This window comes from Streptococcus sp. SP1, assembly GCF_030440005.1.
GTDB lineage: Bacteria > Bacillota > Bacilli > Lactobacillales > Streptococcaceae > Streptococcus > Streptococcus parasanguinis.
Map to the genome: position 1 here is coordinate 1 of NZ_JAQFJJ010000003.1, position 57,671 is coordinate 57,671.

Here is a 57,671-nt window from a genome sequence, read left to right on the forward strand (position 1 = left end):
AAGACGCAGTGGTTGAGTGGGCTCTACTACGCTGATTTCATCAGCTTTTACAGCCCTACTCAACTGTGCGGAGGTGGGACGACGAAATCGAATTCTAACGAATTACCGATTTCTGTCCCACTCTCTTGATCTTAAATGATTTTCGTATACAAGCCATATTTGTCTTTGATTTTCTTTGGAATACTATCATCGGTAATAATGGCATTTAGATCTTCCACACGATAAAAACTGTAGAAGGAATAACTATCAAACTTGCTGTTATCAGCTACCACATATTTCTCTATCGCATTATTAAGAATAATAGCATTGCCATTTCCTTCTTCTTCATTGGCTGTGGAAACACTATGACCATCGATTCCATTCACCCCGATAAAGGCTTTAGAAACCTTAATTTCTTTTAAGAGTTTATTGGCAAATTGGCCGACAAAAGTTTGAGTTTTCATCCGATAGCGACCACCAACTAGAATCAAATCGTAATTTGGAAAATCCTTTAATTTCTCAAAAATAGGTAAAGAATTGGTTACAATACTGACATCCTTGCCTTCTAGATAATCACCAATAAAGTCCGTTGTCGTGCCAGACCCAATAAAGACTGTATCCCCATTTTCGATTAACTCTGCACATTTTTTGGCAATCGTTCGTTTCTCTTCAATATTGATCAGATTTTTTTCACTGTGAGAAGCCTCTAACAAGCTATCTTTTACCTTTTTGTGGGCCCCACCATGCACGCGAACTAAAAGGCCTTGTTTTTCAAGATCGATCAGATCGCGACGAATGGTCATGTCTGTCACCCCAAAGAGTTCTTTTAGTTCTTTGACCGATACCACACTTTTTCTATCCAGTTCCTGAAGAATTTCAACATGTCTGCTATCTTTCATGCTACTACTTCCATTCCTACTATATTTGTCTCTATTATACTACTTTTTCAAAAAAACACAAATTCAAACATTATATTAACAAGAGCAAACATGATAATTTTATAATAGATAAAAGAAAAAAGCCTTCCGACAAATCGAAAAGCTTTATTTTTTGCTATTACTAGCTCCCTACCTTACTATTTCAAGGCTTGGGACAAAAAGGTCTAGGAAACCTTTTTATTTTGCGATTGGGTAAACAGAAACTTGTTTTTTATCGCGACCTTTACGTTCGAAGCGTACTACGCCTTCAACTTTTGCGAACAAAGTATCGTCTCCACCACGTCCAACGTTCACACCTGGGTAGATGTGAGTACCGCGTTGACGGTAAAGGATAGATCCACCTGTTACAGTTTGTCCATCAGCTGCTTTAGCTCCAAGACGTTTTGCTTGTGAATCACGTCCGTTTGATGTAGAACCTCCACCTTTTTTGTGGGCGAAAAGTTGCAAGTTAGCAAGATTCAATTTCAACATAATTGTTTTCCTCCATGTTAGTTTTCTGTGATAACTCTTGTTTGGACGAACTCTGATGAGTTCTCCGATAAGTTTGCCATCCCTAAGAAAAATGATTCAAAGAATAGTTGGGTCATTTCTCTTTGATGAGGTGGAATATCCGTCGGGATCGTCACCCGAAGGAAGCCACCTTCTTCTTCGTTTAATTCTAGATCCGGTTCGTAGCCTGCAAATTTCTCAACAGAGTTGACAAAGTTAATGGCTAGAGTCGAAACCGATGCACACACGACATCAAAGCCGTATTCACCGCTTCCAGCGTGCCCAGTGATTTCTGCACCCCTCAGCTCGCCATCTTCGGCTCGTTCAAAGACTGCTTGTATCATGTGTTCTCCTAAAAATTAAGCGTTGATTGCGTTGATGACAACTTTAGTGTAAGGTTGACGGTGACCTTGTTTACGGTGGCTACCTTTTTTAGGTTTGTACTTGTAAGTAACAACTTTCTTTTGTTTTCCTTGTTTTTCAACAGTTCCAACAACAGTAGCTCCTGAAACAAGTGGAGTTCCGACAACAGTGTTTTCACCACCAACAAGAACAACTTCGTTAAATGTAACTTCTTGACCAGCTTCAACGTTCAATTTTTCAACGTAGACTGCTTGACCAACTTCAACTTTAACTTGTTTTCCGCCAGTTTTAATGATTGCGTATGTGCTCATTATGCACCTCCTATGTATTTTTGGGTTTCCCCGTATTTTTGTGAAGACTCGCCTAGCATCGTGGGACGAACCACTTACTCTCATGGAAATGAGCGACGATGTTCGAGCGGTTGCACAGGCATGTGCATAGTCAACTCTCTAAGTATATCACTTCTATCAGACAAAGACAAGCTTTTTTGCCCCTTGAAAACGGATTTTTATCTAAAAAGTCAATTTTAAGATAAAAATAGATCTTATATACTCCTTCCCATGAACTTTTGAGGAGAAACTGCCTGCTTAGTATTCTTCAGTCATCTTTCTTTTATTTTCTTGGACAAATGACTTCAACAGTCATAAAATTCATGTAGCAATTTGATTAATTCTTGTTGTTGTTCTAGCAAAATCTGACCGATTGTTGTCGATTTGATCCGTTTTCTTTCCTCTACATCCTCAATGACTTTCTTCAAAGAGGTCTGCTCAAAAGGTGATTCGACTATCTTTTGAACATTTTGGAAGGGCTGATGGGTTACCAGTTGAAAACCATAGGAATTATTGAGTAAAGAATAGCCAGCAGTACCAGTCTTCTTTTGATAGGCCTCACACAACCCTCCATCAATTACAAAGAGCAGTCCTTCACCACGAATGGGCGATTCTCCTTTTCCAGTCTTAACCGGTGTATGTCCATTCACAATACGGGATTCTTGTGAAGTGAGACCAAATTCCTCTAAGATAAACTGGCAAATTTTTTTAGAATTTCGATAAGTGAAATACTCATTTTCCTGTTCCTTATGAGTATTTGTATCCTCAATGAAATAACGTTCAAAAGTTGTCATCTTATCTTTTCCAAATAATGGGGAAGACTTTCCTCTCCAGCAATACCAAATTAAATCAGTTGAAAAATCATCCCCAATTTCTTTGTTTTTTGATGCTAGACGTATATGGTATTCAAAGAAATCCAATAATTCTCTACCTGCGTACTGGGCTTGATGAAGAACAAAAGGCTGAAACTCACCAGATGCCTTTAAGGGAATACAGCCATGAAAAAGCAAATGTTGATTGTAAACTTTATACATGGAACCCTTTTTCATTAGCAGTTCGATATGCTTAGCTAATTTTGGTGAACCTTGATAGGAGGCCAACATACAGTCTACGACTTGACTTTCCTCTAAATTTAATTCAGATGGGTTTGATGAATCAATCGTTTGAAAACAGGTGTTTTGCAAGGAATAGGTCACCCCATCAATAGTAAGTGACTCCTTCCAATAGTCAATTTTATCTAGCAAGATCTGATTCTCCATCTGAAACTCTGGACGTCTCTTCATCAATTGAGTTTCCAACTTAAACTGGATAATCGCTAGTGCCTGATGCACCTTTTCTAATTGCAATATTTCCTCAGCTGTAAACTCTTTCTCTCTATTTCCTAAAATAGGTCTAAACTTAGCATTTTCTTTGTAGGTTTTATCAGCAAACAAGGTTAGAGAACGAATATTCAAGCCATAAGCCTTTTCGATATCCCATAAGTATCCATAACGAGCTGCAATACGTAATAGATTTAATAAACAAGCTTTGGAACCAAAGAAAGCTCCAATCCAAATAATATCATGGTTTCCCCACTGAATATCTAAAGAATGGAAACGAAGGAGTTCATCCATCACTTGAGGACTTCCCGCCCCTCTATCAAAGATATCTCCTACCACATGAAGGTGATCAATCAATAAGCGACGAATACTTCTAGCAATCCCTAAAATAAAAGGATCTGCTTCTCGTAATTCAATGACATAGCCCAAGATGTTGTGAAAATAAGACTTTTTTTCTGCTAGAGAGATATCGCTATAGATCAGTTCTTCTATAATGTATGCATATTCTTGTGGTAGGGCTTTTCTGAGCTTGGAACGACTATATTTAGCAGCTACAAAATTCAATAAGATCAAGAGTTGCGGAATCGTAGACTTATACCACTCTTTACTTTTATTCGTTCGCTCTAAAATCAGCTCTGGATAAGACACCAAGGCAGACAGTAGATCCTTTTTCTCTTGTATTAAGGAATCTTCAAAACAGTCATTAATTTTCTCATTTAAAATTCCTGCACAACTCCTCAAAATATAATCAAAAGCCGCAGATTCTCCATGAATATCACTAATGTAGAGCTCTGTCCCTTTAGGAAGGTTTAAAATTGCCTCAAGATTCGTGAGCTCAGTAATAACCTTTTGTCGAGTATCAAATTTTTCTAGTAAAATACGCTTATATTGCTCCATCTTATCTCTCCAAGATACCCTATTTTGTACAGTGCAATCACATCCGAAACTTAATTCATCTTCTTCAATTGCTCCTCGATTAAGAAGGCTGTTTCCTCAATGGATTTGTCCGTCATATTGATCACTTGGGCCCCTAATTTTTTAAAGATTATCTTTGAATAATCTAATTCCTGATATATCTTTTCTAAATCTGTGTAATTCGTTTCCTGAACAAGCCCTAAAGATCCTAACCGATGACTTCTAATTTTCATTAGTTTTTCAGGATCACAGACCAGACCAATCAATCGACGTGAATCGACCTTCTCTAATACCTGAGGTAAAGGAACTTCTGGAATCAGGGGCAAATTTGCAACTTTATAGCCCTTGTTGGCTAGAAAAATACTGAGGGGAGTTTTAGAAGTACGGGAAACACCAAGCAAAACCAAATCTGCGTCTAAAAACCCCTGCGGTGCCTTACCATCATCATATTTGACAGCAAACTCGATCGCTGAAATCTTCTTAAAATAATCGCTATCCAAACGATGCAATGTTCCTGGGACTTCGATTGGTCTAGTCCCTGTTTTTTCTTGAATGATTTCAAAAAATGGATGCATCAGATCTAGATAAGACAGGCCCTGTTTTTGGCTAAATTCCCTGGCTACCGCTGACAACTGACTATTCACTAAGGTACTGATTACAAGAGCATCATCCTTCATGGCATCACATAAAATATCCAACAACTCCTCTTCTTGATTGATGAAAGGGAAGCGATAACTATTATTAAAAATAATATCAGGATACTGCGCGCTAACAGCTGATAATAATTTCTGGGAGGTCCCCCCCAAAGAATCCGAAATACTATAAACGATGATTTCTTTTTTCATATTTATCCCTCTTCTCTTTTCATTTCTGCACTTCTAGCATGCTGTATAATATAATCTAGCAGGGCTGATTTAGTCACACTTCCTACGATTTTTCGGTCGTTTGTCTCCTCTACTACAGGCAATGAATCAATGGAGTGATCTTGAAGTAGTGCGGCAGCTTCTAAAATATTCATTTCCTTGTTACAAGTAATAATATGTGGCATTCTTGTCATACAGACGGCTACTGGGGTGCTATCAATATTTGAATTTAGTGATGCACGTAACAAATCTTTGCGTGACATAATTCCAAGTAGTAGTTTATCTTCATCAATTACATAAAGAACATCTGCATCGTACATAAATAATGTGATAATCGCATCCTGAATATAAGAATCATGAGTGACAAGAACAGGTGATGTCATGATATCAGCTACATCTTTTTGAAAGGTATCAAAAAAGAACAAGGTTTCTAAATCAGATCCTGAGTAAGTATAACCAATTTTTGGAGTTGCTTTTAAAATACCAACCAAGGTCAAAAAAGAAAGATCTGACCGAAGAGTTGCTCTTGAAATATCCAATAATTCAGATATTCGCTCTCCACTTACTGGCTGTTGGATTTTAACAATTTCGACTATTTTTTTTTGACGTTCACTTAATTTCAATGAGTCGTAACCTTTCCTTAGTTTTAAAAATAACGATATTAAAAAGTAGTGAAATAAAAAATGTAGAACATATACTTCAAACTCTATTAAATAATCATCATTTTTATTGTAAATTATAGCACATTGATCGAAATTGTCAAATAAAAAAATGTATTTATTGTTTGACAAGGATATGTGATGTATATTACAATAGTTTTGTCATAAATGTGATACATATTTTATAAATTTTGGAGGCTAATATGACAAAATGGATTTATTCCTTTGAAGAAGGAAGTGCAAATGATAAGGATCTCCTAGGAGGAAAAGGGGCTAATTTGGCAGAGATGAGCCGTTTGGGACTACCAGTCCCACCTGGATTTACCATTACCACCCAAAGTTGTATCAATTATTTAGATAACCCTGACTTCTTCGATTCCACTTTAAAAGAAGATATTTTGAAAGCGGTTACTCATTTGGAGAAAAAAACAGAAAAAACCTTCAGCGGAGAAAATCCTAACTTACTCTTGGTCTCTGTCCGAAGCGGAGCCAAATTTTCCATGCCTGGAATGATGGATACCATCCTAAATCTTGGCCTCAACGACCAACGTACTCAATTACTAGCCAAACAGACCAATCTAGATTTTGCCTACAACTGCTACCGTCGTCTACTCCAGATGTTCGCGGATGTTGTCTATGGCATTGATAAAGGACTTTTTGATGATTGTCTCGCCCAATTTGAACAAATGCAAGCAAAAACAGTCCGTAATTTAGACTTGTACGAACATCAGGAATTGATCAATCAATACAAGGATCTTTATTCCAAACACGGCTACCAGTTTCCTGAAGAACCAAATCAACAACTCTATGGTGCGATTCAAGCAGTTTTCAAATCCTGGAATAATCATCGAGCAAGGATTTACCGCGAATTACATCAGATCCCTCATGATTTAGGAACAGCCGTAAATGTTCAATCTATGGTTTTTGGGAATAGTGATCAGACCAGTGGAACAGGTGTTTGCTTCACTAGGAACCCCGCTAATGGGGAACCAGAACTTTTTGGTGAATTTTTACTTAATGCTCAAGGGGAAGACGTCGTAGCTGGTATTCGTACTCCAGAGCCCATCGCCTCATTAAAAATTTCACAACCAGAAGTCTATAAATCTTTTAGAGACTATGCTACCATCCTTGAAAACCACTATAAGGATATGCAAGACATTGAATTTACTATTGAGAAAGGCAAACTCTATATTCTACAAACCCGTAATGGGAAACGCACAGCAAAGGCTGCTTTAAAAATTGCTCTAGATATGGTAGACCAAGGTCTTATTAATAAGGAAGAAGCTCTCCTGAGAATCTCTCCTGCTTCTATTAGTCAACTGATTCATCCAGTTTTCCAAGAATCCGCTCTAGCAAAGGCTCCTTTCATAGTTCAAGGCCTACCAGCAAGTCCAGGTGCTGCTACTGGCGAAATCGTATTTACTGCTGACCGAGCAAAAGAAGCCCATCAGGAGGGTAAAAAAGTAATCCTTGTTAGACAGGAGACATCACCAGAAGATATTGAAGGAATGATTGTCAGCCAAGCCATTGTCACTAGTCAAGGGGGAATGACTTCTCACGCTGCTGTTGTTGCTCGGGGAATGGGAACCTGCTGTGTTGCTGGTTGTGGAGAGTTAAATATCAGCGAAGAGAACAAAATCCTTTCCTGTGGTCCTCTTGTCCTTACTGAAGGAGATATTATTTCGGTCGATGGCTATTCCGGCCGTATTTATAGTGGAGAAATTCCAACTACCCTAGTCGAACATAACCAAGATCTTCAGCGTTTACTTTCTTGGGCTGATGAAGTAGCAATCCTCCAAGTTCGAGCGAATGCAGAGACCATCAAAGATTTGCAAACTGCCATGAAATTTGGTGCCCAAGGTGTTGGACTTGCCCGAACGGAACATATGTTCTTTGGACAAGAACGAATCCTCGAAATGCGACGTCTCATTTTAGCAGATACAGAAGAAGAAACACGAGAAGCCTTAAATAGGCTATTAGAGTTCCAAGAAAAAGACTTCTATCAAATGTTCCAAGCGGTCCAAGATAAACCGATGATTGTCCGCCTATTGGATCCACCGATGCATGAATTCCTACCTAAGGATTTTCAAGAGATTGAAATTTTAGCAACAAAACTTAAAAAATCTCCTGAAAAATTGGTCGATCGTATCGAAAGTTTGCAAGAAAATAACCCTATGTTGGGACACCGTGGTTGCCGTCTTGGCATTACAAAACCTGAAATTTACAAGATGCAAACAGAAGCCATTTTTAGGAGTGCTATCAAGCTACATCAGCAAGGTCAAGAGATCAAACCTGAAATCATGGTTCCTCTAATTGCAGATCAGAAAGAATTAGAGTTCATCAAAAACTATTTGGTTCAGCATATTGACCAACTCTTCAAGCAGTATGATCAAGAACCGTTCCCTTATGAAATTGGTACAATGATTGAACTTCCACGAGCTTGCCTAACAGCTGACAAACTTGCTGAAGAAGCTGATTTCTTCAGTTTTGGAACCAATGACTTGACCCAAATGACTTATGGTTTCTCTCGAGATGATATTGGAAAATTTATTGGCCAATATAAAGAGCTTGAAATTCTGCCTTTTGACCCTTTCCAAATGGTTGATAAAGAAGGAGTTGGCGAATTAATGAAAATAGCTATCCGCAAAGCACGTCAGGTAAAACCAAACATCCCTATTGGAATTTGTGGTGAAGTTGGTGGAGATCCCTCTTCTATTTCCTTCTTCCAGAAGATTCAAGTTACCTATGTTTCCTGCTCTCCTTATCGCATTCCTGCAGCTAGACTAGCTGTCGCTCAAGCCACTATTCAAGCTAGAAGCTAAGCTCAGATCCATTGTTAAAACTATTTTATCCTCAATATTTTAAAGGATCTAGTTCTTTTGTTGCGGTCTAGATCCTTTTCTTTGTTTCGATAGAGAACAGTCCTATGAGGATGATCTCCATTACCTTTTCTATTCTGTCTTTCATGGTTCATATGAGAAAACAAAACTGTCTTCTCACTGGCTCATTCAAATAGAAAACACCCCAAAAGCTAGATGTTTCATCTCAACTTTTAGGGTGTAGTTTATTCATTTAGTACAACAATTTTTATAGCAAATCCTCAATCAGGTCATCGACCTCATCTTTTTCTGCTTTTGGTGTGATCTCTGTTACGATAATGCCTGCTACCGCACGCTCAACCAAAGCTTCCACATCCATACGTTGCTCATACTGCTCCGCATTTTTGAGTTTCGGATTCGTCTTTGGACGGTCTGGCGCAAAGATGGTACAACAATCTTCGAATGGCTGAATAGAGATTTCAAAGGTATCAATCTCTTGGGCAATATCGATGATTTCCAATTTGTCCATGGTCACTACCGGACGGATAACCGGCGTATTGGTCACGGCATTGATGGCCTGCATACTCTCTAAGGTTTGGCTAGCCACTTGTCCCAAGCTTTCACCATTGATAATCACCAAACCACCGCGAACCTCGCGAATGCGGTCTGTAATGCGCATCATAAAACGACGGGTCAAAGTCATGAGGTAAGCTTCTGGCGCTTTTGCCTTGATTTCCTCTTGGATCTCTGTGAAGGGCACCTCGATAAATTGGATATTGCCCCCAAACTTGGTCAACTTCCGTGTTAAATCATGGGCCTTTTTCAAGGCACCTGGGCTGGTATAAGGTGGGCTAGCAAAGTGTACTGCCTCGATATCCACTCCACGCTTCAAAGCTAGGTAACCAGCTACTGGAGAGTCGATCCCGCCAGAAAGCATGAGCATGCCCTTGCCAGACGTACCAACAGGAAGTCCACCTGCTCCCTTAATGGTTTCATAAGAGATATAGGCTGCTTCTTCTCGAATTTCAACTTGTAAGTTGATATCTGGTTTTTTCATCTGAGCTTGGATGGTTGGGATTGCTTCAAAGACCGCACCTCCCAAGGTTTGATTGAGCTCGCGACTATCGAGTTCAAAGGTATGGTCACTGCGTTTACTTGAGATTTTAAAGGTCAAGCCTTCCTTGTAAATCTCCTTCATGATCTCTTGCACTGCCGATTTTAAGGCCGGAACAGATTTTTCAATCTTGTAAACGGGTGAAAAATTTTGGATTCCAAAAACCTGCTTGAGGGATTCGGCTACTGGCTCATAATCCGTCCCATGCAGATAAGCATGCGCCCGATCGCGGTCGGCTGTCACTTTGACAGCTGGATAGATAGATAAAACATCTTGGATATTATTGCGAAGTTTATTGATGAAACGCATGCGGTTCTTTCCTTTAGTAGAAAGCTCTCCATAGCGAATCATAATTTCTGAATAGGTTAAGGTCATGTTGATTTCCTTCTAAAATTAACGTACTTTTCGTGTTTGCTCGTAAATCAGTTTGAACTTGGTCAAGAATTGCTCGACTTGGCTCATGTCATTTTCAAAATCGAGACTTAAGCGGACAGCTGTCTGTGCGATACTCTTGTCCACTCCCATGGCAATCAAAGTTCCAGCTGGCTTACCAGCTTTAGACGAGCAGGCACTGGTTGTCGAGATGTAAATATCAAACTCTTCAAAGGCATGGACCACTACTTCTCCACGAACTCCCTTGATCCCGAAAGTCAAGATGTGAGGGGCAAAGTGATCCTCACCAGAAAAGATAGTAACATCTGGATAGTTAGGCAATTCTTTGCGGATGACTTCTTTCATCTGCTGGGTCTTGCTGGCAAAAGCTTCTTGGTTTTCCATGGCTAAGCGTAGGGCTTTTGCTGTTGCTGCGATACCTGCCACGTTCTCAGTTGTCGAGCGCATTTCTTTTTCTTGACCCCCACCTGTTAAGAGAGGGGTGATCTTTTTGCCTTCTTTGATGTAGACAAAGCCGACTCCGCGAAGTCCGTGGAATTTGTGACTAGAGAAGGTCGCAAAGTCCACGCGCTCTGGTAGATAAACTTCTGTAGCTACCTTTGCCAAGGCTTGAACCGCATCGACATGGAAACTAACCGTTGGGCGATCTTCCAGAAGAGCCGCGATTTCATGGATGGGCTGGATGGAGCCAATCTCATTGTTGACGGCCATGACAGAGACTAAGGTCGTATCCGGACGGAGAAGACTAGTCAAGGCATCCACCTTGACAAAGCCACGCGCATCCACAGGAGCGTAATCCACTTCGAATCCCTGCTTCTTTAACCAAGTAGCCGATTCCTTGATGGCAGGATGCTCGATGTCAGAGACAATGATATGCTTGCCATAAGGGGCTTTCTCAAAGGCGACACCCTTGAGGATCCAGTTGTCCCCTTCTGTCCCACCAGACGTGAAGTAAATTTCCTCAGCTTTCTTACCAATTAGCTCCGCAATTTGTTTCCGAGAAGCTTCTAAAATACGAGTAGCCTGACTACCTAGATTGTGCAAACTAGAAGGGTTGCCCCAGATCCGAGTCGCTACTTCTGTATAAGTCGCAAGGGCTTCTGGATAAGGTTTGGTCGTTGCTGAATTGTCAAAATAAATCATGTCCTACGCATCCATCACTTTCTTTTTACGTAACTTCTATTTTATCATTTCTGACCGCTTGGGACAAGGATTTGATAAAGAGAGATGCAGCAAAATCACTCTATAAAATTCAGTTCTTTTTAGACATTTTTCAGAAAATGACTTATAATAGGAAAGTGTTAAAAAACAATTTTTGATAGAAAGAGAATGAACATGTCACAATATTCAAGAAGTAACAAAAACCAAAAACCTGAGGAAAAAGTTGATTCAAGACCATCTCGCGGTGAGAAAGTCAAACAAGGTTTGTCCGTATTTCAAACGGTTGTAGCTACGATTGCCAGTCTCCTAGGGATTATCGTCACTTCCTTTACCATCATGAGTCTGCTCAATAAAGACAATCAAAAGACAGAAGATAAACCCTCTAGTAGCACCAGTGTCGTCGTGGTTCATGAAAAGGGCTCTGACTCAAGCGCTACCAATACAGATACTAACACCAATACACAAACCAATTCAAGCAATACAGAAACAAGTTCACAAAAAGAAACCGATAGCTCATCTGCTACAGAAACCAGTTCATCTGCTGCACAAGACCAAGGCTCCACAGCAACAGACAGTGGCGCAGATACAGCATCATCTGGAACCAACTAAAAAATCAGTAAGGACAGTCTTACTGATCAGATCGAAGACAAAGTCCTTAGAACCCAAGTTTCTAAGGACTTTGTCTATACTCTGAAAGGAACCCGAAGGTTCCTTTTGTGTTATTTCCGATACATCTTGACCTGGAGGTAAAGATTGTTATAGACTCCAAGCAATTTCTTGCCTAATTGTTGATAGACTTCCAAATGGTCCAGTGTTTCATCGCTTGGATAGAAGGATTGGTCATCTTGGATTTCTTTTGGCAACATGGCTTTGGCTTTTTTATTTGGCGTTGAGTAGCCGACATAAAGAGCATTTTTTAAAGCATTTTTAGGACGAAGCATGAAGTTAATAAAGGCATATGCTGCTTCTTTATTTTTCACGGTTTTTGGAATGACAATGTTATCAAACCAAAGGTTGCTGGCTTCAGTTGGAACGACATAGCGAAGATCCTTATTGGCATCAAGCATTTGGCTAGCCTCTCCTGAGAAAGTAACTCCAATAGCCGCATTGTTTTGGATCATATACCCTTTCATCTCATCGGCCACCAAAGCTTTGATGTTTGGCGTCAAGGTGTAGAGTTTATCCACGGCCTCTTGCAATTTCTTTGGATCCTTTTCATTGAGACTATAGCCCAAGGTATTGAGACCAATTCCCATGACCTCACGCGCACCATCGTACATCATGATGTCATTTCTGTACTCTTCACGCCAGAGATCTGACCAATGTTCCGGAGCATTTTTGACCATCTTGGTATTGTAGACGATCCCCAAGGTCCCCCAGAAATAAGGTACTGAATATTGGTTGCCCGGATCAAACGATTGGTTCAAGAGTTTTGGATCGATATTTTCCATCCCTTTGATCTTGGATTGGTCCAACTTTTCAACCAGATGCTCATCCATCATCTTGGCAATCATGTATTCACTAGGAATCGCAATATCGTAGGTAGTTCCCCCTTGTTTGATCTTAGTGTACATAGCTTCGTTGGAATCAAAGGTATCATATTGCACCTGAATTCCTGTTTCTTTTGTGAATTCCTTGAGCAATTCTGGATCGATATAATCTCCCCAGTTGTAGATGACCAGCTTGTCACTATTCTTGGTATTCATGCTCGCTTCGATCTGGTGGCTAATTCCCCAGAGGATCAGAATGACAAGGACAATCCCAGTTAGGAATGAATAAAGTTTTTTCATGCTGCTTCCTCCTTTTCACGGGTGATAAAGTAATAACCGATGACCAAGAGCACACTAAAGAGAAAGACAAGGGCGGACAAGGCATTGATACTGAGGGAAATCCCTTGACGCGCACGGGAGTAGATCTCTACAGACAAGGTTGTAAAGCCATTTCCGGTTACAAAGAAGGTCACGGCAAAGTCATCAAGAGAATAGGTAAAGGCCATAAAGTAACCGGCGATAATGGCTGGTGTCAGATACGGCAACATGATCTCTTTAAGCATTTGCACTTGGGTAGCTCCCAAGTCATAGGCCGCATTGACCATATCCCTGTTCATTTCCTTGAGTCGTGGCAAGACCATCAAGACCACAATGGGAATCGAGAAGGCCACGTGGCTAGCCAGAACAGATAGGAAACCTAGCTGGTACTTGACCGTCGTAAAGAGAATCAAGAAGCTAGCTCCGATCATGACGTCTGGCGCTACCATGAGAATATTGTTAATGGAGAGCAAAGGCCCTTCTAACTTTTTCTTCGATTGGTAGATATAAATGGCTCCAAAGGTTCCAATCACCGTCGCAATCAAGGCTGACAAGAAGGCCAAGAGGAAGGTCTCTGATAAGATCAGCATCAAGCGACTATCTGCGAACAACTCGTTGAAATGCTCAAGCGTGAAGCCTGTGAAGGCATTCATATCTCCCTCTTTATTGAAGGCATAAAAAATCAAATAGAAGATGGGAAGATAGAGGATCAGAAAGACGAAGCCTAGATAGAAATGAGATACTTTTTTCATCGTTCTCTCCTTTCTCTAGTTGCCCACATGGTAAACAGCATGGCAAGGATCAGAACAACTCCGATGGTGGAACCCATTCCCCAGTTTTGTGTTGTTAGGAAGTGCTGTTCGATTGCAGTCCCTAAGGTAATGACGCGGTTTCCACCGATCATCCGTGTCAACATGAAGAGACTCAGACTAGGAATAAAGACAGACTGCACACCTGAGCGGACTCCATTCATGGACAAGGGGAAGACCACATGACGGAAGGTATCCCAACGATTGGCTCCCAAATCATAGCTGGCATTAATCAAGTTTGGATCTAAGTCATCTAAGACATTAAAGATCGGCAAAATCATGAAAGGCAACTCGATGTAGCTGGCTACAAAGATAAAGGAGAAATCGGTAAAGAGGATCTGCTGGGGAGCGACTCCGAGAAAGCTTAAAAAGCTATTGATGGAGCCGTTTTGCCCAAAAATTCCGATAAAGGCATAGGCCTTGAGCAAGAGATTGACCCAGGTTGGCAAGACGATCAACATCAACCACAACTGCCGGTGTTTGAGCAGCGTCAAAAAGTAAGCAGTCGGGTAGGAGATCAAGAGTGTCACCAGGGTGACGATTCCGGCATAAAGGACCGAATTAAAGCTCATCTTTAAATAGGTCAGATTTTGCGAAGTAAAGAACTCTTTGTAGTTTTCAAGTGAAAACTGCCCTTCAACGTTAAAAAAGGATTGAAAGATAATCATGACTACAGGAGCCAAGACAAATAGAAAAATCCACAAGAAATAGGGGAGGATAAATAGATTAGAGGTTGTTTTCTTCATCTCTTTCCTCCTCAATGGCATTAATCAAACCAGCTTCTTGCTCTTCCACTTCAACGTACTCTTCGATCCGCGCATCGAATTCTTCTTCGGTTTCATTGAGACGCATAACGTGGATATCTTCTGGTTCAAAGTCTAGCCCGATGACTTCTCCCACGATGGCCTTACGAGTGGAGTGAATCATCCACTCATTACCCAAATCATCATAGGCGATGATCTCGTAATGCACACCACGGAAGAGCTGGGTGTCCACCTTCACTTGGAGCTTGCCTTCTTCAGGAAGGGTGATTTGCAAGTCTTCAGGACGAATGACGACTTCAACTGGTTCGTTTGGACGCATTCCCCCATCGACGGCTTCAAAGCGTTTGCCATTGAACTCAACCAAGTAGTCCTCGATCATGCGCCCATCTAGAATGTTGGACTCACCGATAAAGGTGGCTACAAAGTGGTTGATCGGTTCATCATAGATATCTACTGGTGTACCAGATTGGACGATCTCTCCTTCATTCATGACAAAGATCCAGTCACTCATGGCAAGGGCTTCTTCTTGGTCATGGGTAACAAAGACAAAGGTAATCCCCAAGCGTTGTTGCAATTCCCGCAACTCATACTGCATGTCTGTCCGCAGTTTCAAGTCAAGTGCAGACAAGGGCTCATCTAAAAGGACCACTCGTGGTTCATTGATAATAGCCCGGGCAATAGCTACCCGCTGGCGTTGACCACCGGATAATTTTTGAATCGAACGTTTTTCAAATCCCGCTAACTGGACCATTTTCAAGACTTCTGAAACCCGACGTTCGATCTCAGCCTTGTCCACCTTTTTCAAACGAAGGGGAAAAGCCACATTTTCAAAGACCGTCATATGTGGAAACAGGGCATAGGACTGAAAGACAGTGTGGACATCCCGTTTGTTGGTAGGGACATCATTGATCCGTTCTCCATCAAGATAGACATCTCCAGTCGTCGCATCCAAAAGACCGGCAATGATATTAAGGATGGTCGATTTTCCTGATCCAGATGCACCAAGCAGGGTATAGAACTTTCCTTCTTCCAATTCAAAATTGATATCCTTTAGGACAACGGTCCCGCTATCTTCAAAGACCTTTGAAACATTTTTAAACTCAATAATTGGTTTTTTCAATTCACATAAATTCCTTCTTTACTACGATTACCAAACTGCTTTTCAAACGAAAATGCAGCGGCTGACAGGAAAACCTGTCAGACCACCAATACCTCTCGGGGACTTACTAGACTGCCCCACCTATTTACGGTATCGATAGGCACTCACCCCCTCTCCGACTGATGCTATCGATGGTTCACTATCAATTGTTCTTCAATACTTAAGCTCTTAGGCTTGGCCAATAATGCGAACTTCTGGTTCTAAACGGACGCCTGAGTGAGCTTCTACTGCCTCAATGACATGGGCGATCAAATCTTCGTAATCCTTAGCAGTTCCATTATCGACATTGACCATAAAGCCAGCATGCTTTTCAGAAACTTCCACACCACCGATTCGATAGCCTTTTAGACCTGCTTCACTGATCAATTGACCTGCAAAATGACCGACAGGACGCTTAAAGACAGATCCACAAGAAGGGTATTCAAGGGGTTGTTTCAACTGACGTAGATGGGTCAAACGCCCCATCTCCTGTTTGATTTGCTCGTGATTGCCTGGAGACAAAGCAAATTTGGCAGAGATGACGACAGCCCCTGTCTCTTGAATCTTAGAATGACGGTAGCCAAAAGCCAACTCTTTCGCCGACAAGGTTTCAATTTCCCCTTCCTTGGTCAAGACCTTACAAGATACAAGGACATGAGCAATCTCTCCCCCATAAGCTCCAGCATTCATAAAGACAGCCCCACCGACACTGCCTGGAATGCCACTAGCAAACTCGAAGCCTTTCAAACTATGGTGCAAGGCCACATGAGTGGTGTCGATGAGTTTAGCTCCTGCTTCTGCTTCGATCACATAACCATCCACACTGATGTCACGCAAGCGATCAAACATAATGACAAATCCCGGAATGCCCCCATCACGTACAATGATATTGGACGCATTGCCCAGGACCATCCATGGGATTTGCTCTTGGTTGGCAAATTGGACGATGCGTTTTAATTCGTATTGGTTGCGAGGAAAAGCTAAAAATTCTGCATTCCCACCTACCTTTGTAAAGGTATAATGTTTTAAAGGTTCTTGAAAACGGATATCAATCCCTTCAAGAATTTGATTTATTTTTTCATTCATCTTTCTGTCTGTTCTCTCTCTATAAAATACAAACTATTATACCAAATTTTTAACTATTTTTCGACCCTAAAAAACAAAAGAAGGCCTATAATATTCAGGCCTTCCTTTTATCATTTACTATGCAATTTTACGAGCAATGGCACGATTCTTTTGTCCATCCAGAGCTGATTTGACCGAAATCCAAGCACCACCAAGAGTGAAGACAGCTAACATTCCTAGATTCAAGTAAAATTTGTCTGGGACATCCCCTTGAAATGTCGCTTCATTGACAATCGTCCAGGACAAATCAAATGGAAGATCGAGCTTACTCATGAGCGCCAAAGTATAATCTAATTGGTTGACCAAAAAGACCGTCAAGACCATCAAAATAGCTGAAACTACCACACCTTTTTTAGTCAATTTCTTACCAAGGATCTCATAACCTTTGATAGTACAATAACCGAGGGCAGCCCCTGCTAAAACAGATACATAGCCGAGACGCGCTACCAAGAGGGCAACTGCTCCACCGATGATTACACCGATCACAGCCCCTACAATCCCTAAAAGGAAGTTTTCTTCCCGCGCTTCATAAGCCTCAACTGTATCTTGCACTTCGGCTTGGTAGGCTATAAAGGTTGCATCGTCGATTAAAAAGATCGCATCTCCAATTTGATACAGACCGATTGGTCCTTCCTCACCCGTTTCCGCATTCACTTGCACAAATTGGTGGTTGAGCAAGAAATCAACAATATCTTGGATAGCTGTCCATAAGGTTTCGACGGCCTTGCCTTTGGTCATTCCACCTTTGACAACGATCGAGGTCAAGTAACCATCAGAAGAGATAGCATTAATGGCTTTTGATTGTTCTTTTAATTCATTCCAAAGAATTTCACTATCTTCGATCAAGTCTCCTTCGGAACCTTGTTTCACACTGAGTGAAATGGTAAATACATTCTTGGTTTGAGCGCCTTCAATGACTAACAAGAAGCCTTCACGCTCTCCATACATCACACGGGCTTCGCCATCAAACTGTAGACCTAGATCAGTAGCAATACTATATAAATATTCTGGTTTCATGTTTTCCCCTAAACTTTCGGGAAAGCTTGAGCTTTTCCCCATACAATTCCCATTCTACCATAGGAGAAGCAAAAAGAACATATACATTCGTATACATCCTTCTTTCATTTGTGTTACATTGAGGTTTATTTCTCAACACGAACGCCAAATGTGTCGATTTTAAGTTGGAAAATCTGACCATCTAGCCCGAGTTCTTCGAGAGCTGCGACAAAGGCTGCTGTATGCTCTGGTGCTAAGAGGTTCATGATCGTTGGGCCTGCTCCTGACAGATAGGTGGCGTAAGCCCCATGCGCATGTGCTACTTCTTTGACCTGAGGGAACTCTTTGACCAAGGATTGACGGTAGCGCTCATGGAAATGATCTGACTCGATGGAGCGACCAGCCGTCAACAAATCTCCCTTTAGGAGAGCTGCAATAGCAACATTGGCTACGCTACTGGCTGCAACAGCTTCCTTATAAGACCATTCTTTCGGGAGGACATTGCGACTATCACTGGTCTTCAATTGGTAGCTCGGTACAAAGGCCACAAGGTCACAGTTTGGGAAGTCAGATGTGACATATTGGACATCTTCACCGATGTAGCTCGCAATGACCATATTTCCAAAGATAGCTGGAGCTACATTATCCGGATGACCTTCGATCTCGGTCGCAATGCGTAATTTCTCAGCGTCTGATAGCTGGAGCTTGGCTAATTGGTTGGCTAATTCAATCCCTGCGACAATGACAGAGCTAGAAGAACCAAGACCACGCGCCAAGGGCACTTCACTAGTCATCTTGATCCGATGGGGTTGCATATCAGTTGAGATAGAAAGAGCTGTTGAAAGCAAGAGGTTTTTCTCATCTGTCGGAATCCCTGCTCCTAGATCATGCTCAATGAACCAATCATCTGCTGGTTCAAGGACCTCAATGGTCAAATAGCGAGTCACGGCAATCCCTACAGAATCAAATCCTGGACCGACATTGGCACTGGTTGCTGGAACAATAATTTTCATGCTTATTCTCCCAAGACTTTAAAGGTATTCAAGAGTTCGAAATTCGCCTCTGAATCCAATTTTTCAACCAGGTTCTTGAATTGGGTCTGGTTGACTTGGTGGGTAATGATGACGACACTTGCATAGTGACCATCTGAGTCTTCTTGGAGGATTTGCTTGAAGGAGGCTCCTTCTGCATTAAAGATCTCCGCAAGACGCAAGATTTGACCAGTCGCATCTGGTGCCTTGATTGAGAAGTAATAATTGTTCTTCACGTCTTCTGGTTTAGCCAATTGAAGAGGGCGACTGTATTCATTGAAGGCTTTACCGATTGTTCCTTCTTTTAGTCGACGGACAATGCGAACGAGGTCGGCTACGACACTTGTCGCAGTTGGTTTTTGACCAGCACCTGGTCCATAGTACATAGACTCACCAATACCGATGGATTCCACATAGACCGCATTCATGACATCATTCACTCCTGCGAGTGGATGTTGTTTTGGAAGGAAGGTTGGTGTTACTTCTGCTGCGATCCCTGACTCTGTTTCAACGATGGAGCCGACAAGCTTGATAACATATCCAAGGCTTTGAGCAACCGATACATCTTGAGGAGTGATCTGGCTGATTCCTTTGTGACCTACTTGGTCAAATTGGATATTCATCCCAAAGGCAAATTGACTCAAGATCACCATCTTGTAGGCAGCATCGATTCCTTCAACGTCGTTGGTTGGATCACTTTCAGCGTAACCAAGACGTTGCGCTTCTGCTAAAGCATCCTCATAAGTCCAGCCTTCTTCGACCATTTTGGTCATCATGAAGTTTGATGTTCCATTGACCACACCAAGCACTTTAGTCACCTTGTCTGAGGCCAAAGAATTCACCAAAGTGCGAAGGATTGGGATCCCACCAGCTACGGCAGCTTCATAATAAAGGGCCACTTTGTGTTTTTTAGCAATCTCTAGCAACTCGCTTCCATGAACGGCAAGAAGGTCTTTGTTAGCAGAGACCACGTGTTTGCCTGCTTCCAGCGCACGGGTGATAAAGGTCTTAGCTGGCTCGATACGACCCATCAATTCGACCACGATGGCAATGTCTTTGTCTTCAATGATCTCATCGACATTGGTCACAAAGTTGTAGTCATGACCCGCCGCTTGCAATTTTTCCTTTTCCGCATCATCTCGAACCAAGACCTTAGCGATCTCGATTTCATCTTGAGCTGCCTGGGTGATTTTTTCATGGTTTTCTTTTAATAAAAATGGTACGCCACTTGCAACAGTACCAAATCCTAGTAAGGCAATCTTAACAGACATCCTATTGACTCCTTGAATTTTCTATAGTAGCTCCATTATAACAAAAACTTAAGCGTTTGACAGCCAATTGCCTTAAAAATTCTGAATTTTCATGACAGGATCTGCCTGTAGCAAGTTCTGGAAAAGAACATAGAATTTGTGGTACAATAAAGAAAATGATGAAAACGGTGACACTATGAGTAAACGAAGAGTACCTAAAAAAATCAAAGCCCTACTTGGAATCAATGCCCTCCTCCTGGTCTGTATCTTTATTTGTAGCTTTCTTCTGATCAAACGGATCACTCAGCCGAGGGACGGGAATACCAGTGGCACTGCCGTGACGCGCTCGCTAGATGAACACAGTTCCTCTATCGAGTGGACTCGGGTGAAAAAGCCGGTCAAACTGCCCATCCTCATGTACCACTCCGTGCACAATATGGCCGAGTCCGAAGCTGCCAATGCCAATCTGATTGTCGATCCAGAGACCTTTGAAAGCCAACTAAAGGCCCTGAAAAAAGCGGGTTACTACACCCTGACACCTGAGGAAGCCTATCGCATCCTCGCCAAGAATGAAGTCCCAAAAGGAAAGAAATTTGTCTGGCTAACCTTTGATGATGGCGTCGAAGATTTCTATACTATCGTCTATCCGCTTCTCAAAAAATATAAGATGACCGCCACTAACAATATCATCACGGACTTTACACAAAAAGAAAAAGAAAATGTCCTGACCTTTGACCAAATCAAAGAGATGAAAAAATCTGGCTTGACCTTTGAAAGCCATACGGTTAATCATCCAGACCTAGCCAATTCCAGTCTTGAGACCCAAAAGAATGAGCTGGTCGCTTCTAAACGCCTGCTGGATAAGGTGCTGGATCAAAATACCAGCGTTATCGTCTACCCATCCGGTCGCTACAGCCAGGTCACGATCGATCAAGCCAAGAAAGCTGACTACAAACTAGGCCTCACCACTAAAAATGGACTCGCCAGTTCCGCTGATGGCCTCTACGCCCTCAAACGAGTTCGGATCCTTCCAACCACTACAGGAGAGGATCTCCTAGCCATGATCCAAGAATAAAGAAAGCCCCCTGTCTGAGATAGGGGGCTTTTGTTAGAGTTCCTTATAAAAAATTTTTTTAAATCGTTGATTCATAAACTGTAATAGGATTCAAAAATTCTTAAAAAGAGCTTCATCATTGATTCGCTATAGTCTTCGACTTTCTTTTATAAATGCTCAAAACAATTGCAAATGACAACAACTGCCAAAGAATAATTCTCACTATCTGCAAACTATCCACTTCAGAATTTGAGGCAACATGAACCAGATTTGAAGCAAGATTGTTGAAAAGATGATCTCCTAGTCCTAGCCACAAGGAACCTGTCATTTTGTAAAGTAAGGACCATTTGATGCTCATCATTCCCGCTAGGATAACATATCCAATCCCCATGGTAATAAGATTTAGGAGTGAAGATTCTCCTTGAAGATAATCTCTGAACGGCATTGCCAAGTGCCATATTCCAAATAGGAAGGCTATAAAGAATAGACTCTTACGGTAAGAAATCCCTTCAAGAATTTTGGTGAACAGGCCACGAAAAACTCCTTCTTCCATCCACACGTTTATCAGGTTAAATAAGATACTTAACATGATAAACAAGATGCCTGCTTGTGATCCTTTTTCGTTTGTTAAGGAAAAACCACTGGCATAAAACGATAAGTGAACATTGCCATGAAGAAACAAGAGAACAATACACTCAACTGTATATGCGAAGATGGAGCACACCAAACCAAAGAGCAGGCCATTTCCTATACCTCTTATTATTCCATTAGGTGTAAAACCAATATCTATCCATCTTAATTTGCTAATTGAAAGAATTCCCCACAATAAAAGTATTCCAAAAAGTTTGTGTAGAAAATTCTCCGATAAAAAAGTATCATCTGTCCTCATATAGAAGTATTCGAATAGCCTTGCTACTGAGCAGATAACAAATATAATTGAACAACTTAAAATAGGGCTTTTCAATAGTCTATTTAGCATATCTTCCTTTCAAATGAGTCTTTTATAAAAGTTCATTTCAATATTTTACTCAGTCCAATTCCTTCTCTAGTTCTTTTAGAAAGGTGATTAAAAATTGATGGCGACTTTCTGCCATTTGTTTGGCAGTCTCCGTGTTCATTTCATCTTTCAAGAGGAGCAACTTGTCATGGAAATGTTGGACAGTATCAGTGAGGGACCTCCCTTTGTGGCCACCATAGGAAAAAGTTCGCGCAATTCCTACAGCTCCTATCGCGTCCAGGCGGTCTGCATCCTGGACAATTTTGCCTTCTAAGGTTTCTGGATGTTTCCCACGATTTTTGCTGAAAGAAACAGCATTGATAACCCGACAAATCTGGTCGATTTGGTCTTGAGGAATACCGATCTCTTCTAGAAACATGCGAGCATTCGCATTATTATCTGTCTGAAACAATTTATCATCATCAGCATCGTGAAGAAGAGCTGACAAACCCACTATCTCCATATCACATGGACCTTCTGCTTGTACGATTCTCATAGCATTGGTATAAACGCGGAGGGTATGCTCCACATCATGGCCATCCGCTCGATCAGCAAATAAGGTTTTTACATACTGCTTAGCAGCTTGGATTCGTTCTTCGATCATCGTTCTTGTCCTTTGTTTAATCTCTGCTCAGTTTTATCTATTCATTTGAACTAGTTATGGAGATGTGCAGTTTACTTTAAAAACACCTCTCGGTGGTGTTTACTTTTTCTTTTGTGGAAAGAGGGGCAGACCAAGTGTCGCGATCTTCTCGGCGGGGATCTTCATGCCATCCTTGATCCATTTGGAGATGACAGAGACGATGGCGGAGCTCCAGAAGGAATTGAGGTAGCTGCCAGCGCCATTCGAGGAGCTGCCATTTCGTTTTTCTAAAAAATCATAGACTGCCTTGGTCAAGAGTCGCTCAAAATTATAATCAATGGCCAGGCTAATGATTTTGGCTTCTTTCTTGACTTCCTTAAAGAGATAGACCCAGACTTGGTAAAGGTCTGTCTTGAGATTGTAGCCATCTAAAGACTTGGTAATCTTTGCGATACTAGATTGAAAGATGGACTCTAGAATCTCTTCCTTGGAGTCATAATTACGGTAAAAGGCTGCTCGAGAGACACCCGCACGCTGAACCAGCTCAGAGATAGTGATCTTTTTCAGATCTTTTTTCTCCAACAATTGCAGGAGAGAGATTTCGATGGATTCTCGTGTAATCGCATTGTTTTCTTGGTTAAATCGTTTGAGATTTTCCAAGGATTTCTCGGATATTTTTCTTTCTGCCATAACATTTACTTTCTATCTGTCTCACCTGATGATATCTGCTTGGATAGCATTGTACTTCATGATATAATTGTAAAAGAAGACATACTACTTGTCAATGTACATTTTTATACAATTATGAGGTATGAACTGATGAAATGGAAAATTATTGCGGATTCAGGCTGTGACTACCGCTCTTTGGACAATCTGGCACCGGACACGGAGTTTGTCAGTGTCCCATTGACCATCCAAGTGGGGGATACCATCTATACAGATGATGCTCAGCTCAATATCGATCAGATGATGGAGGAGATGTATGCGACTACGACTGCTTCTAAGTCTGCCTGTCCGAGTCCGGATGACTACATGAAGTCTTTTGAAGGGGCTGAAAATATTGTCGTAGTCACCATCACTGGAACCCTTTCTGGTAGCTACAATAGTGCAGAGGTAGCTAAGAAAATTTATCTAGAAGAGCATCCGAATACCAATATCCACATCATTAATAGCTTATCAGCTGGGGGCGAGGTGGACCTAATCGTTCGCAAGCTCAATCAGTTGGTCGCTGAAGGCCTTGATTTTGATCAAGTAGTCGATGTGATCACGACCTACCAGTCTAAGACGAAGTTGCTCTTTGTTTTGGCCAAGGTTGATAATCTGGTAAAAAATGGGCGTCTCAGCAAATTGATCGGGACTGTTGTCGGGCTCCTCAATATCCGTATGGTTGGGGAAGCTAGTAAGACGGGTACTCTTGAGCTGCTTCAAAAAGCTCGGGGCCAAAAGAAAGCGATCAAGGCGGCTTTTGATGAATTGATCAAGGCGGGTTATGCAGGCGGTCATATCACCATCGCCCACCGCAACAATGAAAAATTTATCGAGCAATTCTCTGCATTGGTTCGAGAAAAATTTGCCCATGCAATGATTGAAGTCCTTCCTACTTCTGGACTTTGTAGTTTCTACGCCGAAGAAGGCGGCCTCCTCATGGGGTATGAAATTTAAGTTAGCACTAAAAAGAGGCTAGGACAAAAGTCCTAGCCTCTCAATTGTTTTTGGATTGTCGAGCAAGACGCAGTGGTTGAGTGGGCTCTACTACGCTGATTTCATCAGCTTTACAGCCCTACTCAACTGTGCGGAGGTGGGACGACGAAATCGAATTCTAACGAATTACCGATTTCTGTCCCACTCTCTCTTTTTATTCTCCGATCTCTTGGTAGAGGGTACGGATTTTTTTGCAGTAGATGGTATAGCTGATCCCAGCTCCAATCAGCAGTATGATACTATAAAGGATCACAGCCAGTAGGGTGTTGACGGAATGATAAGTCCAAATGAAGCTGATAATAATCAAGAGAAACATCACAAAGAGAAAGACAATCAAGAGAATAGACTGAAGAACTGCATTCCCACGATGGCGGGTCATCAACTCCGTGATATTGGTCCAATTGGTGCTAAAGTTCTGAAAATCTTTGACATAGTCTCGGATGCAAATCGGAATAGTCGTTACAACCCAGATCAGCAACATGGCTAGGATAGCCAAGGGATGGACGCCAAAATAGAGACAAACGCCAACTAGAAGAATGACAGGAAGGATGGATTGCACCAGATAGAGCAACCAAAACTTCATAAAGAGATAGCGTTTGAAATCAATAGGGAGGGATCTCAAGTACTCAAAGTTTTCGCGCTCTAGCGAAATACCGATACTGGTCAAGCCTCCAAAACTATTGAAAACACCGATCAAGATGGCAACAAGGGTTAGTGGCACCAGATACTGGGGCGTCAAGTAAGGACTGAGGCCTCCTATATTTTTCGATGCTCCTGCTGCTCCACTGAGGAGGAAAATATATGGCAGAATACTCATCATCAAGAGGACTTGCACCATAAGGGTTCCATCGCTCAAGAGTCTGCGATGATACTGAATGACAAATCGTCTAAAGGAGTCTTTCTGACCCACATGGAGCACTCTCACGCGTTCCTTAACGGTTTGGTTGGTCGCAACTGCAAGAGCTGCATCATAGAACTGTGGGATCACGATTTTGCGAACCAGGCCAATCAAGACCAGAAGGACTAGGATCCAGCCCAGAAGGCCAAGGATTGCTTCTCCATCAAAAGGATGGAGGATGAACTGATGAAAGGCCGTAAAAGGTGGAAATAGAATGGGAATATCTGCGCCCCCCGTCACTTCTACCCGATGGGTTTGGACTAGATTGAGATAGAGATAAGCTCCTAGACTCAGAAGAGAACCAATTCCGACCATGATGTTGGAGACCAGGGTCGTGTGTTTTTTGAAAAACAAGGTCTTGGTGATCAAATGAGCTAGTAATATCGTCGCTAAAAAGAGAACGCCTAAGAGAATTAAGGCACAAAAGAGGCCTAGCAGGATCCCTAACGGATTAAAGCCACCTGCTTGGACAGGGAGGATCAGAAAATAGCTGATCAAGGGAAGGATAGCCATGAGGAGGGTCAGGATGACCGAGATACTCTTTCCAGCAATGACTTCCGCATCTGAGAAAGCATAGGGCCGGTAAAACTGGAGGTCCTTGCTTTCATAAAAGACATTGTAAAAGCTCATAAAGCCTTGGGAAATGGTCATCAAGGAAAAAAGGGCGACCATATTGACAAAGAAGGCTGGTTGGTTGACAAAATCATAGATGCTAAAGAGCAAGCCAAATATGACGAAATAAACCAGGCCTAAAAAGAGATAGTTGAGCACCGATTTGCGGGCGACATTGAGTTTGACGTCCGGTTTTTTGGCCTGTTTGGCACGTAATTTTGCGATCTGAGCGGGCTGACTGGCATAGATGATATTGACATTGACCAGCTGCTGGATAATCTTAAGACGCATGATCGCCACCTTCTTCCTTCCGACCCGCTAGACTGAGATAGATACTTTCCAGACTTTGTTCGGGGTGCTGGCCCTTTAATTCCTCTATCGTCCCATAGAAAATGAGATTTCCCTTTTTGAGAATGGCGATTTTATCACAGAGTTGTTCGGCCACTTCTAAGACGTGAGTAGAGAAAATGACCGTCTTGCCGCGATCCGCATGCTGGCGCATCATTTGTTTTAAATCGTAAGAAGCTTGTGGATCCAAACCGGTCATCGGTTCGTCCAAGACCCAGATATCTGGATCTGACAAGAGTGCTGCAATGACGAAGACCTTCTGGCGCATCCCATGTGAAAAGGATTCAATCACTTCATAGCGGTGGCTCTGAAAATCAAAGATCCTAAGAAGCTCCTCTAAGCGTTGGTCACAGTCTTTCTGACTCATATCATAAGAGGTCGCAACCAACTCCCAGAATTCATTGGCTGTGAGGCGCAAGAAAAGATCTGGCGAATCTGCCACATAACCGATCTTCTTTTTGATCGCCAGTCGATGGCTATAGAGGTCCTGACCATCCACTTCAATTGATCCAGTGGTTGGGGTGATGACACTGACCAGGCTCTTAATAGTCGTTGACTTTCCAGCTCCGTTGTGACCAATCAAGCCGACAATTTGTCCATCTTCGATGGTCAGATCCAAGTGGTTGAGGGCAATGTGCCCATCGTAATCTTTGGTAACTCCGTGAAATGTAATCATGTTAACTCCCTAATTGATCCTCATTGGGACCGTTTTTCTTATTCTGTTGATAAGCGATCATCGAAATGGTAGAGCAATTCTAGCAGATAGTTTGGAATGGTCTCCAAGAAGTCTTCTTTGTAGACCCGCTCTCCTCGCTTATGCAATTCTTTGCCCCAAGGGCCTAGATTGACCGCTGGAACCTGAATTTGAGCAATTTTTTCCAGATCCAGATCATAGACCTGGGCTGGTGTGGCTAGGCTATCTAGGACGACTTGATAAGAGGCCACATCCTTTTCCAAGGCACAATAACTGGTGTCGTTAATCCCCATAAAGTATTCTTCGACTTTTAAGAGGTAACCTCTTGTGTCCAGATACTCGCGGTAATCAGTGATGAGGGACACAATATTGAAATCGGTATTGTCTAAAAAGCGACAATTCATGGAAGGATAATAGGGGGGCGCAAAACCGATGACCACCATAGGATCCTTATCTCCGAGAAACTCAAGGAGTCGCTGGATTTGCTGAATCGCAAGGCTCTGGTAGCTGGTCCCATTACGAAAATCTTGCTCCGCTTTTTTATTAGAAGCTTCTCTATAGTCTTGGTAGCCCTCTAAGGCTTGGCAACGTTCCTCTAGTTCTTGATAGGTGATGACTCTTGGCCTTGCAATCATATGGTCTTGGCCAGCCTGATCCTGCAAGTGCTCGTACTTCTTGTAAAAGGCGTCCAAGGCCTCCTGACTAAGCTCATAGATCCTTTGCAAGAGCTCTTGGGGTGTTTTCTTCAAATGCAATACACTGAAATAACCAGCCGCATAAAGTACGGTCGATACATCGTACTGCTCCTTCAAATCTCTAAGATAGGACCAAGAAGGAAGAGGAGACGTTTCTCCCAAGGCCTGATCAGCCAGATCGGGATGAAGATCTAGCTGACTTGCGATGGCTACTAAGAGCGACAAGGCATTGATCCCTTTAAGGGGCTCCTTCATATGGGACAAGACGCCTTGCGCCACAACGACTGGCATGAGTTTGCCGACTGTGCCAATGTGAAGGACCTTTTCTTTTCCTACTTCCGATTCAAAGGGTTCTGAATCCACTGCTAATACATAATTCAGATCAAACTTTTCCTGCAAATCTGTGAGGAGGCCCAAAGCTCCCCGCATCCCACGTGAATAGGATTCCTCGTCTCCAACAGAGAGATAGAGCAGATTGACCTGACCTTCTGTAGGATTTGCTGCATAGGCTTCTAGAACCCCCAATTGAAGGGCTAGGGCTGCTTTCATATCGCAAGACCCTCTGCCAAATTTCCACTCCCCAGAAGCTAAATCTTCCTGCATATCAGGTCGACTGTCCAGTCCTTTCAAGGCTTCTGCTACTTGATCAGAATCGAGTGCGATTTCCGACAAGTTTCCATAGTCTTCTAAATCGACTGTATCATGGTGGTGGAAAAGGATAACTGTTTTTTTCTTGCCCTTATCAACCAAGGCCCAATTGACCGACCGATGCAAGTGATCCTGTGGCACCTGATAGCGCCCAAAATGGTCCGGATGTTCCTTGAAATAGGGGATCTGGGCAATCCGTTGATCCAGGTAGGCTTCGATCCCTTGCTCAGTCTCAGTATTGGTGAAGCTCGGAATCGCCAAGGCTTCGGTAAAAATCGTTTCGATGCTCTCTCTATTGGTGGTTTTCACTTTTCTCCGTCCTTCTTTTCTATTATTCATCTTTGTGAGCTTTGCCAAGTGACAACAGGCTGGTGAGCATGAGTCCTAGGAAGCCAAAGAGAGTCCAAGGGCTTGTTGCTTGACCTGTTTTTGGAAGGCTTGGTTGGCTTGACGCTTCTATTTTATCTTTATCAGCTCTTTGAGCCAATTCTTGTGCAGTTTCTTCTTTTTGTTCCTTACGGAAGTCCATCAGATCCCGACCGTGGCTTGGTTTTTGAGGAATTTCAGAAGCAGCTGGATTGGTTGGAGTCATTGGATTACTTGGAACAATTGGTTTTTCTGCTTGATCTACTGGACTTGGGTCTTGTTCAGGATCTACTTTTGGTTGAATGGTTGCAATTGGTAAGATCCGATCTGCCAATGACGCATACTCTGTATCTTTTTCACTCGGTTGATAACGGAACAAGAGTGACCGACTGTTTTCTACGATTGGAATTGTTGCAGAAATAGAATCTGTCTTGAAGGTCACTTCATAAGGATCTGCAAAATAGATGTAATCCGGATCATAGGTGTGCAAACTCAAAACCAGTCGATGGCCTTTTTTCACTGTATAGAGATTTGGTTGCAGATACATGGTGTAATCATGATATTCATTTTCTTTCAGATCTATAGAATGACTAGAACTTGCTGAGTCATAGCGAGATGCTGGATTAGCTAAATTCATCCAACCACGCGCAATCACCACACTCTTAACCTTGTGGGTCTTGTAACGTTTGAGAGGCAAGGTTTCAAGGTTGCTACCATTCCAGTAGCCTGTCTCATCGATGGTTTCCTTGTCTAATGTGCGTGTGCTATAACCGTCTTTATCATAGGTGATTTCTTCTTTGACCACATCAAAGTCTTCGTCTGAAACATCCATCAGGGTCGCACTGACATGGGCATGGTTTTTGTCTCCCTTGACAAATGCGGCGCTAAAATGTACAGGAATATGGCCTTTGATGGTGACATCTTGATCAACTGGTGCTGCATAGGAAGCCGCTACTTCTGAGGAATGGAAGGCCGCATCTTGGTTGCGTGTGGTCCAGTTATTTCCCGTACCATAGTAATCCCCAGTCACTGTCACATCCTCCCGTTTGGAATAAATTCGAGCGGAGATGGCATTGTTGGTATCCCATTTATCAAAACGACGCCATTTACTTGGATCTAAATTGTCCTGAGCTGTTACTTGTGGAAGGTTTTCAATCCCATTTTCAATACCATAGAGGTAATGGCTATACCAGAGATTCATCAGGTCATTAAAGGCTCGACCTGCGACTTCGGTTCCTGACCAACGAGTAGATGGATAAACGTGATTGCCCTGGTGGAGCAAGACCTTGGCATCGATCCCCGCCTTTTTATAGGCTTCTAACATGAGTTCAAAATGTTTGGGTTTGACATTGTCATCATTGAGACCTTGAATGATGAGAGGAGCCGCTTTCAAGTTGGCTGCGTTTAGCGTGTAGTCGCGTTTGGCATATTCTTCGTTGTAATTATGACCATCCTTGTGTTGGAGCTCATTAAGCTTGGTGATATAGGCTGCATAGTAATCCTTGACCTTATCCCAATCTTCCTTATCAAGGATTCGGCCTGAGGTATAGACAGATAGCCAAGATAGGTCATTGGAAGCTCCTGTATCCAGAGGAGATCCTTGGCTGTTGAAATGGTCGTACCAACTAGCAATCCCTGCAGCCGGCACAATGGTCTTGAGACCTTCAACACCAGTAGAAGCCACACCAAATGTTGTCGTACCTGCCCAAGACAAACCTGTCATGGCGACGTTTCCGTTGGACCAGTCTGCCTTGACTTCATGGTTACTAGTCTTATCTGAGTAGGCTTTGCGTTTGCCATTGAGCCACTCCACGATATTTTTGTATGCTGCAACTTCAAGGTCAGAGCCGGTCGTATTGATCCCGTCTGATCCTTTTGAGCCCAAGCCACTGCTGGTCACCACTGCATAACCACGGACTAAGAAATAATTGTACCAGTTGAGATTTTCGTAATCATAATGCGTATAGTCTTCAGAGCTTTCACGCGGATTGACATAGTACCAATCCTTTGGATTGGTCGCCTTGGCCACTTCCTCAGTCGTAACGGTCTTGGTTGCTTGGCGTTTGGCAGGTTTTTCATAGAGCTTGGCCATATCGAAGTTTCCACCTTCTTTGAGACCAATTCCCTCTAAGGTACGCTCTTCTGTTGTTCCTGTTACATAAGGACTAGCTTCAAAAATGGTCGCAGCTTTATAGTCCCCATTGACAGCAGCTTTTGGCACCTGCACAAAAGTCTTAACCAAGTCAGGCTTGCCGTCGCCATCCGTATCATAATCGGTTTCCACATAGACAATATAGCGAACGATGTCACTCTTGTCATAGGAGTAATGCTCCGGATCGTCTCCTGGCGTAAATGGGAAAATAGGTTGTGCTTTGCCATTCAAAAACAGAGGAGTCTTCTTGTCTGCGCGGTAAGCAGCACGGAGCTGTTTGGCTACATCAACCATCGAAGTAAGATTAGTAACTGGAGCAGAACCCTCCACTCCTTCCTTGACCATCCCCAAGCTCTTAGCAAAAGCTAATCGGTCTTTATCAGTAGATCCGACTTGGTTTTCCTTGGTCGAAGCCCAGTTCAAGAGTTGATTGACTGCCTCCGTCACCGTAACTTCTTTTTCACGATCCTGGTCGGTTACAGTCGCACCAGTAATTTTAGCCAAATCCCCTTGGGTTACTTTTGGAGTCGCACTCACCTCTTGACTGCGAACGGCAGGCGTCGCAGGCGCAGGGCTTGACTGATTGGCTAGAGTGGACTCAACAGTTGGGGCGCTCACTACCGCTGGACTTGATGCAGGTTCTTCCTGTAGCTCAGTTGTCGGAGCGGTTGGTGAAGTGGTTGGTCGGTTAGTTTCTGAAACCTCTTCCACTTTAGCAGGCTGAACGGTTTCTTTGTTGTCTCCTTGTGTTGAGGTCACTGTTTCAGTAACTTCAGAGCTTGTCGCTGGAGGAGTCACCGTCTCCTCAGTAGTTGTGCGACTTACTTGGTCTGCTTGCACATGCTGGGCAAGTACGGCAGGACTAATCAGTAAACCTGCAACGAGTAGAGAAACAAGAGTTGTTTTTTTCATAAAATGGTCTCCTTTCACCATTTTCAAAGTCAGTCCTAGCGGAGCCCGACTCTATTATTTTATATTCTCACTTCATTTCTTTCATGTATGCGATTTCTTTTTCAGGAAGGGCTTGTTTCCAGTGCAAACGTTTGTCCTATCCAACTATTTTTGGTAAAATAAGGACATTCACATGAAAGAAGAAATAAAAATGGAAAATCAAACCTTAATGCAATATTTTGAGTGGTATTTGCCTGCTGATGGGAACCACTGGACGCGTCTTGCTGAAGATGCGCAACACCTAGCAGACTTGGGTATTCGCAAGGTCTGGATGCCGCCTGCCTTTAAAGCTACTTCTAACAATGACGTTGGTTACGGGGTCTATGACCTCTTTGATTTGGGCGAGTTTGACCAAAAAGGAACGGTTCGTACCAAATATGGCTTCAAAGACGATTATCTTCAAGCCATTCAAGCCCTCAAAGATGCTGGGATTCAACCAATGGCCGATGTCGTACTCAACCATAAAGCTGCCGCTGATGGCTTAGAGGAATTCGAGGTCGTTGAGGTCGATCCGATGGATCGAAACAAGGTTCTCACTGAGCCCTTCACCATTCAAGGATGGACCAAATTCACCTTTGATGGCCGAAATGGCGCCTATAATGACTTCCACTGGCATTGGTACCACTTCACCGGCACTGACTACGATGCTTCACGTAATAAGAATGGGATCTACCAAATCCAAGGGGACAACAAAGGTTGGGCCCATGGAGATCTGGTAGACAAGGAAAACGGAAACTACGATTACCTCATGTACGCCGATATCGATTTCAAACATCCCGAGGTTGTAGAAAATCTCGACCAATGGGCTGAATGGTTTATCGAAACGACAGGGGTTGAGGGATTCCGTCTGGATGCAGTCAAACACATTGACTCCTTCTTTATGAAGAATTTCATCCACAATATCACCAAAAAATATGGTGAAGATTTCTACGTTTTTGGCGAATTTTGGAATGGGGACACAGAAACCAACGATGAGTACTTGGAAAGCATTGACTACTTGTATGACTTGATCGATGTAGCCCTCCACCAAAATCTCTTCCGAGCTAGTCAAGAGGGTGAAAATTTCGACCTTCGAACTATTTTTGACGGAACACTAGCACTCAATCATCCTGAAGAAGCCGTAACCTTTGTGGACAACCATGATACCCAACGAGGGCAAGCCTTGGAATCTACCATTGAAGAATGGTTTAAGCCTGCAGCCTATGCCTTGATCTTACTTCGTAAAGCTGGTTTGCCTTGTGTCTTCTATGGAGACTACTACGGTATCAAGGGCAAATTTGCGCAAGAAAGTTTCCAAGAGGTCCTCGATCGTCTCTTATGGGTTCGTAAAGATCTGGCCTACGGGGAACAAACGGACTACTTCGATGATCCTAATTGCATCGGTTGGACACGTTCAGGTACAGAAGAATCAGCACCAATCGCCTGCTTGGTTTCGAATAACCAAGTTGCTACAAAAGTCATGGAGATCGGATCATCCTACGCAGGCCTCACCTACTGTGATGTCCTAGAAAATTGTAGCGAAACTGTCCAAGTTCAAGAAGACGGTACTGCTGAATTCCCAGTGGCAGAGCGCTCCGTCAGCGTCTGGGTAGCCCAAGATACAGAGGGCCAATAACCTTTATATATGATTTTCTCCTAGGATCTACATCTTCCTAGGAGAATTTTTTTCCTGTAAAAATTTTATAGGAAATACAGCTTCATTTTAGCACTATAAGAAAGCGCTGTCAATGGGTAGCGCGTCTATTTGAAAGAAATAAAGAGCATAAAAAAGCTCGTTTTCCAGTTTGGAAAACGAGTCTTCTTTTTAGCTCAATTCTGCAATGATTTCTTTCAATTGCGCTTTCGTATGAACTCCAGCAACTTGTTTGACAACTTGTCCATCTTTTTTAAAGAGAAGAGTTGGGATTGACATAATACCGAATTGACGTGCTGTATTTGGATTTTCATCTACATCCATCTTACAGATTTTCAAATCATCTTCATGTACTTCTTCTGCCAACTGATCCAAAATTGGAGCTTGCATGCGGCATGGACCACACCAAGTTGCCCAAAAGTCAATCAAGACAAGTCCTTGGCTGGTTTCTTGTTCAAAAGTTGCATCTGTGATTACGTGTGCCATATTTCCTCCTTTTTCAGTAGTGACTACTGATCTGCATTTCTACTTTTATTTTACACTAAATGATGCCATTTTAGAAATATTTGCTACGGGGACTCCTTAGGCATCTTCTCTCTTTTTGCGCCAAAAGATGAGACTAGAAGCTGTAAGGCTGATCACACCGAAGAGACCCAGAGCATGATCTTCGCTCCCTGTTTGAGGAAGCATATGGTCTGCTTGTTCTCCTCCGATTACAAGAGTTGCAGCTTTAGGATCTTCTGCCAATCCTTGTGAAACAAATTGATGTCCATAGGATACAGCTAGTGTAAGATGAGGTTGCTCTTGTCTTGCTGATCCTGTTTGCATCTGTTCTTCTATTTCAGGAACAGTTTGGTTTGGTTGGACAAAATGTTCTGGACTTGGAAGTGTATATTCTTCCTTGTAGTGGACTTCTGGAGCGACTAGAGCAGCTCCTTCTATTTCTGGCAAGTTCGCATAGTCTGTATCTGTTGCACTTGGTACATAGGATGCCTTTTGGGCGCGGGTCTTTTCGACAATTGGAATCGCTGCCTGGATAGAATCTGTCTTGAAGGTCACTTCATAAGGATGCTCCACCGTTAAATCAGATGGGTCATAGGTGTTAAAGACTAGGGCTAACTTGTGACCTTTCTTAACTGTATAGAGATTTGGTTGGAGATAAACGGTGTAATCATGGTATTCCCCAACTTTTGGCTCAATGCTAGCGCGTGAGCTTGCTGAATCGTAGCCAGACTCAGGGTTCGCAAGGTTGATCCAGCCTTTCGCAATCACCTTGTACTTGGTCTTGATGGTTTCGTATTCGGCAACAGATAGGTTGCTTAAATTGCTTCCCATCCAGAAACCGTCTGCTGTTTTATCTTGCTTGACGCTACCATTTCCTACCACGTCAAAGTCCTCATCTGCCACGTCAACCAAGAGGGCGTTGATTTGGAAATTCTTTCCTTGACCTTTGGCAAGAGCTGCCTTGAAATGAACGGGGATGTGGCCCTTGATCGTAGTGTCCTCAGTAACATCAGAAACGAAGGTCAGATTGGCCTTAGAGGAGGCTTTGCTGACTGTTTCATTACGGTTAGCGATCTCAACACCTGCAGCCGCATAATCGCTAGAAATGGTTTCTTCTAGCCGTTTCGAGCTTGCATTCAAGAAGAGACGTTGACTGCTCTTCCAGTTATCATAGCTGGTCCACTTGCTTGGATCATAGTTGTTTTGAGCTAGAACCGCTGGCAAGCTTTCGACGTGATTGTCCACTCCGTAGAGGTAATGGGTCAGCCAGGTATTGAGCAGGTCATAAAAGTCCTGACCATTGGCGGTGATGCCGTATCCCCGTGACATAGCCGCTGGATAGACGTGATCTCCTTGGTGAAGATAGAGCTTGACATCTTGTCCTGCTTTCTTGAGGGCATCGTACATGAGTTCAAAGTGTTTGGTCTTGACATTGTCATCATTCAAGCCATGGACGATCAGGGCGCTGGTCTTGAGATTTTCTGGATGAAGGGTATAATCCCGCTCCTTCCAGACATCGCTGTAGTTACGATCATGGGCGTACTGGTCCTTGTTCAGTTGGTTGATGTAGTTAGAATAGTTTTGCCAAATACCTGCCCAGTCGTCTTGGTCCAGCATCCGTGTGCTAACGTAAAGGGAGAGCCATGAAAGGTCACTATAAGGTGCATTACCAAACTGGGTACCTTGGCTATTGAAATAATCATACCATGAGGCGATTCCTGCTGCCGGAACGATGGTCTTTAGGCCTTCTACGCCTGTCGCTGCCACACCAAAGGTCGTGGTTCCAGCCCAGGAGAGACCTGTCATAGCGACATTGCCTGTTGCCCAGTCTGCCTTGATTTCAACATTGCTAGTCTTATCGGTGTAGGCCTTGCGTTTGCCATTAACCCATTCGATGATATTCTTAAAGGCATTGATTTCGAGATCGGATCCCGTCGTGTTAAATCCTTCTGATCCCTTGGTACCAAGTCCAGCACTGGAGATAAAGGCATAGCCTCTGACCAAGAAATAGTCGTACCAGTTGAGATCTTCGTAGTCATAGATATACTCGTAGGGACTGTAGTAATACCAATCCGATGCCTTGGCTTTTTTGGCTGCTTCTACTGTTGTTTCACTGCTTACTGGCTGTCTCTTTGCAGGTTTGCTGTGCAGTTTCTTCATATCATAGCTACCGTCCGTTGGAAGGCCCAGACTTTCAAGAGTGACGTAGTTTTCATCAAGTGTCCCCGCTACGTAAGGGCGCGCTTCGAGAATAGTGGCTGCCTTAAAATCGCCTTGCGCAACTGCTTTTGGTAGTTGAACAATGGCTTTGACTAAGTCAGGCTTGCCATCTGCGTCGGTGTCGTAGTCCGTTTCGACATAGACAGGGAAGCGTACAATTTGGCTGTCTTCATATTTGTAGTCTTGGTCTTCTTTTTCTCCCGTCGTATAAGGGAAAATCGGCTGGGCACGACCATTTAAAAAGAGCGGACTTTTCTTTTCAGCCCGGTAGGCATCGTAGAGTTTCTTAGCTGTTTCATACATCTTGGCCAATTCTGGCTGACTAACCTTACGAGTCAGATCATCAGATTTTTCAATCAAGCCTAAACTCTTGGCAAAGCGTTCGCGATCTGCTTGGCTTTGGCCCAATTGGCTAGGATCTGTTGCTGCCCATTGAAGTAAGCCATTAACAGCATCCTGGACCGTCAACTCTTTAGAGGCCTGATCCGCTGCAAGGGTGCTACCTGTGACCTTTGCTAAATCCTGACTTGTTGCCGGACCTTCTGAAGGAGGAGCAGATTGAGGTGCAGCTTCCCTGTTGGTTGCTGCTGGACTTGCCACTGGGACCGTAGGCTCACTTTGTGCTACACTGTCTTCTCTTGCGTGGGCCGCTTGATTGGCAACTGCCGCCCGATCCAGCGATCCCTCACTCGAGCTTGCTCCTTCTTCACTAGTGGCAGTACTGGTGTCACTTGCTGTCGGTATTGCTTCAGTAGATGGAGCATGGACCACTTCTGTCGATGGGGCTAACTCTTCCGTTTGCTCGTCTGCTGCTGCTACTTGATGCAAGACCATCGGCGCGATCAGTAAGCTCGATGCGACAATGGAAACCATTGTTTTCTTTTTCATGTCAATCTCCTCACTTTTTGTAATCAACACTCCTATTATACTATGTAAGCGTTTTTAGATCAAATAGATATTCAAATAATCCCACAAAAAACCGAGGCATCAGCCTCGGTTATCGATTCTTATTTGACGTGTTTCTTAAGATCTTCTTGTGCTTTTTTGTTTGACTCTGCTTGTTCTTTTTGCCATTTTTCAAGGGCTTTGTTGTAGTCAGCAGTTGTCACAGCTTTATCTTGGAGTTTCATTCCTTTGTAGATCACGTGGTCTTTTCCTTTACCACCAGTCCATGCAAATGGAGCTGAGAATGGTTCGATACGTGTCAAGAATGGACGTCCTGTTGATGAAGAAGTTGGCATCACAAGGGCACTATCAGTCAACCAAGCTTGTGCAGCCGCATATTTTTCATAGCGTTTGTTGACGTCTTGTGTTTCTGCACCAGCATCTTTGATCATCTTTTCAAAGTCGTACAGACCAACTTTTTTAGCTGCTTCATTGTTTTCACTTGGGTCAAATCCAAGGAAAGTCTTAGTATTTTCACCAGATGAAGCTTTCAAGATATCCATGTAAGTTGATGGGTCTTGGTAGTCAGGGCTCCATCCAACATTATCAGAGAGATCCCAGTCTTCGCCGGCCGCATTTGGCGCAAAGAGGGTCACATTTTGAAGATCTTCTTTCGAAAGCATTTGGATATCGATGACGATATTTTCTTTACCAAGTGCTTCTTCAACTGATTGTTTGAATGATTGTACCCGTTGAACTCTTGATGGTGTGGTTTGGTCTACAGGCATATCGATGTGAATTGGGAATTTCACACCTTCTGCTTCCAAGGCAGTCTTCGCTTTTGCAAACTCTTCCTTCGCTTTCTTAGCATCGAAGAGACCATTTTGACCATCGTCTAGTTTAGTAGATTTCCACTCATCTCCGTAGGTATCCAATTGAGTTTTCACCATTTCACCAAAGGTCTTACCATCAGCTTGGACAAATGTTGGTGGAATGTAGAGGTTACGGATGATCTTGCTTGCTCCGTCTTTTCCGTTTAATTGAGCAGCATACGCTTCACGGTTGAAGGCAAAGCTGATCGCTTGACGGAAGTCCTTGTTCAAGAGAGCTTTCTTAGTAGATTGTTTTTCTTCATCGGTCTTCTTAGCTGTGTGTTTGTAGGATTGACGGTCGATGTTGGTACCAATAACATAAGAAGCAGCATCTTGAGGAGTGTAGGTGATTTCGTCTTTGAATTCTTTGGCTTGCTCTGAGTAACCAGATCCAGTTGGGAAGAGTTTTGCCAAGCTAAGAGCATTTTCACCGAATGATTTGGCCAATTTACTTTGGTCTTGTCCATCGTAGAATTCCAATTTCACATCTGAGATGTAGACCTTGTCTTTATCCCAGTAGTTTTCATTCTTGGTCATTTCGATAGAAGATTTTGAAGTAAAGCTCTTCAAGATGTAAGGACCATTGTAAAGAAGGGAGCTGGTGTCACTTGCTTGAGCGAATTTATCCCCTTTTGATTTCACGAATTTTTCGTTGACAGGGAAAGTGATCCCAAGAGTCAATTTAGAGTTCCAGTAAGATTCTGGTTGGTTCAAAGTGATTTGAAGGGTATGATCATCAACTGCTTTTACTCCTACAGCTGAGAAATCTTTATTTTTACCACTGACGTAGTCATTCAAGCCTTTGATAGAATCTTGGATGATGTAGAGCATTTCTGATTTGTTATCAGCCGCATATTTGATCCCTGTGATGAAATCTTTAGCTGTTACATCCGCATACTCTTCGCCTTCTGAATCATACCATTTAGCATCATCACGAAGTTTATAAGTATAAGTCAAGCCATCTTGCGAAACTGTCCAGTCTTTTGCAAGAGATGGAATCAAGTTACCGTATTTGTCATTTTCAAACAAACCATCAATCAAGTTTCCTGTGATATCGTGGGTTGCTGCTTTACCAGATGTGATATAGTTTAGGTTTTCTGGCTCCGTCTCATAGACATATGAGAATTTTTGACCGTTGCTTGAGCTAGATGATTTAGAACCACCCGAACAAGCGGCTAGGATACCTGCTGAAAGGAGGGCAACTCCCGCAAGTGCAATGACATTTCTTTTTTTCATGTAAAACTCCTTAAGAAATTTTAAGTTTATTTTAAGATTATACCACAATGATTTTCAGAAGAAAAGGAATTTTCAGAAAATTTTAGTTTATGAAAAAACTACTCCTAAGAGTAGTTCCAATTTTTAATCTACTAAGTCGCTCTTGAGGTAGGCATCGACCATGCGCTCTGTTGCGACTACAGAATCCAAGTGAGTCCGCTCATATGAGTGGCTAGATTCGATCCCTGCTCCAAGAAGAGCATGTTTGACTTCTGCTCCTGCGCTCATGGCTGCAGAGGCATCTGATCCATAGAAAGGATAGATGTCCAACTTATAAGGGATTTCTTGGGCTTTTGCCAAGGCTACCAAATGCTGACGGAACTCGTAGTGATAGGGTCCTGAAGCGTCTTTGACACAGATGGATACCGTGTATTCATCCGTTGCTTGGTCATCTCCCATAGCCCCCATGTCCACTGCCAAGTATTCGACCACTTCCGCCGGAATACTAGAATTAGCCCCATGCCCCACTTCTTCAAAGACTGAAAAGGCAAAGGTGGTCGTTACTGGCAATTGGATCTGTTCTTCCTTGTACACGCGCAGAAGATTCAAGAGAATCGCTGCACTCACCTTGTCATCTAAGTGGCGAGATTTGATAAAGCCAGTATCTGTCACAATGGTCCGGGGATCAAAGCTGACAAAATCACCCACTTCAATGCCAAGGGCACGGGTTTCTTTTTCATTGGTCACTTTTTCATCCAGACGGACTTCCATATTGTCCTGGGTCCGCTCGACAGTTCCAGCATCCTTGTAGACATGGCAAGAAGTCTGATGGACCAAAATTGTCCCCGAATGGGTCTTTCCTGTATTGGCTACATGGACTGTACAATTTTCCCCTTCAATCATATTCCAAGGGAAACCACCGATACGGTCTAGCTTGAGGCGACCATCTGCTTTCACAGCGCGGACAATAGCCCCCAAGGTATCCACATGGGCTGTGACGTAGCGTTGCTTGTCTGTGATTACACCAGGAACGGTCACATTCACGCCTCCCTTAGCAGTCCGAGTCACTTCATACCCAAAGCCTTCAATGGTTTTGACCAAGTAGTCTGCGATCTCACGTGTATAACCGGTCGGTGAAGGAATGGCTGTCAATTCCTGCAAATAAGTCACTGTCTGATTCATAATGCCTCCAAATGTGTTTTTCTTTATTCTAGCATGAAATAGGTGGAATAGCTAGAGGAGAGATTACAGGTTAGCGTTTTTCAACTCTTCCCGTACTTGCATTAGGAGAAAGCCAGAGTTCTATTTATATTTTCAACACATTTTGGGAGAGATTCATCTAGTGCACCTAAAGAAACTTGTCCACAACTAACGGTGTCTAAACAAGTTCCACGCAGGCTATTTCAATGGTGATACATAATTATCAGGATAAAATATGATGTAATTTTTGACAATATCTGTTAGACTATCTTCAGTTATGTTTCTCCACTTATGGAGATAGAAGGTTTCAGACTTGAGAACAGAGTGAAACCATTCGATACAGCCATTATCTGCTATTTCGCCTCTTTTCTGAGAATTCTTACACTCCTGTTTCCAGCGATAAAGGTGGAGCGTTTGACGCCGAAACATTCTAAAATAATAGATACAGCGCACGTTTTCTTATACTCTTCTACTAGCTTGATAAGACTTACTTTGTCGATTCTCTTATCAAGCTCTGATACTTTTTTAGTAATTCTACCTGCAAACGTAACTGTTCCACTTCAGATAACTGTTTCATCCCATTACCATAAGTATATTGTTTCCCCACGGGTTGGTGGAAACGGTACAATTCATCATTCTGATACCATCGCAACCAGTTCTTGGCCTGACTAGCATTTTTGATACTGAGGGTATCCATGATAACTTTATTTGATTTGCCTGCCTTCTTCATTTCGATACAGGCTAACTTAGTTTCTACCGAATATGCTTTTTTGACCATAACAAAACACTCCTGTTTCTAGTTTACCAGATTTCAACAGGAGTGTTTTCTTGTGTCTCATTTTATGGGTGCAGTGCCGACCCTAGGGATTCTTTCGTTCTCATATATACGTCATTAGTATAGGCTAATTTGATTTAAATTCCAAGAGAAATAACATTTTACATAAAAATCAGTGGGTATTTTACAATTTTTCCATATAATATAGCTAAAAAACAACTGGTTTTAAGAATTCTTATCTGAAACATTCGGAAATTCCCCTTAACCGTAGCGGAAAGTTGTTTTCATCTCCTATTTATAATAGACTATCACTAACATTAGATGAAAAGGTGACTCTATGACTATAAATCAACTGCTTCAAAAGCTGGAGCCTACTAGCCCTATCCTTCAAGCTAACTTTGGAATTGAACGCGAAAGTCTTCGTGTCGATAGACAGGGAAAATTAGCACATACGCCTCACCCTTCCTGCCTAGGAGCTCGAAGTTTCCACCCTTATATTCAAACAGATTTTTGTGAGTTTCAGATGGAACTCATCACACCAGTTGCTAAATCTACCACTGAGGCTCGTCGATTTCTTGGAGCCATTACCGATGTAGCTGGACGTTCCATCAGTAAAGATGAACTTCTCTGGCCCTTGTCCATGCCTCCTCGTATCAACGCCCAAGAAATCCAAGTTGCCCAACTGGAAAATGAATTTGAACGCCATTATCGTAACTACCTGGCCGAAAAATACGGAACTAAACTACAAGCTATCTCAGGTATCCACTATAATATGGAACTAGGGAAAGATTTGGTTGAAGCCCTATTCCAAGAAAGTGACCAGATTGATATAATTGCTTTCAAAAACGCCCTCTATCTTAAGCTGGCTCAAAACTACTTGCGCTACCGTTGGGTGATTACCTATCTTTTTGGGGCTGCACCTATTGCTGAGCAAGGATTCTTCGACCAAGAAGTTCCAGAACCTGTGCGTTCCTTCCGTAACAGTGACCACGGCTATGTCAATAAGGAAGAAATACAAGTATCTTTTGCAAGCCTAGAAGACTATGTCTCTGCCATCGAAAACTATATCGAACAAGGTGATTTGATTGCGGAAAAGGAATTTTACTCGGCTGTTCGTTTCCGTGGACAAAAGGTTAATCGCTCCTTCCTTGACAAGGGAATCACCTACCTAGAATTCCGTAACTTCGACCTCAACCCCTTTGAGCGTATCGGTATTAGCCAAACTACCATGGATACCGTACACCTACTCCTTCTAGCCTTCCTCTGGCTGGATGCCCCTGAAAATGTTGATCAGGCTCTGGCTCAAGGTCACGCGCTGAATGAAAAAATTGCCCTCTCTCATCCTTTAGAACCTCTACCTTCTGAAGCTGAAACTCAGAACATTACGACAGCTCTAGACCAACTGGTGCAACATTTTGGGCTTGGTGACTATCATCAAGGGCTGGTCAAACAAGTTAAAGATGCCTTTGCAGATTCCAGTCAGACACTAGCTGCTCAACTTCTTCCTCATATCAAAGACAAGTCCCTTTCTGACTTTGCCCTTGACAAGGCGCTTGCCTATCATGATTACGACTGGACTGCCCACTATGCCCTTAAGGGTTATGAGGAGATGGAACTTTCTACCCAGATGCTGCTCTTTGATGCCATTCAAAAAGGGCTTCATTTTGAAATCCTAGATGAGCAGGATCAATTCCTTAAACTCTGGCATAAAGATCATGTTGAGTACGTCAAAAATGGTAACATGACCTCAAAAGACAACTATGTAGTTCCTCTTGCCATGGCTAATAAAACCGTGACCAAAAAAATCCTGGCTGATGCTGGCTTCCCTGTCCCTGCCGGCGACGAATTTACCAGTCTAGAACAAGGTCTAGCCTACTATCCTCTTATCAAGGGCAAGCAAATTGTGGTTAAACCAAAATCAACCAACTTCGGTCTGGGCATTTCCATTTTCCAAGAGCCTGCCAGCCTTGATAACTATAAGAAAGCTCTCGAGATTGCCTTTGCAGAAGATACAGCTGTTCTTGTTGAAGAATTTATCCCAGGAACCGAATACCGTTTCTTCATTCTGGACGGGCGTTGTGAGTCTGTCCTCCTTCGTGTCGCTGCTAATGTTGTCGGTGATGGCAAACACACCATTCGTGAATTAGTCGCTCAGAAAAATGCCAATCCATTGCGAGGCCGTGACCACCGCTCACCTCTGGAAATCATTAAGCTAGGAGACATCGAACAATTGATGTTGACTCAGCAAGGTTATGCACCTGATGATATTCTCCCAGAAGGGAAAAAGGTCAATCTCCGCCGTAACTCCAACATCTCTACGGGTGGTGACTCTATTGATATCACTGAGACCATAGATTCCTCTTACCAAGAATTGGCAGCAGCTATGGCAACTAGCATGGGGGCCTGGGCTTGCGGGGTTGACCTCATCATTCCAGATAAAACTCAGCCTGCTAGCAAGGAAAAACCTCATTTCACTTGTATCGAGCTCAACTTCAATCCCGCTATGTATATTCACACCTATTGTGCTGAAGGTCCTGGACAAGCTATCACTCCAAAAATCCTAGACAAGCTTTTTCCAGAAGTTGCCACAAGTCAAACCTAAAACCTAATTCTTAGGAACAAACAAATCACCTTTATCTCGATGATATGATACCTCTTAAGTAGACAAGGTAAATACCTAAAATCTACGGCTCTTTGTCAACTTTAGTGGGTTGAAGAAAAGCTAAGCTCGAGAAAGGACAAATTTCGTCCTTTCTTTTTTGATATTCAGAGCGATGAAAATTCGCTTCTTGAAGTTTTCAAAGTTCCGAAAACCAAAGGCATTGCGTTTGATAAGTTTGATGAGATTATTAGTCGCTTCCAATTTTGCGTTGGAATAGGATAACTGAAGGTCATTGATGATTTTCCCTTTGTCCTTTAGAAATGTTTTAAAGACAGTCTGAAAAAGAGAATGAACCTTCTTTATATTGTCTTCAATGAGTCCAAAAAATTTCTCTGGTTCCTTATTCTGAAAGTGAAAAAGCAAGAGCTGATAGAGATTATAGTGGTATTTCAAGTCTTCAGAATAGCTCAAAAGCTTGTCTAGGATTTCTTTATTGCCTAAATTGTCAAATTAAGTTAGACTTTTCAAGTAACTCAGAAAAACTTGGTAGGGTGATTGAAATAGTTCTAATGGTAATTCATAGACTACCCTCTGTTCAGCTATTCCCCCTTCATCTGTAACAAAAAAATATTTCTCATGATGTCGCCAAACATGTTGACCATAACCTTTTATTTCCTCAAACTTACTAACTTCTTCTCATTGTAGTCTTGTTGGTTTCATTTTATACCTTCCTTATTTAAGCGGTGATACATAATCATCTGGAAGTTTCCCTCTCCAGTCAATCCACATTTGCTCAGCAATCGGAATTAATCTTTTAAGCTCTTCCTGAGTAAATAATTCTCTAGTTTCAGGTATATCAATTAATGATGTGGGACTCTCTTCTATGAATCGTTTCTCACTAGCTTTCTTTTCTTCTTCCGTCGGTGGCCAACAGTCATTTTGAACTTTCCAGGAAACTTCTTGGAACGTTCTCTCTCCACTCTCTAATAGAGCAAATAATTCTTGTGGGAGTTCATAGACCACTAACCAAGAAGCCACGGTGCCTTCTTCTAAAACTAAATAATATTTGTCCTCATTTTTCCAAATGGATTTTCCATATCCTTCAATTTCCTCAAATTGGGTAACATCTTCCCATTCAAGTTTTGTTGGTTTCATTTTATACCTTCCTTACTTAAGCGGCGATACATAATCATCTGGAAGTTTACCTTCAGATTCGATCCACTGTTTTTCAGCAATTGGAATCAATTCTTAGTTTCGTTATCAAATCAATTAATCTATTGTCCATCAATTCTCTTTTTTTAACTCTTTCTCTAATTGTTTTAAGACTACTAAAATTTCGCTTTTATAATCCATTGTTTCATCCACAAATCTTCTTGCTAAACTAAAAAAACTAATATCGCCGAGATTTTCTCCTCTTCCTATACTCTTAGTTAAGTTATATATATCCTGTATAATTCCCGGGTATAACTTCTGACTTGGATATTCTAAGTCAATTAAATCTTGTAATTTGTCTGTATGTTTCTTATATTTATTTTTCATAATTCAAAACCTTAACTTGGTACAATTCATATATCAACTATCCAGTCTATTGGCCATGGATTTGGTAATAAAACTTGATCAGCTTCTCTGTAAATTTTCTAATCATATGCTACCGTATTCTATTAAATGGTTGATAGTGATCTTCAATAAACCCAATTGAACCATCATCACCAATTGCTATTCGTTCAGGGAATAGAGATTTATCTTTTTGATAAGGATGAACATCCAATTTGTTACCATAAAACAGCTCCATAAAAATTTTCCCATTTTTTAATTTTCCACTATGTAAACTTGAAAACTCTTGACCTTACTGCCAACAACATGTTTTTCAACATCACTTTCCCACCAAGGAAGAACATCTTCTTCCAAAATTTCTAAAAATAAGACTTTAGAAGATAAGTCATCTTTTAAGAAACTATCATAATTTTCAAAAATAAAGGTGCATGTTTCAGCTTTTATCCATGAGAGGTCCGTTAGCCAATCCGTAATAGACGACCAATTATTCGCATCGGGAAGGCCGACAATTTTTTCAAAAAAATGAAATAGCTCTTCTTTGTTTTGGATCTGCTTCCCATCAAAAATTGCTACAAAGCCACTGAAAGGCAATCGATCTTGCAATTCAAGTTTTGTAATGTAATGAATTTTGTTTTTCACGATTTCAAACCTCTCACCGTATTTTTTCGAAATAGTAGTTTTTTTATTGACATCGAATTCTTTGATAATTACTGGAAAACTATCTGTCCCACTACTTTTTCTACTCAATCACTAATTTATATAGTTCTTCAGTTGGAATAAAGCAAGGGCCTCCTAAAAGTTCTTCCTCAAATTGGAAGTAAACTGCATTCTCTTATTCCGTTATATGACATAGAAAAAAGTAACTATCACAATCAATAATATATAGAGAGTACCAAAAATAATGATATGTAATCGTAAGATTCTGTCATGACCTGGATACCTTTCAACGAAGCCTTGTTTAGGTTTCTGGGGATTGCACCATACCGTCATTTTAGAACCAATTGGAAAAATATTTTTTAAATCTAATACATGATAGGGACTTCTGATAAATTTTGTATCAAATACGTCAGCTTTCGCTTTTTTCGAAGTTGTTGTTTCAAAAGTTGAATAAGAGAAACGTTTTTGATATATTTTTCCTTCTACCACATATTCAACAACTGGTAAGGCAGCTAAATCCGAACCATTTAAATAACTATGTTTAACCACTTCTCCAATAACTTGCATAGTTGAATATTTCTGGATATTCTTCTCCCTTTTATAGAATAAAAAATATAGGGAATTATATACCTGTTTACACCAAACGCAAGATATAGTATTTACGAGAATACAAAAAAAGACGATTTCCAAGCGAAAATCGTCTTTTGGTTTATCTAAATTCGTCTGGGTGTTCGGTCATGTATTCTGCTAACCATTCCATACCATAGGCTATTTCGAATACTTCCAATATCAGTGAAATGTCTGGTTGAAAACCGTATTCTTTGAGCTTGTGAATAACGTCTTTTATGGAACGAATTTTAACCAGCTTAATAATGTCCCCAGCATCCTGCCTGTCTCTATCTCGTCCGCTTTCTAATTTCATTCCAAGAATGTAAGAAAGTGGTGGAACAAGGACAGTCAGGTTTGAATAGCTATACGCCTTCTCACAGATAGAGCGTGGTGGTATTCTATTCATATTGGCAACATTATTGTTTAACCACAGTTCTTCAGGCTCGTTCACTCCGAAATCATTACCAACTTTCTCAATAATGCTTCTGATTTTGGCATCTTCTTGATAAAAGGCATCGACATCTTGTGTCCCTCGTAGATTGTAATACTCCAGAACAAAACCACCAACACAGATAATTTCTAGGTCTATATTTTCCTTGGCTAGTTCTGTATTGAGTGCTTCAAATAAAACTTTCTTATCCATAATTTCCCTCTCTAAACAGCTTTAGAATATCCTTTGGCTGACTTTTACGATTTGCTTGTAAGACATGCTCTCTGGTATGAGTGCCATCTGTCAAGGCATCTTGTAGCGTTATCTTTTGAAAAGGAGTTAAGGTCGGATTTTTCAACAACTGCTCCACATCATCAGAACTTAACTTAGTCTCCTCGTCCTGAATAACCTTATAGAGGTAACGAAACCATAAATCGCCATCTTTTTGGGAATGCTCGCTAGCACGAACCATGTAATCATACCAAGTTGTCATTGGCTATCTCCCTTCTTACTCTCTTTAGGGTTAAAATGTAATGCTATCCACAGTTTTTTATCAAACTCAGATAATTCCTTTTTCTTCTGATTCATGTAATCACTAAAATCAGGTAAGGGTTTCGTATACTTCTTTTCAAAGTACATATAAAAATCTTCTTTGGTTTCAGAAATATCCACCAATGCTTCTAGTTCTGCCAAGTGCTTGGATAAACTTTTCCTATCCACCTTTTCCAAGGTATCATAGATACAATTTTTGGTTAGTTGAGCGTAAAATGGACGGTGTTCAATAACAAAATCTACTGAAAATTTCTTTTTCCAGAGTTTTGTGTATTTCTCGTAAAAACTATCAGAGATACTGACCTGATAGGGAATTAACTTGCTATCTACCCTACGAGAGATAGTACGCTCTAGTTCAAAATGTAGGTCAGTCTGTGCATTAGTAACCATAGATTAACTCCTTGTATTTTGTACGAACGCTAGCGCTAGAGAGCAAGAGATTAAAACGTTGAGTGTCAGAATAATCACGAGTGTTGTATCGAAAAACAAATTCATCCACATAATCTTGAAGATGCTTCTTAGACCATGAGTGGTAGATACCTAAAACCCCTCGTTTCAAACCAGCCCAAAATCCTTCAATGGTATTTGTATAAACATCACCTACGACATACTCTCTTGCACCATGATTAACATAGTCGTGTTGATACATTTTTGCCACTTTATTATAACCCAGCCATTCATCTGTGTAAAGCTGAGCAGTTTCTTTCACGTATTTTACGATTTGTTCCGTCAATGTTTTTGTCTTTGTATCAGGAACGTGGTGAGCATTGACTTTACCTTGACGTTGTACCATACCGACAACTGCTGATTTATCTTTCAAGGAACGACCTTGTGCATTTTTGACTTTCTTAGAGTTATGACGGTTTTTATTTTTGCCACCAATATATGTCTCATCAACTTCTACCACATTATCAAGGTCGTTGTCATTTTCAGAACCGAAGCATTTACGAATACGCTCTAGCATAAACCACGCTGTCTTTTGTGTAACCCCTATATCCTTAGAAAGCTGAACAGAGGAGATACCTTTTTTATGAGAAGTGACAAGCCAAATCGCCATGAACCATTTACGCAATTCAATTTTAGTATTGTCAAAGAGAGTACCTGTCTTGACATTGAAGTATTTACCAGTATTCTTGCAACGGTATTTGTTCCCTTTACATTTATAGACTTTTGAAGTAGCATCAAAAGGGCTGATAATCACATCGCCCCAAATCATATTTTCCAAATGGTCAATACATGATTGCTCGTCAGGAAAAGCAGATTGTAAATCAAATAATGACTTAAATTCAAACTTCATAACTGGTACTCCTTTATCTTGAAATCTATTATAGCACTATAAAACATAATTGTCAACAGTTTGTGTAATAAACTACTAGACAAAAGACTGCCTTTTTTGATATAATAGAACTATCAAAAAGTAAAGGAAATGATTGGTATGAACGCAATACAGCTACCAGCTACCAGCTACCAGCTACCAGCTACCAGCTACCGCTGATTATGTAAGTGACGGTCTTTTTTGTCAACCTCTAAAACAGGCTTTTTTATGTATTTATGAAGAAGCTATTTATTTTATCAATAATTTCGAGGTGCAATAATGAGGTGTTTTGAAATTATTGATAAAATTGGTAGAGATTTTTATTCTTCTAATCTTGAAAATGGCGAGTTTAGTTACTCTAAAGCTTTGAAATCTGTTGGTAAATCTATTTCTGAATACAGAAATAGTAATTCAAAGAAAAAACATAACTACTTAGATATTCGTTTTGAGAATGACCGGTTGGCTATTTTAGTTGAAACTAAAAACAGATTTGATAATTGGGATAAAGCTGAAATTCAACAGCAACTACAAGAGTATGTAAAATACGAAAAAGCATATTCTGACAGGAAAATTGTAGCAATTTTAGCAGAAACAGAGGGCAACGATGTTTGGACATGGTATGGTCAATCAGTCATTATAGACGATGAGCACATGAATAATGAGCTGACAAATATTCTATCTTTTGAGGAATATGAAGAGTTATGTTTTGGCAAAGTAAACGATAAACTAAAAGTGGTGGATTCAATTAAAACACTGAATGAACTACTGCATTCTGATGGTATAAATGAAAAATTGCGAAGTCAATTTGTTGGAACATGTTTACTTGCTCTTAAAAATGGACTAGTTTATGAAGGGATAAAAGCAACAAAAGATACGAATGGAAACGACCTGTCTCCCGAACAAGTTATCCTAAAAAGTATCAAAAATATTTTAGAGGGATTACTATCTCAAGGCGGAGATTTAAATAAAGTAGGAAAGTTAGCAATACTTAATAATAAAGTCTTAGAAGACCAAGATGTAACCAGCTTGAGTTATCAAGAATTAAAAGCTTTATTAGCCTATATAGATAACAATATTATCCCTTATATCAATGATAAAAATACAGCAGGTCAGGATTTATTAAATCTTTTCTTTACGACTTTTAATAAATATGTAGGGAAGTCAGATAAGAATCAGGCTTTTACACCAGACCATATCTGTGATTTTATGAGTAAGATTGTAAATGTTAATAAAAATTCTCGTGTACTTGACCCATGTTGCGGGAGTGGTGCTTTTTTAGTACGTGCTATGACAGATGCTATGGATGATTGTGATACTGAGGATCAACGTGATGCTGTTAGAAAGAATCAAATTTTTGGTATAGAATATGAAGATGGAGCATTTGGTCTGTCATCTACAAATATGTTGATACACGGTGATGGAAACTCAAATATTATTCAAGCTTCCATGTTTAATAAGGGTAAGTGGATTACAGATGCTAATGTAGACGTTGTACTTATGAATCCACCATATAATGCGACCAAAAAAAGTTGTGATCCTGATTATGTCAAAAAATGGTCTTCAAAGGTGACTCAAGACCCTTCAAAAGGACTTCACTTTGTTGAATGGGTAGCACGTCAAGTAACTGGACAAGGTAAAGATGAGGCTATTAAAAATAAGACAGCTAAAATTGCTGTTTTACTCCCAATGCAAGCTGCTATTGGCAACAGCAAAGAAACTAAATCGCTTAAGAAAAAACTGCTTGATAAATATACTTTAGAGGCTGTTTTTTCTCTGCCTGACGAAATATTCTATCCAGGTGCTTCTGCTGTAGCTTGTTGCATGATATTTGATTTGTCTCAAAATCATGCTAAGTCCGATAAGGATACTTTCTTTGGATACTTTAAAGATGATAAATTTATCAAAAGGAAAGGTTTAGGTCGTGTTGAGAGGGTAGATGATAACGAAGATAGCTTATGGGAACAGGAAAAATCTAAGTGGCTATCGTTGTACAGAAATAAACGTGAAGTAGCTGGGATGTCTGTTATGAAGAAGGTCAGCTATGAAGACGAATGGCTTGCTGAAGCCTATATGGAAACTGATTATTCTACACTTAATTCTAATGATTTTCAACAAACTATAAATCACTATCTATCTTTCTTAGTAAAAGAAGGAGAATATGGCGATGATTGATACTCAAGATTGGGAATTTTTTGATTTTCCAAAAGTGTTTCGCATGGAAAATGGTTTTTATAATAAGAAACCTGAATCAAGCGGAGAAGGAACTATTCCATTTATAGGAGCAACTGATAAGAATAATGGAGTGACAGATTATTTCACAATAGAAGAGATTGAATCAGCTTCTAAAACAGGAGATGAACCTAATCAAGAATTAGATGTTAAATTATTCGCACCACACGCTCTCTGTGTTACTAATAATGGTTCTGTTGGTTACGCTTATTACCAAGATAAACCATTTACTTGTAGCCATGATGTTAATCCCTTATATCGTATTGACGGTGATTTCAATGAATTTACAGCATTATTCGTTGCGACAGTCATAATGCACGACAGATACAGATGGGGGTACGGACGGAAATGGCGTCCAAAAAGAATGAAATACTCCAAATTAAAACTTCCTATTCAAAAAGATGCCAATGGAGAACCCATTCTTGATGTAAGTAAACGATTCTCAGATTCTGGTTTTATACCAGATTGGGATTTTATGGAAAACTTCATCAAATCACTAAAGTATAAACTGCCTAAAACTAAAAGAAACACTTATGCTGATATTTCTTCCCAAAACTGGGGTTCATTTACATTAGAAGAACTAGGTATTGAGATATACAAAGCTAAAGCCCATGCAAAAATTGATATGGATTTTTCTAAAAATCGAAAACCAAGTAAATTGCCATTTGTCAGTAGAACAGAGTTAAACAATTCCGTAGATGGATGGGTTTCTAAAGATGAAGAAAGTGGTGTTGAAGAAGGAAATGCTCTTGTCGTAGGAGATACAACCTCAACGATTTCCTATCAACCTAATCGCTTTGTTGCAGGCGACCACATTGTTGTAATTAGAGCTAAATGGTTAGACAAATACACTGGTCTGTTTGTCCAAACCTTACTTAATAAAGAAAGATATAGGTATTCGTATGGACGGGCATTTAAGATGGATTTAATCAAAACCACACAATTATTTTTACCGGTAAACAACAATAAAGAAGTTGATTGGAAATGGATTGAAAATTATATTAAATCCCTGCCCTTTTCAGAGAACATCTAACAATAAAAGACGATTTCCGAAAGGAAGTCGTCTTTTTTGATATTATTGGAAATACTATATCTTGTAGTTGGTGTAAACTGGTATATAGTTCCCAAAATATATTAAAAGGAGGAAGCCAAAAAAAGCTGTGAAGGTGAATATTATTTGAATATATAGGGCTTTCGTCATTTTACAACCGCCTTACTATTTAAAATATATGAATAGAATTTAGTTTAAGGATTTTCTTTATTCCTTTGCCAATCATTCTTTAAACTCACTTTTGTTTAAATCCTATTTTACCAAAATATGGCCATGAATTCATACTAAAACAAAAAGAGCAGCAAACTGAGCTGCTCTCTTTTTGTTTATTTTTCGACCATTCCGCCCTTGATAAGACTGTCTTTCGTTACTGAATAACTGACTGTTTTGTCATCTAGGGGATTGAAGCCTGGTACGATTTCTTTTAATTTATTAAAATCGATTTTTGTGTAATCAATAGTATTGCGGATATAAAAGATTCCGTCCTTGTATTCTGATGTTAGTTCAAATCCATGGCCCATCAGATCTTTGAATTTTTCTTGGCTCTTAGCGACGGCTTCTTTCATGGTTTCAAGAGGGTTCTCACCAGGCACTTTTGAGACGTCGTAATCATCAACTTTTTCTTGTAATAACAAGGTATCTCCCTTGTAATACAAGGTTACAGTGGACTTACCTGCTTCATCACTCGTTTCAAGAACGGTTTTTTGTGCACCTGCTAGTGCATCTTCTTTTTTGCTTTCATCAGTTGATGACTCTTTTGTCTTTTCTTTAGCGGATGATTTGCTTGTTGCTTTACTAGTCGCCCTAGTGGACGATGGACTAGTAGATTTTGTACTCTCTTTTTGTGCGCAACCAACTAAAAGAAAACCCGCTGTCAAGAAGACGGCTAACATTTTTGTGGTTTTATTCATCTTGAATACCTCACTTTTTGATGATTAGGGAAATGACTGACGTCTGAAATGAGTCCTGTAGCAAGATCAACTGTAGATATAGATGTTATCAGAAAAGCCTCAAAATGATGTTCACAATCCTCTCCTTATCGATCATTGTAGCCGTCTGGGTGGCTAGAATGCCAAGCCCAGGCTGTTTGGATGATGGTTTCGATATTGTCAAATTTTGGTTGCCAGCCGAGGATGGCACGCGCCTTCTCAGATGATGCGATCAAGGTATCTGGATCACCTGGTCTGCGATCAGCCATCTCAAGTGGAATCGGATGTCCCGTCACCTTGCGAGCTGCTTCAACGATTTGAAGATTGGAGAATCCAGTCGATGAGCCCAGATTAAAGGCGGTCGATTCATTCCCTTTTCGGAGATACTCCACTGCTAAAAGATGGGCATCTGCCAAGTCAAATGGATGGACATAGTCCCGAACATTGGTGCCATCTGGTGTCTGGTAGTCATCTCCAAAAATAGAGATCTTTTCGCGTTTGCCTTGGGCCACTTGTAAGACGATCGGCAAGAGATGGGTCTCTGGTCCATGGTCTTCTCCGATAGATCCATCTGGCTTAGCACCTGCTACATTAAAGTAACGAAGAGGCACATACTTGATGCCGTAGGCTTGATCGGCCCAGCGCATAATGGTTTCCATCATGAGCTTGCTTTCCCCATAAGGGTTGATCGGTTTTTGTGGAGTGGTCTCAAGAATCGGAATTTCTTCTGGAATGCCGTAAGTGGCAGCAGTTGAAGAAAAGACGATGTAGTGGACCCCACATTCATGCATGACTTCCAAGAGTTTGACCATGCCTGCTGTATTGTTATCAAAATATTTCAATGGATCGGCCATGGATTCCGCGACTAGTGAGTAAGCCGCAAAGTGGATGACCGCATCGATATCTGCATGTTCCTTAAAAACAGTGCGCATAAAGTCTTGGTCCGCCAGGTCTCCTTGGTAAAAGACGGCATCTGGATGCACCGCTGCACGGTGACCTGTGACCAGGCTATCGACCACGACGACTTTTTCCTGTCCTTCATTGACCAAACGGTCCACCATGTGGGAACCGATATAGCCAGCTCCTCCGAGTACGAGTATTGCCATTTGTTTTCCTTTCGCTTCTTTGTCTTCTCTCTTATTGTACCAAATTTCTGCCTCTTCTCCACACTTAAAGTGTCGCAACAAAGCGTCTAAAGGCAGCTTGTCCTTCTGCTGTTCTCTTGTAGACTCCAGCATCTTCCAGCACACGCGCAAAGATCTGGCCAACCGATTCACGGACAAGGGCCTCTGCCCCTGCTTCGTCTGTAATAGCTGGGTGAGTAGCTTTCAAGTCATCCGCCCAAGGCTGGTGGTAGGTCGCCACAGTGCTTTCACGACCAAGCAGATAGTCTTGAACCTGCTTGAGCTCTTCCTTGAGTCGAGGTGGCAAAATGGCCAAGCCCATGACTTCGATCAGGCCGATATTTTCTTTTTTAATGTGTTGCACATCCGCATGTGGGTGATAAATGCCATCGGGATGCTCTGGTGAGGTTTGATTGTCACGTAGCACCAAGTCCAGTTCATAATGCCCATCACGAATCCGTGCAATGGGGGTAATGGTATGGTGGGGCTGACCGTCGGATGCCGCTAAGACTTGAACAGCTGGATCCGAGTAGCCACGCCAGACTGTAAGGATATGGTCTGCCAGAGCAATCAATTGCGCCTTGTTATCTGATTGCAACCGGAGAACCGACATGGGCCAGTTGACAATTCCTAGTGACACCTCTTCAAATCCCGGAATGGTAAAGCTTTCCTCAACAGGAGCTAGCTCCATAGGGAAGGTGTGGCGTCCGCCTTGGTAATGGTCATGAGTCAGGATGGATCCCCCTACAATGGGAAGATCTGCATTGGAGCCCGCAAAATAGCCTGGAAAAGTCTCGACAATGGTCAAGAGTCGCTCAAAGGTCTTGCGACTAATGGCCATGGGCACATGCTGGCTATCAAGGAAAATGCAGTGTTCATTGAAGTAGGCATAAGGGGAATACTGGAAGCCCCAATCATGACCGTCCATATCAAAGCGGATGATCCGATGATTGGCCCGGGCTGGATGGTCTAGGCGACCTTGATAGCCTTCATTTTCAAAGCACAATTGGCAGGCTGGATAATGACTGGCTTTGGCAAGCTTGGCTGCTGCAATGTCTTTAGGATCTTTTTCAGGTTTTGACAGATTGATGGTGATTTCGAGAGAACCGTAGGGAGTTTCAGCCTCAAAGGCAATGTTTTGCGCAATCGCTTTGACCTTGATGTAATCATTGCACTTAGAGAGAGCATAGAAATCAGCAATCGCGTCTTCCTTGGACTGACGGTAGGTCTCCCAGAAACGATAGTTGACCTGACTAGGGCTAGGGGTGATCCAATCCATCAACTCCGCTCCCAAGCTGTCCTTGGCGGCCATGCTGTCTTGGATCTTATTATTCGCAACAGCAATCTCTACCAGCTGATCTTTGAGCGCAATCAAGTCTTCATTTTGGGCTGGAGCGTCTAGCCCTTCTTCTCCGACGCGACTCATGACGCGATTTTTTAGATAAATCCGATCCATCTCTTCGTAGTCACTCGCCGCAATGACGGCTGTGACAAATGCATCCAAAATTCCCTGATTCATTGATTCTCCTTCTTACGTTTTAAATAGTCTCTAACAGCATCCAAATCCTGGAAAACTTGTTCTGCTTTAGTTAAGAAAGACTGTGCTGGTACTTTTAAATCTGGAACACATATGACTGGGATTCCAGCCCGATAGGCTGCTTCAATCCCTGCTTCACTATCCTCTAGCACTAAGCAATTCTCTGGTAAAGCATTCAAATCACTACAAGCCTTTAAAAATATATCTGGGTAAGGTTTACTTCGTTTGACATCTTTTGCAAAAACTAAATGGTCAAATAGGGACAGTACCCCATTGCTATCCAAGATCATTCTAGCCCGAGATTCAACACTTGAAGTTGCTAGGGCGATTGGAATGCCCTCTGTTTTCAAAAAAGTAAGCAAATTTTTAGCACCTTTTTTTAAATGAACACCTTGGGCTAAGATTCGACCTTCTAGTTCATAAACTCTAGCCAAGGATTGGTCAAAGTTCCATGGTAAATCATAGGTATCCAAAAATCGTTGAACATTCTCCTCTTCCCTATGTCCACTGTAGTCTCTAGAATAAGTTTCTTCTGTGAAAGGAATTCCAAAATCTCTAAGCAATTCTTGATAAACTTTTAGAGAAATGATTTCAGTATCGGCTAATAAGCCATCTAAATCAAATATTACAGCTTCCATTATTATTACCTAGTCTAAAACCCGTGTTCCTGCCGCAACTTCTGCAATATAAAAGCTAGGCGCATAGCCAACGACTTCTTCATAGCGTTTGCCAACAGCTTCTTTAAAGGCTTCAACCTTATCTTTGTTTACAAGGGCGATGGCGCAACCACCAAAGCCTGCTCCTGTCATACGAGCGCCCAAGACGCCTTCTTGTTCCCAGGCTGTATGCACCAAGGTATCCAATTCTAGACCTGTCACTTCGTAGTCATGCTCCAATGATACGTGGGAAGCGTTCATGAGACGGCCAAAGCCTTCCAAATCACCTGCTTCAAGTGCCTTACGAGCTTGGAGAGTCCGTTGATTTTCAAGTACAGCATGGCGAGCTCGTTTGATGCGATTTTCATCCTTGATCAAGTAGCTGTAGGCATCAAAAGCCCAGAGATCCAATTCCCCTAAGGTTTGGAGGTCCAGTTTTTCTTGGAGTTCAGAGACGGCGGTTTCACATTCTGAACGACGTTCATTGTATTTTGAATCCGCTAATTCCCGGCGTTTGTTGGTGTTCATGATGACCACGACATTGTCTTTGAGGTCCAGCGGTACCAAATCATACTCTAGGGTGTTGGTATCGAGATAAATAGCCCGTTGATCAGCTCCCATACCGATGGCAAATTGGTCCATGATCCCAGAGTTAACTCCGATGAAGTGATTTTCGGTTTGTTTCCCGATCTTGACCAGATCTAGACGATCTAAGTGAAGATCATATAGTTTCTCAGCGATGACGCCAATCAAGAGCTCAAGGGAAGCTGAAGAAGAAAGACCGGATCCATTTGGAATATTGCCATAAACATAGACATCCATACCGCTATCAATGACATGACCCGCTTCTTGCAAGAAGTGGAGCACGCCTTTTGGATAGTTGGTCCAGTTGTGCTCTTGTTCAAAGTGGAGGTTTTCAAGCGGAACTTCAATGATCCCCTTGTCTTCAAAGTTTCCTGAGAAGAAACGCAAGACCTTATCCTCACGCTTTCTTGCAGCTCCGTAGGTACCAAGTGTAATGGCTGCTGGGAAGACATGGCCACCATTATAGTCAGTGTGTTCACCAATCAGATTAATCCGTCCTGGTGAGAAGAAAGTGTGGTCAGCCTTTTCCCCAAAGACAGCCTGGAATTTTGCTTGTAAATCTTGAGATGTGATTGT

General features: G+C 41.7%; 49 protein-coding genes, 2 pseudogenes and 1 other annotated feature. Of the genes and pseudogenes, 8 read left to right on the forward strand and 43 right to left on the reverse strand.

Annotation, left to right across the window (positions count from 1 at the left end):
* Nucleotides 1-131: 131 nt before the first annotated feature.
* From PCY07_RS02165 to PCY07_RS02195, 7 genes are all read right to left on the reverse strand, one after another.
* Entirely contained in the window at nucleotides 132-878 is a 747-nt protein-coding gene (locus PCY07_RS02165; protein ID WP_013903733.1) for a DeoR/GlpR family DNA-binding transcription regulator, read from the reverse strand.
* Nucleotides 879-1,094: 216 nt separating this feature from the next.
* Entirely contained in the window at nucleotides 1,095-1,388 is a 294-nt protein-coding gene (gene rpmA, locus PCY07_RS02170) for a 50S ribosomal protein L27 (RefSeq protein ID WP_003002805.1), read from the reverse strand.
* 17 nt (nucleotides 1,389-1,405) lie between these two features.
* Entirely contained in the window at nucleotides 1,406-1,750 is a 345-nt protein-coding gene (locus PCY07_RS02175) for a ribosomal-processing cysteine protease Prp (protein ID WP_003016521.1), read from the reverse strand.
* Nucleotides 1,751-1,765: 15 nt separating this feature from the next.
* Entirely contained in the window at nucleotides 1,766-2,080 is a 315-nt protein-coding gene (rplU, locus tag PCY07_RS02180) for a 50S ribosomal protein L21 (RefSeq protein WP_003007734.1), read from the reverse strand.
* Between the two features lie 34 nt (nucleotides 2,081-2,114).
* Nucleotides 2,115-2,202: a sequence feature (ribosomal protein L21 leader region), on the reverse strand.
* Between the two features lie 201 nt (nucleotides 2,203-2,403).
* Complete coding sequence (locus PCY07_RS02185) at nucleotides 2,404-4,314, reverse strand: fructose-1,6-bisphosphatase (RefSeq protein ID WP_195227196.1); 1,911 nt, start codon at nucleotides 4,312-4,314, stop codon at nucleotides 2,404-2,406.
* A 50-nt stretch (nucleotides 4,315-4,364) separates the two neighbouring features.
* Nucleotides 4,365-5,177, reverse strand: coding sequence for a pyruvate, water dikinase regulatory protein (locus PCY07_RS02190; protein WP_195227195.1), 813 nt, complete (start codon nucleotides 5,175-5,177; stop codon nucleotides 4,365-4,367).
* A 2-nt stretch (nucleotides 5,178-5,179) separates the two neighbouring features.
* Nucleotides 5,180-5,818, reverse strand: a complete 639-nt coding sequence (locus PCY07_RS02195; RefSeq protein ID WP_195227194.1) for a CBS domain-containing protein — start codon at nucleotides 5,816-5,818, stop codon at nucleotides 5,180-5,182.
* Nucleotides 5,819-6,057: 239 nt separating this feature from the next.
* Here PCY07_RS02195 and ppdK point away from each other — a divergent pair, with 239 nt between their 5' ends.
* Nucleotides 6,058-8,676, forward strand: a complete 2,619-nt coding sequence (ppdK, locus tag PCY07_RS02200; RefSeq protein WP_301356632.1) for a pyruvate, phosphate dikinase — start codon at nucleotides 6,058-6,060, stop codon at nucleotides 8,674-8,676.
* Between the two features lie 265 nt (nucleotides 8,677-8,941).
* On the opposite strand, the gene thiI is transcribed toward ppdK, so the two are convergent.
* Nucleotides 8,942-10,162 (reverse strand): tRNA uracil 4-sulfurtransferase ThiI, encoded by a 1,221-nt coding sequence (gene thiI, locus PCY07_RS02205; protein WP_301356633.1) that lies wholly within the window; start codon nucleotides 10,160-10,162, stop codon nucleotides 8,942-8,944.
* 18 nt (nucleotides 10,163-10,180) lie between these two features.
* Nucleotides 10,181-11,323 (reverse strand): cysteine desulfurase family protein, encoded by a 1,143-nt coding sequence (locus tag PCY07_RS02210; protein ID WP_301356634.1) that lies wholly within the window; start codon nucleotides 11,321-11,323, stop codon nucleotides 10,181-10,183.
* A gap of 192 nt (nucleotides 11,324-11,515) precedes the next feature.
* Here PCY07_RS02210 and PCY07_RS02215 point away from each other — a divergent pair, with 192 nt between their 5' ends.
* Complete coding sequence (locus PCY07_RS02215; protein ID WP_049503628.1) at nucleotides 11,516-11,950, forward strand: DUF6556 family protein; 435 nt, start codon at nucleotides 11,516-11,518, stop codon at nucleotides 11,948-11,950.
* 110 nt (nucleotides 11,951-12,060) lie between these two features.
* On the opposite strand, the gene PCY07_RS02220 is transcribed toward PCY07_RS02215, so the two are convergent.
* From PCY07_RS02220 to PCY07_RS02255, 8 genes are all read right to left on the reverse strand, one after another.
* Nucleotides 12,061-13,131, reverse strand: coding sequence for a PotD/PotF family extracellular solute-binding protein (locus tag PCY07_RS02220; RefSeq protein ID WP_301356636.1), 1,071 nt, complete (start codon nucleotides 13,129-13,131; stop codon nucleotides 12,061-12,063).
* A complete protein-coding gene (locus PCY07_RS02225; protein WP_049503631.1) occupies nucleotides 13,128-13,901 on the reverse strand; it encodes an ABC transporter permease in 774 nt (257 codons plus the stop codon). Before PCY07_RS02225 ends, PCY07_RS02220 begins: the two co-directional genes overlap by 4 nt.
* A complete protein-coding gene (locus PCY07_RS02230) occupies nucleotides 13,898-14,704 on the reverse strand; it encodes an ABC transporter permease (protein ID WP_003011144.1) in 807 nt (268 codons plus the stop codon). The genes PCY07_RS02225 and PCY07_RS02230 overlap by 4 nt, the downstream gene beginning before the upstream one ends.
* On the reverse strand, nucleotides 14,685-15,842 hold the full coding sequence (locus PCY07_RS02235) for an ABC transporter ATP-binding protein (RefSeq protein ID WP_003002881.1): 1,158 nt from the start codon (nucleotides 15,840-15,842) through the stop codon (nucleotides 14,685-14,687). Before PCY07_RS02235 ends, PCY07_RS02230 begins: the two co-directional genes overlap by 20 nt.
* A gap of 207 nt (nucleotides 15,843-16,049) precedes the next feature.
* Complete coding sequence (gene murB, locus PCY07_RS02240; RefSeq protein WP_301356638.1) at nucleotides 16,050-16,946, reverse strand: UDP-N-acetylmuramate dehydrogenase; 897 nt, start codon at nucleotides 16,944-16,946, stop codon at nucleotides 16,050-16,052.
* 117 nt (nucleotides 16,947-17,063) lie between these two features.
* A complete protein-coding gene (locus PCY07_RS02245) occupies nucleotides 17,064-18,044 on the reverse strand; it encodes a hypothetical protein (protein ID WP_367316953.1) in 981 nt (326 codons plus the stop codon).
* An 83-nt stretch (nucleotides 18,045-18,127) separates the two neighbouring features.
* Nucleotides 18,128-18,994 carry a homoserine kinase gene (thrB, locus tag PCY07_RS02250; protein ID WP_301356641.1) on the reverse strand — a complete coding sequence of 289 codons (867 nt, stop codon included), beginning with the start codon at nucleotides 18,992-18,994 and terminating at the stop codon, nucleotides 18,128-18,130.
* A 2-nt stretch (nucleotides 18,995-18,996) separates the two neighbouring features.
* Nucleotides 18,997-20,283, reverse strand: a complete 1,287-nt coding sequence (locus tag PCY07_RS02255; RefSeq protein WP_301556724.1) for a homoserine dehydrogenase — start codon at nucleotides 20,281-20,283, stop codon at nucleotides 18,997-18,999.
* Nucleotides 20,284-20,458: 175 nt separating this feature from the next.
* Here PCY07_RS02255 and PCY07_RS02260 point away from each other — a divergent pair, with 175 nt between their 5' ends.
* Nucleotides 20,459-21,337, forward strand: a complete 879-nt coding sequence (locus PCY07_RS02260) for a polysaccharide deacetylase family protein (RefSeq protein ID WP_301355968.1) — start codon at nucleotides 20,459-20,461, stop codon at nucleotides 21,335-21,337.
* A gap of 115 nt (nucleotides 21,338-21,452) precedes the next feature.
* Here PCY07_RS02260 and PCY07_RS02265 read toward each other — a convergent pair whose 3' ends face one another.
* The 3 genes from PCY07_RS02265 to PCY07_RS02275 form a co-directional block, all read right to left on the reverse strand.
* On the reverse strand, nucleotides 21,453-22,295 hold the full coding sequence (locus PCY07_RS02265) for a CPBP family intramembrane glutamic endopeptidase (RefSeq protein ID WP_301355970.1): 843 nt from the start codon (nucleotides 22,293-22,295) through the stop codon (nucleotides 21,453-21,455).
* A gap of 49 nt (nucleotides 22,296-22,344) precedes the next feature.
* On the reverse strand, nucleotides 22,345-22,917 hold the full coding sequence (locus PCY07_RS02270; RefSeq protein WP_301355972.1) for an HD domain-containing protein: 573 nt from the start codon (nucleotides 22,915-22,917) through the stop codon (nucleotides 22,345-22,347).
* Nucleotides 22,918-23,016: 99 nt separating this feature from the next.
* Nucleotides 23,017-23,586 (reverse strand): TetR/AcrR family transcriptional regulator, encoded by a 570-nt coding sequence (locus tag PCY07_RS02275; RefSeq protein WP_013903748.1) that lies wholly within the window; start codon nucleotides 23,584-23,586, stop codon nucleotides 23,017-23,019.
* A 129-nt stretch (nucleotides 23,587-23,715) separates the two neighbouring features.
* Here PCY07_RS02275 and PCY07_RS02280 point away from each other — a divergent pair, with 129 nt between their 5' ends.
* Nucleotides 23,716-24,558, forward strand: coding sequence for a DegV family protein (locus PCY07_RS02280; RefSeq protein ID WP_301355974.1), 843 nt, complete (start codon nucleotides 23,716-23,718; stop codon nucleotides 24,556-24,558).
* A 193-nt stretch (nucleotides 24,559-24,751) separates the two neighbouring features.
* Here PCY07_RS02280 and PCY07_RS02285 read toward each other — a convergent pair whose 3' ends face one another.
* From PCY07_RS02285 to PCY07_RS02300, 4 genes are read right to left on the reverse strand one after another with little or no spacing between them, the layout of a single operon-like run.
* The gene (locus PCY07_RS02285; protein WP_301355975.1) at nucleotides 24,752-26,398 is read right to left on the reverse strand and encodes a hypothetical protein; all 1,647 of its coding nucleotides are present in this window, start codon (nucleotides 26,396-26,398) and stop codon (nucleotides 24,752-24,754) included.
* Nucleotides 26,388-27,131, reverse strand: a complete 744-nt coding sequence (locus PCY07_RS02290; RefSeq protein ID WP_003010968.1) for an ABC transporter ATP-binding protein — start codon at nucleotides 27,129-27,131, stop codon at nucleotides 26,388-26,390. Before PCY07_RS02290 ends, PCY07_RS02285 begins: the two co-directional genes overlap by 11 nt.
* Nucleotides 27,132-27,169: 38 nt before the next feature.
* Nucleotides 27,170-28,801, reverse strand: a complete 1,632-nt coding sequence (locus PCY07_RS02295; protein ID WP_301355978.1) for a M20/M25/M40 family metallo-hydrolase — start codon at nucleotides 28,799-28,801, stop codon at nucleotides 27,170-27,172.
* 22 nt (nucleotides 28,802-28,823) lie between these two features.
* On the reverse strand, nucleotides 28,824-31,922 hold the full coding sequence (locus tag PCY07_RS02300) for a CocE/NonD family hydrolase (RefSeq protein WP_301355980.1): 3,099 nt from the start codon (nucleotides 31,920-31,922) through the stop codon (nucleotides 28,824-28,826).
* A 172-nt stretch (nucleotides 31,923-32,094) separates the two neighbouring features.
* Here PCY07_RS02300 and PCY07_RS02305 point away from each other — a divergent pair, with 172 nt between their 5' ends.
* Nucleotides 32,095-33,576, forward strand: coding sequence for an alpha-amylase (locus PCY07_RS02305; protein WP_301355982.1), 1,482 nt, complete (start codon nucleotides 32,095-32,097; stop codon nucleotides 33,574-33,576).
* 189 nt (nucleotides 33,577-33,765) lie between these two features.
* Here PCY07_RS02305 and trxA read toward each other — a convergent pair whose 3' ends face one another.
* The 5 genes and pseudogenes from trxA to PCY07_RS02330 all read right to left on the reverse strand — a co-directional run.
* Nucleotides 33,766-34,080 carry a thioredoxin gene (trxA, locus tag PCY07_RS02310; RefSeq protein WP_003002728.1) on the reverse strand — a complete coding sequence of 105 codons (315 nt, stop codon included), beginning with the start codon at nucleotides 34,078-34,080 and terminating at the stop codon, nucleotides 33,766-33,768.
* 96 nt (nucleotides 34,081-34,176) lie between these two features.
* Nucleotides 34,177-37,206, reverse strand: coding sequence for a CocE/NonD family hydrolase (locus PCY07_RS02315; RefSeq protein ID WP_301355985.1), 3,030 nt, complete (start codon nucleotides 37,204-37,206; stop codon nucleotides 34,177-34,179).
* 119 nt (nucleotides 37,207-37,325) lie between these two features.
* Nucleotides 37,326-39,311: a peptide ABC transporter substrate-binding protein gene (locus PCY07_RS02320; protein ID WP_301355987.1), complete on the reverse strand. Its 1,986-nt coding sequence runs from the start codon at nucleotides 39,309-39,311 to the stop codon at nucleotides 37,326-37,328.
* Nucleotides 39,312-39,434: 123 nt separating this feature from the next.
* On the reverse strand, nucleotides 39,435-40,472 hold the full coding sequence (locus PCY07_RS02325; protein ID WP_301355988.1) for a M42 family metallopeptidase: 1,038 nt from the start codon (nucleotides 40,470-40,472) through the stop codon (nucleotides 39,435-39,437).
* Between the two features lie 541 nt (nucleotides 40,473-41,013).
* A pseudogene (locus PCY07_RS02330) lies at nucleotides 41,014-41,268 on the reverse strand (IS3 family transposase); the annotation flags it as partial.
* Nucleotides 41,269-41,602: 334 nt separating this feature from the next.
* Here PCY07_RS02330 and gshAB point away from each other — a divergent pair.
* Nucleotides 41,603-43,867, forward strand: coding sequence for a bifunctional glutamate--cysteine ligase GshA/glutathione synthetase GshB (gene gshAB / locus PCY07_RS02335; protein ID WP_254726854.1), 2,265 nt, complete (start codon nucleotides 41,603-41,605; stop codon nucleotides 43,865-43,867).
* 120 nt (nucleotides 43,868-43,987) lie between these two features.
* Here gshAB and PCY07_RS02340 read toward each other — a convergent pair.
* From PCY07_RS02340 to PCY07_RS02380, 9 genes and pseudogenes are all read right to left on the reverse strand, one after another.
* Nucleotides 43,988-44,371, reverse strand: a pseudogene (locus PCY07_RS02340) (transposase); the annotation flags it as partial.
* A 228-nt stretch (nucleotides 44,372-44,599) separates the two neighbouring features.
* Nucleotides 44,600-45,022, reverse strand: coding sequence for a hypothetical protein (locus tag PCY07_RS02345; protein WP_150906294.1), 423 nt, complete (start codon nucleotides 45,020-45,022; stop codon nucleotides 44,600-44,602).
* 129 nt (nucleotides 45,023-45,151) lie between these two features.
* Nucleotides 45,152-45,406: a hypothetical protein gene (locus PCY07_RS02350; protein ID WP_301355993.1), complete on the reverse strand. Its 255-nt coding sequence runs from the start codon at nucleotides 45,404-45,406 to the stop codon at nucleotides 45,152-45,154.
* A 270-nt stretch (nucleotides 45,407-45,676) separates the two neighbouring features.
* Nucleotides 45,677-46,060 carry a barstar family protein gene (locus PCY07_RS02355; protein WP_301355995.1) on the reverse strand — a complete coding sequence of 128 codons (384 nt, stop codon included), beginning with the start codon at nucleotides 46,058-46,060 and terminating at the stop codon, nucleotides 45,677-45,679.
* A gap of 201 nt (nucleotides 46,061-46,261) precedes the next feature.
* A complete protein-coding gene (locus PCY07_RS02360) occupies nucleotides 46,262-46,645 on the reverse strand; it encodes a hypothetical protein (RefSeq protein ID WP_298617723.1) in 384 nt (127 codons plus the stop codon).
* A 142-nt stretch (nucleotides 46,646-46,787) separates the two neighbouring features.
* On the reverse strand, nucleotides 46,788-47,330 hold the full coding sequence (locus tag PCY07_RS02365; RefSeq protein WP_061455705.1) for a DUF6036 family nucleotidyltransferase: 543 nt from the start codon (nucleotides 47,328-47,330) through the stop codon (nucleotides 46,788-46,790).
* Nucleotides 47,323-47,610, reverse strand: a complete 288-nt coding sequence (locus PCY07_RS02370) for a hypothetical protein (protein ID WP_061455706.1) — start codon at nucleotides 47,608-47,610, stop codon at nucleotides 47,323-47,325. Before PCY07_RS02370 ends, PCY07_RS02365 begins: the two co-directional genes overlap by 8 nt.
* Complete coding sequence (locus tag PCY07_RS02375; RefSeq protein ID WP_061455707.1) at nucleotides 47,607-48,059, reverse strand: hypothetical protein; 453 nt, start codon at nucleotides 48,057-48,059, stop codon at nucleotides 47,607-47,609. Before PCY07_RS02375 ends, PCY07_RS02370 begins: the two co-directional genes overlap by 4 nt.
* The gene (locus tag PCY07_RS02380; protein ID WP_061455708.1) at nucleotides 48,049-48,966 is read right to left on the reverse strand and encodes an IS1595 family transposase; all 918 of its coding nucleotides are present in this window, start codon (nucleotides 48,964-48,966) and stop codon (nucleotides 48,049-48,051) included. Before PCY07_RS02380 ends, PCY07_RS02375 begins: the two co-directional genes overlap by 11 nt.
* Before the next feature lie 297 nt (nucleotides 48,967-49,263).
* Between PCY07_RS02380 and PCY07_RS02385 the strand changes: the two genes are divergently transcribed.
* Complete coding sequence (locus tag PCY07_RS02385; protein WP_061455709.1) at nucleotides 49,264-51,156, forward strand: N-6 DNA methylase; 1,893 nt, start codon at nucleotides 49,264-49,266, stop codon at nucleotides 51,154-51,156.
* On the forward strand, nucleotides 51,143-52,246 hold the full coding sequence (locus tag PCY07_RS02390; protein WP_128861614.1) for a restriction endonuclease subunit S: 1,104 nt from the start codon (nucleotides 51,143-51,145) through the stop codon (nucleotides 52,244-52,246). Before PCY07_RS02385 ends, PCY07_RS02390 begins: the two co-directional genes overlap by 14 nt.
* Before the next feature lie 344 nt (nucleotides 52,247-52,590).
* On the opposite strand, the gene PCY07_RS02395 is transcribed toward PCY07_RS02390, so the two are convergent.
* The 5 genes from PCY07_RS02395 to PCY07_RS02415 all read right to left on the reverse strand — a co-directional run bounded on the left by PCY07_RS02395 (nucleotide 52,591) and on the right by PCY07_RS02415 (nucleotide 57,668).
* Entirely contained in the window at nucleotides 52,591-53,175 is a 585-nt protein-coding gene (locus PCY07_RS02395) for a DUF1307 domain-containing protein (RefSeq protein WP_014713523.1), read from the reverse strand.
* A gap of 125 nt (nucleotides 53,176-53,300) precedes the next feature.
* Nucleotides 53,301-54,299 (reverse strand): UDP-glucose 4-epimerase GalE, encoded by a 999-nt coding sequence (gene galE, locus PCY07_RS02400; RefSeq protein WP_041826364.1) that lies wholly within the window; start codon nucleotides 54,297-54,299, stop codon nucleotides 53,301-53,303.
* 64 nt (nucleotides 54,300-54,363) lie between these two features.
* Nucleotides 54,364-55,836 (reverse strand): UDP-glucose--hexose-1-phosphate uridylyltransferase, encoded by a 1,473-nt coding sequence (gene galT, locus PCY07_RS02405; RefSeq protein WP_014713525.1) that lies wholly within the window; start codon nucleotides 55,834-55,836, stop codon nucleotides 54,364-54,366.
* Nucleotides 55,833-56,492 carry an HAD family phosphatase gene (locus tag PCY07_RS02410; protein WP_301356001.1) on the reverse strand — a complete coding sequence of 220 codons (660 nt, stop codon included), beginning with the start codon at nucleotides 56,490-56,492 and terminating at the stop codon, nucleotides 55,833-55,835. The genes galT and PCY07_RS02410 overlap by 4 nt, the downstream gene beginning before the upstream one ends.
* A gap of 9 nt (nucleotides 56,493-56,501) precedes the next feature.
* The gene (locus PCY07_RS02415; protein WP_041826547.1) at nucleotides 56,502-57,668 is read right to left on the reverse strand and encodes a galactokinase; all 1,167 of its coding nucleotides are present in this window, start codon (nucleotides 57,666-57,668) and stop codon (nucleotides 56,502-56,504) included.
* Between the last annotated feature and the right edge of the window lie 3 nt (nucleotides 57,669-57,671).

Bases quoted from the DNA above. Each gene is read 5' to 3' on its own strand.
- PCY07_RS02350 (WP_301355993.1), bottom strand. From the start codon at position 45,406: ATGAAAAATAAATATAAGAAACATACAGACAAATTACAAGATTTAATT.
- ppdK (WP_301356632.1), top strand. From the start codon at position 6,058: ATGACAAAATGGATTTATTCCTTTGAAGAAGGAAGTGCAAATGATAAG.
- PCY07_RS02185 (WP_195227196.1), bottom strand. From the start codon at position 4,314: ATGGAGCAATATAAGCGTATTTTACTAGAAAAATTTGATACTCGACAA.
- PCY07_RS02165 (WP_013903733.1), bottom strand. From the start codon at position 878: ATGAAAGATAGCAGACATGTTGAAATTCTTCAGGAACTGGATAGAAAA.
- PCY07_RS02265 (WP_301355970.1), bottom strand. From the start codon at position 22,295: ATGCTAAATAGACTATTGAAAAGCCCTATTTTAAGTTGTTCAATTATA.
- PCY07_RS02395 (WP_014713523.1), bottom strand. From the start codon at position 53,175: ATGAATAAAACCACAAAAATGTTAGCCGTCTTCTTGACAGCGGGTTTT.
- PCY07_RS02320 (WP_301355987.1), bottom strand. From the start codon at position 39,311: ATGAAAAAAAGAAATGTCATTGCACTTGCGGGAGTTGCCCTCCTTTCA.
- PCY07_RS02225 (WP_049503631.1), bottom strand. From the start codon at position 13,901: ATGAAAAAAGTATCTCATTTCTATCTAGGCTTCGTCTTTCTGATCCTC.
- PCY07_RS02190 (WP_195227195.1), bottom strand. From the start codon at position 5,177: ATGAAAAAAGAAATCATCGTTTATAGTATTTCGGATTCTTTGGGGGGG.
- PCY07_RS02220 (WP_301356636.1), bottom strand. From the start codon at position 13,131: ATGAAAAAACTTTATTCATTCCTAACTGGGATTGTCCTTGTCATTCTG.
- PCY07_RS02280 (WP_301355974.1), top strand. From the start codon at position 23,716: ATGAAATGGAAAATTATTGCGGATTCAGGCTGTGACTACCGCTCTTTG.
- PCY07_RS02305 (WP_301355982.1), top strand. From the start codon at position 32,095: ATGAAAGAAGAAATAAAAATGGAAAATCAAACCTTAATGCAATATTTT.
- PCY07_RS02290 (WP_003010968.1), bottom strand. From the start codon at position 27,131: ATGATTACATTTCACGGAGTTACCAAAGATTACGATGGGCACATTGCC.
- galE (WP_041826364.1), bottom strand. From the start codon at position 54,299: ATGGCAATACTCGTACTCGGAGGAGCTGGCTATATCGGTTCCCACATG.
- PCY07_RS02230 (WP_003011144.1), bottom strand. From the start codon at position 14,704: ATGAAGAAAACAACCTCTAATCTATTTATCCTCCCCTATTTCTTGTGG.
- PCY07_RS02175 (WP_003016521.1), bottom strand. From the start codon at position 1,750: ATGATACAAGCAGTCTTTGAACGAGCCGAAGATGGCGAGCTGAGGGGT.
- PCY07_RS02385 (WP_061455709.1), top strand. From the start codon at position 49,264: ATGAGGTGTTTTGAAATTATTGATAAAATTGGTAGAGATTTTTATTCT.
- trxA (WP_003002728.1), bottom strand. From the start codon at position 34,080: ATGGCACACGTAATCACAGATGCAACTTTTGAACAAGAAACCAGCCAA.
- murB (WP_301356638.1), bottom strand. From the start codon at position 16,946: ATGAATGAAAAAATAAATCAAATTCTTGAAGGGATTGATATCCGTTTT.
- PCY07_RS02390 (WP_128861614.1), top strand. From the start codon at position 51,143: ATGGCGATGATTGATACTCAAGATTGGGAATTTTTTGATTTTCCAAAA.
- PCY07_RS02375 (WP_061455707.1), bottom strand. From the start codon at position 48,059: ATGGTTACTAATGCACAGACTGACCTACATTTTGAACTAGAGCGTACT.
- PCY07_RS02360 (WP_298617723.1), bottom strand. From the start codon at position 46,645: ATGCAAGTTATTGGAGAAGTGGTTAAACATAGTTATTTAAATGGTTCG.
- rplU (WP_003007734.1), bottom strand. From the start codon at position 2,080: ATGAGCACATACGCAATCATTAAAACTGGCGGAAAACAAGTTAAAGTT.
- thiI (WP_301356633.1), bottom strand. From the start codon at position 10,162: ATGACCTTAACCTATTCAGAAATTATGATTCGCTATGGAGAGCTTTCT.
- PCY07_RS02325 (WP_301355988.1), bottom strand. From the start codon at position 40,472: ATGAATCAGACAGTGACTTATTTGCAGGAATTGACAGCCATTCCTTCA.
- PCY07_RS02345 (WP_150906294.1), bottom strand. From the start codon at position 45,022: ATGAAACCAACAAAACTTGAATGGGAAGATGTTACCCAATTTGAGGAA.
- thrB (WP_301356641.1), bottom strand. From the start codon at position 18,994: ATGAAAATTATTGTTCCAGCAACCAGTGCCAATGTCGGTCCAGGATTT.
- PCY07_RS02270 (WP_301355972.1), bottom strand. From the start codon at position 22,917: ATGATCGAAGAACGAATCCAAGCTGCTAAGCAGTATGTAAAAACCTTA.
- PCY07_RS02210 (WP_301356634.1), bottom strand. From the start codon at position 11,323: ATGATTTATTTTGACAATTCAGCAACGACCAAACCTTATCCAGAAGCC.
- PCY07_RS02370 (WP_061455706.1), bottom strand. From the start codon at position 47,610: ATGACAACTTGGTATGATTACATGGTTCGTGCTAGCGAGCATTCCCAA.
- rpmA (WP_003002805.1), bottom strand. From the start codon at position 1,388: ATGTTGAAATTGAATCTTGCTAACTTGCAACTTTTCGCCCACAAAAAA.
- PCY07_RS02285 (WP_301355975.1), bottom strand. From the start codon at position 26,398: ATGCGTCTTAAGATTATCCAGCAGCTGGTCAATGTCAATATCATCTAT.
- PCY07_RS02380 (WP_061455708.1), bottom strand. From the start codon at position 48,966: ATGAAGTTTGAATTTAAGTCATTATTTGATTTACAATCTGCTTTTCCT.
- PCY07_RS02255 (WP_301556724.1), bottom strand. From the start codon at position 20,283: ATGTCTGTTAAGATTGCCTTACTAGGATTTGGTACTGTTGCAAGTGGC.
- PCY07_RS02260 (WP_301355968.1), top strand. From the start codon at position 20,459: ATGAGTAAACGAAGAGTACCTAAAAAAATCAAAGCCCTACTTGGAATC.
- PCY07_RS02275 (WP_013903748.1), bottom strand. From the start codon at position 23,586: ATGGCAGAAAGAAAAATATCCGAGAAATCCTTGGAAAATCTCAAACGA.
- PCY07_RS02410 (WP_301356001.1), bottom strand. From the start codon at position 56,492: ATGGAAGCTGTAATATTTGATTTAGATGGCTTATTAGCCGATACTGAA.
- gshAB (WP_254726854.1), top strand. From the start codon at position 41,603: ATGACTATAAATCAACTGCTTCAAAAGCTGGAGCCTACTAGCCCTATC.
- galT (WP_014713525.1), bottom strand. From the start codon at position 55,836: ATGAATCAGGGAATTTTGGATGCATTTGTCACAGCCGTCATTGCGGCG.
- PCY07_RS02365 (WP_061455705.1), bottom strand. From the start codon at position 47,330: ATGGATAAGAAAGTTTTATTTGAAGCACTCAATACAGAACTAGCCAAG.
- PCY07_RS02300 (WP_301355980.1), bottom strand. From the start codon at position 31,922: ATGAAAAAAACAACTCTTGTTTCTCTACTCGTTGCAGGTTTACTGATT.
- PCY07_RS02315 (WP_301355985.1), bottom strand. From the start codon at position 37,206: ATGAAAAAGAAAACAATGGTTTCCATTGTCGCATCGAGCTTACTGATC.
- PCY07_RS02215 (WP_049503628.1), top strand. From the start codon at position 11,516: ATGTCACAATATTCAAGAAGTAACAAAAACCAAAAACCTGAGGAAAAA.
- PCY07_RS02245 (WP_367316953.1), bottom strand. From the start codon at position 18,044: ATGGGGAAAAGCTCAAGCTTTCCCGAAAGTTTAGGGGAAAACATGAAA.